This is a genomic window from Lacticaseibacillus sp. 30, assembly GCF_053819265.1.
The window spans coordinates 1-51,754 of record NZ_JBSOQX010000020.1; the positions used below are offsets into that span (position 1 = coordinate 1).

A 51,754-nucleotide genomic window follows, 5' to 3' on the forward strand; every position below is an offset into this window, starting at 1 on the left:
TTGGCATTATTTTAAATGCTAAGTACCCAGTTGAAAAGGATCATCAGGATATTGGGGTTCTAATCCCGCTTGACGACGAAGAACTTAAACCTTTGATGACTAAAGCCTTGAGACGCTACTTTAACGTTCTTAGAAGCAATGAGAAACATATCAAGAACGTTGAAAACTACTTGTATGGCACCATGCAAAACCTATTTGGCGTTTGGTGGAATAAACAAGCGGCTAGAGAATATGCGGCCAAACACCCCGAAGAAGAAAAGTCTGCCGACAACGATAACAGTGGGTTGTACTACTAGTCCTAAAAGGCTACAACCTTTCTAAGCGGTTTTAAGACTTACTAACCTCTTTATACTTAAGTTAGATTTAAATGGCTTAAACAGAATAATAGGGGCTTTTAGATGAGCGCCAGAGCTAACCAGGCTAACTAGCTCAAAAGTTCAGCCTTTAGATCAACGCCAAGCTCAAGTGATTTGAGGCCAGGGCTTTATCTATTGATGAGGTACTCAAAAGGTAGTATAATGGTAGTAGTAAAAGAAAGGAGATGAGACAATCATGGCAGTTAAGGAAAAGAAACGGGTCCAAGTCAAGATTGATAAAGATTTGGCCGATGATACCGAAGCAGTTTTAAGCGAATTGGGCTTAAATCCAACCACGGCCATTAACATGTTTTACAAGCGGATTGTTGCTAATGGTGCTTTACCTTTTAATGCGTCTTTAAGCGAAGAAGAAAGAGCTAATTTACGCTTTTTAAAGGCGACCGAAGGGACACCAGTCACCGAGTTCAAAGACGCTAAAGAGGTCGCTGATTGGCTCAACGATCCAGATGAGGACTAATGACTTAGTCAGCCTATACGTTAGTTTTGTAGAAACTAACGGTGGCAAGTCTCGACCAGTTTTAATTCGTCGGGTATCAGAACAGACGGTCGAGGCTTTTAAAATTACTAGTCAGTATGAAAAGAAGTCGGCTTATATCAAGCAACAATATTATCCGATTCAAGATTGGCAATCCGCTGGGTTGAAGAAACCTTCCTGGGTCGATCTTGGTAATATTTATCGCTTTCCCAAAGCCGGTTTAAACTTTAAAGAAATCGGTCATTTAAGTAAGCTAGATCAAAATAAAATTTCAGATTTTACGCTTGACCTAAAATCAAAAAGAAGAGGTAAGGGTCAAAAGATAATTCAACAGCGATCAAGTAAAAGGAAGCACAAAGAAAGTAAAGCAGAGCTTACACAAAGAATTCAAAAACAGTTAAAAGACTTTGCTAAACACAATCCAGAAATTAAGCCAAAAAACAATCCTGAAAATAAAAACGATCGGCCTAGTTATTAGGTTGATCGTTTTTTAATTTATCCGGTTTATGGGCGTTAACATAGTCAGCAAATGTTTTTAAAAGTTCTTCGGTTTGTTCGACCGAGAGGTTATCAGCTTGAAAGTACTTTTCTAATAAAGCCCCTTTTTGAATTAATCGGCGAGAACGGGCTTTGCGGGCTTGCCGATTTTCATAGTATTTAGATTGCCGTAATTTAAAATCTTCTCGCTCAATTTTTTGTTTTAAACGCGCTTGTTGCTCAACTAATTTTTCATATTGATTAGACATGGAATTTCCCCATCTCGTATGGCTAATGATCTACGGACTTTACCTTTAAAAATTCAGAAAATTGCTTGGCTAAAAGCTTAATCTGATCGTTAGACAAATTAGCATAATCTAAATTAGATTGACTGATGATTTGTTTACCTAGACGTTGTTCAATCTTATTTTTTTCGTCCTTAATTTTTTGATTAAGGGCTTTTAATTTAGCTTCTTGTTTTTCTAAGTTACTTTGAGACATAAAGATCCCTCCAATCATATTAGAAATAATCACCGAAACTATATTATATAAGAAACATTAAGTCAAAGTATAAAATTTGAAATAGCGAAGCGGAAGGCATACACTAAGTTAAAGTTAAGAGAATCAGAAGACCGAGTGAAACGAGGTCAATGCGCACTTACACCCCACTAAATTCTTGTGGGGTAAATCGTGCTAAAATCCTGTGTTAGAAGTCGCCGATGGCGACAACAAGGTCAAACCCATCGAATCAAAGGAAGACGGTGACTGACATGGCAATATTCCACATGAGTTTTAGTAATATTAGTGCTGGGAAAGGACGAAGTGCGATTGCCAGTGCCGCTTATCGAAGTGGTGAAAAATTATTTGATGATCAAGAAGGTCGCCACTATTTCTATGCTCGGTCAGTCATGCCAGAGAGTTTTATTTTAACTCCTAAAAATGCACCAGCATGGGCCAGTGATCGAGAAAAATTATGGAACGAAGTAGAAAGAAAAGATCGGCGATCAAATTCTCGGTATGCGAAAGAGTTTAACGTGGCTTTGCCAGTTGAACTAAGCGAAGATGAACAGAAAGAGTTATTGACAAAATACGTGCAAGAAAATTTTGTTGATGAGGGCATAGTAGCTGATGTAGCGCTTCATCGCGACCACCAAGATAATCCGCACGCACATGTGATGTTAACTAACCGACCATTTAACCCAGACGGAACATGGGGAATCAAGAGTAAAAAGCAATATATTTTAGATGAGAATGGCAACAAAACATATACCGGAACTAGCAAGTACCCTAAGAGTAGAAAGATACTGATGGTCGATTGGGATAAAAAAGAAAAAATAACTGAATGGCGGCACAATTGGGCAGTTAGTGTCAATCAGGCTTTAGAGCAAAAAAACATTCCTGATCGGATCAGTGAAAAATCATTTGTGGAACAGGGAATAGCTGACACACCAATGCAACACGAGGGAATCAATAGCAAACGGCATGAAAGAAAAGAATTTAATCAACAAGTTAAGAACTATCGCAATTCCAAAGCTGGCTATAAAAATATGCAGGAGAAAGTAGTTAATCGAGGCCACTTGGATAGCCTAAGTAAACACTTCTCGTTTAACGAGAAAAAAGTGGTCAAAGAGTTAAGCCACGAACTGAAAACTTATATTAGTTTGGAAAGTTTAGATGATAAGCGGCGCATGCTATTTAATTGGAAAAACAGTACCTTAATTAAGCACGCTGTTGGTGAAGATGTCACTAAGCAATTATTGACGATTAACCAACAAGAAAGTTCACTAAAAAAAGCAGATGAACTCTTAAATAAAGTAGTTGATCGCACGACTAAAAAACTTTATCCAGAGCTTGATTTTGAACAGACAACCGCGGCTGAACGACGGGAATTGATTAAAGAAACTAATAGTGAACAAACGATTTTCAAAGGCAGTGAATTAAACGAACGTTTAATGAATATTCGTGATGATTTATTGGCCCGACAATTATTGACCTTTACCAAGCGGCCATATACCAGCTGGCAGTTATTAATGCAACAAGAAAAGGAAGTCAAAATCGAGCTTAAATATACGCTGATGATTCATGATGATAGCTTAGAAAGTCTAGAACACGTTGATCAAGGTCTACTAGAAAAGTATTCACCAACCGAGCAGCAAAAGATTACTCGCGCAGTCAAAGATTTGCGAACAATCATGGCTGTTAAGCAAGTTATTCAAACCCAATACCAGGAAGTTTTAAGAAGAGCCTTTCCTAACGGCAATTTTAATGAATTACCAATGATTAAACAGGAACAAGCCTATACAGCCGTGATGTACTATGATCCTGTTTTAAAGCCATGTCAGGCTGAAACAATTGAACAGTGGCAAGCAAGTCCACCACAGGTGTTCAGTCCCCAAGAACATCAACAAGGACTAGCTTATTTATCGGGACAGCTTAGCTTAGATCAGTTAGAAAATCATCACTTACAACGGGTTTTAAAGCATGATGGCACTAAACAACTCTTTTTTGGCGAATGCAAAGCCGATCCGACGATTAAGAACAGTCAGATCGAGAAAATCCAAAAGCAGTTAAAAGGGCAACAAGCCAAGGACGACCAGTATAGAAAAGTAAATATTGGACATTATCAACCGCTAAATTACAAGCCAGTTAGTCCAAGCTACTACTTAAAGACGGCCTTTAGTGACGCAATCATGGCCGCTCTATATGCCCGTGATGAAGATTACCAACGGCAAAGACAGGCGCAAGGTTTAAAAGAGGCCGAGTGGGAAATGACGAAAAAGCAACGGCAACACCAAACTCGAAATCGGCATGAAGATGGGGGCATGCACTTGTAATCTAAATGTAAAATTAAAAGTGCATCAACGTGCTCATTTAATGGTACAATGAATCCATAATATAGGGAAAGGAGTATTCACATGTGACAAAGAAACAGGAATGGTTTAGCTTAGCTCAAGCTAGTCTCAAGCTTGAACGAGGTAGTACGTACGTGAGTGTTTGGTTAAGACGGCACCCTAACGAGTTGCCAAGTGAAATGCTCATGGAAACGGGCAAAGTTAAATTAATATCTGAAGATGGCATTGAATGGATTAAAAACCACATAAAAAAAGAGGGCGTCCTCGTAAGCAGTGAAGTTGCTAACGGGGATCAGCACCTGGAAGTTACGATTCTAGGTGTCACCCTCCTAACAATCCATTTTACCGGGCGGGTTAGGGGAAAGCTAGTTGTTTAGCGTCCCTAACGCGCTTTTTTTGAGGAGGTGATCCAATGAAAGTAGAAAGCTGGCAAGGCATTAATGGCAAGCTAGTTCATGATGATCAAAGGGCGATTGTGGTTGATGATGACCAAGCATTGACTGATCCAAAACAGTTACAAGCAATTTTAGATCAAGACGGCCAGCCAATCGATGAAGTTCGTCGAGCAATGATTAAGAAGACCATTAAACGTCAGCTAAAAACTCCGCCATTAAAACTTAGGGGCTGGTTTAATCGCCATCAAGACAGTCAAAATGCTAAAAAGACCGAAAAATTGGTAAGTGATAAACCGACCCATCAATATAAGCAGATCAAAAACGAAATGACCTTTTTTGGTGAGAGCTTCTTAGAAGGTTTCTTAGGCTTCTATGGCTTAGAAGTTGATAACGCCTTAGGCCGTTATGAACATAATGTGCATGTCTTAGAGACCCAAGAGCTAGGTCAGTCAGAAAAGGAGTATTACTTAGCCACGAGTGAAAATGGCCGCGTTAATTTAGCTACTGACCCATTACCAAGCCAGCAAATTGCCGAAGAACAATTGAACAAGTTCTATCAGCGTGAGCCAGAAGAAACGCAGGCAGAACAAATTCAATTACGAACATCAGAAGACGATGGGGAGGAGGAATAACATGAAGTTCAGCAAAGTAAAAGCGTTAGCAACTACTGGAGTTACTGCGATCTATTTGGGTTTGATGAACGCCCAGGTTGTTTTGGCGGCGGACGGTGGCGAAGTTAAAAGCAAGCTAACCAGCGCTGGTAAGACGATTCAAGGTATTTTAACTGGGTTGGTCGTTTTAGTCGGGATTTGTGTCGCACTATTTATTATTATCAAAAGAATGCCTGACGCAGACGATCCGCGAGAGAAATCAGAGGTTTATCACGCGGTTGGTCGGGTGGCTGGTTTAGTGGCCCTAGCGGCAGCGATTATCTGGCTATTACCTTGGGTTTACAGCCTATTCACTTAATTTAAAAAGGAGCCTGCCAAATGAAGAAAGGAAAAGAATTTATCTTTCCAGAGAACGTAGATAAAGATTACGGGATCTGGAAAGACTACACCTTGAAGGATTTTGGCTATGCGGCGCTGGCAGGACTAGTGGGCTTAATTTTTATTGCGATCCCACCCTATAGTCTGATCTTAGTCCTGATAAAAATAGTGATTGTTGTCTTAGCCATGACGATTGTCATGGCTATTTTAACAATTAGGCCAGTTGCGGCGCGGAAGAATATTAAAGTGCGGGATAACTTTAAGTTGAAACGCCGATATGCCAATGGTCAGAAACTGTTTTATTTAAAACCGAAGAAGCGAGGTGAACTAAATGCGTTTGAAGAAGAGCAAAACCGCCAATAAATCAGTGAAGCTCGATTGGGATTACCAACCGCCTAAAATCAATGGTGGCAAAGAGACCATTGATGACATGAGCTTGGTGGTGGGTATGTATGGTAACTACGAAGTTACCAAAACGGGTAATCTCGTTGGCATTTTGGAAGTTAGTGGGATCAACCTTGATCTGCTTAATGAAACCGAACAACAGGACGTTTTTGAGGACTATGGCGCGTTTCTGATGAGTACCTTGGGTGAAGGTGTTGATGACACGTTACAGTTCTTAGAACCGACGATTCCCGTCAATATGACGGCTTATCTCAATGGTCTCAAGCGTCGGTATCTTGCGTTACAAAAAGATCACCCGGAGCAACAGTTCAAAATCCAACTCATAGCCAGTTATTTGGACCACTTTACTAAAGTCCAGGAATCCAAAAACATGACAACTAAGCAACATCTGCTAATCGTTAAGGTACCGATTAAAGACAAGAGCGTTAAAAGCTTAAACTTAGCTGTCACTCATTTAGACGAAAAGATCGAACAGGTTAAACGAGACATTGAAAATGCGTTAACGGATTTTGATGTGACGGCCAAAGTTTTGACCAGTCAAGAAGTCCAAGAGATTTTAAAGAACTTGATCAATTTTAATGGATAGGAGGCAACAGGATGAATTTTGGTGATAAGGTCATTGATTTATTTATGCCAACTAAAAAAGAAAGACATCAAGGCGACAGCGGCCAAACGGGTAGTAAGCCTAAACCGGAGGTTGAAGACTTTACCAAGCTGATTGATCGCGATAGCTTGCATTCACTATTTCCGTTTAGCTGGGAACAGTACCCCACCTACGTCCAGTCGGGCGAGAATTTTATTCGGGTGTTAGCGATTGCCGACTATCCTAAGCGGGTGTATGGCAACTGGTTATCAGAATTGAAGCGTAAAAAAGGCGTTATCGATATTGTGCAATATATCGACAGCGCCAGTAACAATTCAATGATTACCTATTACAAGAAGACGATTCAAAATAAGGAAGCGCAGAAGCTCAATACGTTCGACCCGTATAAAAAGAAGATTCTGCAAAATTATATTGATTCAGCCAACATGCAACTAGATAAATACCTTGATAATTCTACCACATTTGTGTACCAACATATGCTCATTTATCTGCGGGCCAACAGTTTAGCAGAATTAGATGACTTAACCGAAAACGTTAAGAATACGTTGATTAAGCTACAAATGAAGCCCCTTGTTCCCGTTAAAGCAACCTTCCAGGCTTTTTGGTCAACCATGCCAATTAACGAGAACCTTATGGGGGATTACACCTATAAAGAGAGTAATACCGAAGTGGCCAGCAGTATGTTTCCCTTTGATGACGCCGAAATTCTGGACTTAAAGCCGAGAAGTGATATTGAAGGAGTTAACAAAGACACCAACAGCTTAATTGCCGTAGATATGTTGGATCGCAACAAGACCCTGAACCAGAATATGGTTGTTATTGGTACTTCCGGTGTGGGTAAAACAACCTACATGATCCAGAAGATTTTAAGATATGCCATTCAAGACTATCAAATTTATATCATTGATCCAGAAAACGAATATACAAAGATCGTGGAAGCGTTAGGCGGAGCGGTGTTGCACTTAACTTCTAATGCAAAGTATAAGATCAATCCATTACAAATCTTTTCCGAAGAAATACTAAGTGCTGATGAAGCCGTCACTAACCTTGATTTATTGGTAAAAGATAAAATCCAGCGTCTAAAAGGTTTCTTTGAAGTTATCAAAACTGGCATTACCCAAGTTGAGCTGGCAATTCTTGATGATGTCGTTAAACAGGCCTACGTCAACAGTGGTGTTTTGAAATATAGTCGCTTAAAAGAAATTAAAGACGATCAGTGGCCGACCTTATCCAATGTTTATGACGAATTGGAGAAACTGGCTGATAGAGACGAAGACAAATTCAATCGGGTTAAAGACTTCTACTATATCTTAGGCAGCTATACCCATGGTTCTAACAGCCTATTTGACGGCCACACCAACGTTAACTTAAAAGGGAAAATCATTTCCTTTGATTTAAAGCCACTACAAAGTGAACAGGAAGTCCAATCAGCGGCTTATCTGAATACCTTCCAGTATTTGTGGGACGAAATCACCAAAGATCGGCATAGCCGCAAAAAATTATTTGTTGATGAATTTCACTTTTTGACCTTGCACAAAGCCGCCGCCACTTTTTTCCATCAAGCGTATAAGCGGTTCAGAAAGTACAATGCTGGAGCAATCGCCGGAACGCAGCAAATTCAAGATGTGATCGAAGGAACGACAGATACTGGGCAGAACATTGGGGAAGCCATTATTGGGAACTCCTATACCAAAGTGTTCTTTGGTCTTGACGGTAAAGGTGTCGATGATGTGATTACCAAATTACGCATGACCTTTTCAGATAAAGAAAAGAAGTTACTAGAACGCCGTAGGCAAGGTGAATCCCTGATGATTTATGGTAGCCAACGTGCCTTTATGAAAGTCGAGTTGACCGAAGAAGAATTGCGGTTAATTGATCCCGAAGCTTACCAAGAAAAATACAACCGTGAGACAGCCATTCAACCGGATTATCAAAAGCGCGTGGTGTTGACGCCAAGTGAAATTGATGCCTTGACCACTACCGAAGAGGAAGGAGGGACTTTAAATGAGTAAATCAAATCAGCTATTGAATATCGAGGTTGGCACCTTCAAGCGACAGGGAAACCAGTTAATTCTCGAACTCAATCACAATCAGTTTCGATACGACCAGTTGAGTGAGCTAAACGAATTAAAGGAAGCTGATTCCAATTTCTTACAGTTGGTTAACGTAGTTGAGCAAGACCAGAAGGTTGTTTTAACTTATACCTTGCCGGATAAAGTCAGATCATTAAAGGACTTGCCACATGAAAATAAGGCAATCCGGTCAGCGATTGCCAAGGAAATTATGGCGCAAAATGTGGTTAACGATAGTCAGTATCACATTGCGTTGAACCCAGCCAACCTATGGTATTACCCAATGCAACATGTTTGGTACGCCTACCGGGCCAATGAACTCATGCCTTATGATGATAAACATAGCAATTTAGCCAAATACAAAGCACTGATTCTGTTTTGCTTGACGGGGACGCCCTATGAACGGCTACTAAGCAATCCCCAAGAAGCCTTGACCAAACACCCGGACGACTATTTACAACAAGTGGCTAAAGCTACATCGTTAAATGAGTTAACGGAAGTGGTTAATGGCATTGAGGACTTTGTGAGCTATCACGAATGGCAGGCAGTTGAAACGGCCCAACAGAAAACCAAACAACGGTTATGGTTGAGTGTGGCCGGGGTAGCGATTGTGGCCGTTTTGGCCGTCGGCTTAGTTCATAAAAGTGATGAACGGCAATATCAAAGCTTAGCTAACCGGAACCAAGCGCAGGTCACGCGATTAAAATATAGCGGTCAAATTCAGACCGCTTTAAATGATCATAAGTGGTCAGAAGCGCAAAAAGATATGAAACGAGCCGGCTATCCTGCAACTAAGCAAGTCAGTGTCTTTTTAAAGCATCGTCAATACCAGCAAGCCTTAAACGTTGACCCAAGTCAGTTGAACAAGGTTGTTAATGCGGCTTATGCCAACCAAGATAGCAGTCAAGTGGCCGATTGGCAGTTACCAACTAAGGCGACGAGTAAGCAAAAAGATCAATTGAAACTCGAAAAAGCGATTGTTAATTATGATACCAATACGCTTAATAACCAATTATCCTTTACGACGAACGCTGATGTTTTATTGAGAATGGGACAAGCTTTCCTCGCCCATAATGATACGCAAGACGCCCAGACTGTCCAAACCAAGTTAGCCGGCGTGAACAGTCCTAAAGCTAAGTATTTAAAAGCCTTGTTAAGTCTCAATGCCGCTAAGAACGAAGTTAGCGACGCCCAAAAGAAGTTAGATGACGCCAACAAGATTGATGGTAGTAAAGATAAGGACAAAGACAAGAAGGTGGATTCGGCTAAGTCGGACTTAAAGAATGCGCAGAGTGACCAATCAGCAGCGCAAAGACAAGTCGATCAGGCCAAGCACAAAGTGGGTGATTAAATGCAGGTATTGTCGTTTGAATATAAGAAAAAGAAGTGGAAGTTGATTGCTTATATTGTGGGCGGCGCCATTCTGCTAATCATATTGCTGATCGCCGCGATTACTGGTCAGCTACAAGAAAACAGTTGTGATAACTCAACCACCATAGAGACGCAATTAGATAGTAAGAGCATGACAGAAAATGCCAAAAATATCTATGCGCACTGGAAACAGAAGTATGGTGCCACGCCACAAGCGGCGGCTGGTATCTTGGGGGTCTTACAACTAGAAAGTCGGCTTGATCCCAAGTCCGTTAATTCAAGTTCCGGGGCCACGGGCTTAGCCCAGTGGTTAGGTGGTCGGAAGGATAAGTTGGAAGACTTAGCCCACAAAGAAAACAAACCAGCGACGAATCTCGGCGTGCAGTTGGACTATCTCGATCAAGAATTGAACAGTAGTTACTATGCATCAAACAAGCAGATCTTTAAGTATACGGACGTGCACAAAGCGACCAAAGCCTGGTTAATGGATTACGAGGGCATGAGTAAGAACCCGGAACAATGGTATCTAAGCCAAAGATACGGGTATGCCGATCACTGGTATTCCGTGTTCGGGGCGAGTGATCCCGTGGCCGGTAATACGTTAGATAATGCAAGTTCAGGAGATCTGACCGAGCTAGGTTGCGATAGTGACCCGAGCTATTCCGGTGGCAGCATTGTTAAAAACGCGGAAAGTATGAAAGGTGACTTCTATTATGTTCAAACCCACCCTAGCCCCGATTTAGGCAGTGATTTAAAGAATCCTAACAAAACCGGCGGAACCGATTGTTCCGGTTTTGTCTGGTTAGCCCTGAATAAGGATGGTTACAAGGCACCCGCAAATATGGGCTGGTTTACCGGCACGATGGCCAGTGACGCCAAAGGCAGCCATCAATATCTGAAACAGATTAGTGAAAATGACGCGAAAGCCGGCGATATTGTGATCGTCAATCAAGGTGTGGGAGCCGGCAACAACGGGCATACTGCCATTCTGCTAGGAAAGTGGCAAGGCAAAGCCACCAAAATCATTGAACAAGGTGGCGTAGGCGACAAGGTTAACGAAAGCACCTTTGGCACCGCCTTTTATAGCTTACTAAGTGGTAGCGATGTGACGTTAGCTCGGCCAATCAAGAAGTAAGGAGGACGAGTAAATGAAACGCAGCATGGTTTTAAGTATTGCGATTGGTAGTTTGATCTTAATCATGTCATTAGGGGCGAATGCCTATCAACATAGCCAAGTTAAGCAGGCGCAACAGCAGATTAGTCGTTTACAAAAACAGAAGCGACAAGTTAACCAGCAATTGACTAAAGCCAACCAACAAAAGCAGTTATTAAGCACTCAAATTGACAGTTATAAGACCTACCAAAATAATAAAGACAAAAGTCAGGCTGAACTTAGCTTTAATACGGTGGTCACCAAGTTCTTTGATGTCATGAATAACTTCAAGCCCAAGACCTACGGTCAGCGTAAAGATGGCGTTAAAGACTTGATTTCCGACAAATTGTACCAGCAATACTTTTCAAACAAAGGGACTTATGGTGACAGCAATAGTGTTTCAGCCAAATTAGATCAGCTGAACCTGTATACACAAAGTAAGCAAGGCCAAAACATGAAAGGCTTAGCTGTCGTCAGTTATGAAAGTAAGAGTGGCGACAACGACTGGCAAAAGGCGACGGTACTTTATCAGGTTACTTTCGATACCACCACGGATCGAATCACCGCAGTCCAAAACTTAGGTAGTAGCTTTAAAGCCAGTGACCTTAATTAAGCGGGTTGGTAAGGCCCTAGCGGTAATCGTGGTGGTTTTAGCCGTTAGTGGTTTTGCCAGTCATCAATATGTCAACCACGTAGAAAAGCAGCGACCAATCGTGACTTTAGCTAAGCACCCTAAAAAAGTGTTGTTCTTCTATCGCGATGATTGCCCGGATTGCCAAGCTGTTTTTCACCGAATCTATTGGCACAACGTCATTAGCCATAACGTTGTTTTTATTAACATGAATCAATCGCAGAATCGGCACTACATTCAGCAATATCAATTAACGTCAGTCCCAACCTTGATCCATGGTAAGCAACGGTACACCGGCACCAACCAACAAAGAATTAAACAGATAGTAGGTGATTAGATGAAAGACAAATTATTAAACAGCGTTAAAGTCAGCACGCCATATCTACTAACGCTAATCATTGGCTTGTATTTAGCGGAGATCTTAGCTGGAGCTGTCATGGCCTTGTCCCGTTATAAGTTAACCTTTGCGCATCATATGCCAACCGTATTAAAACAATTAGCTTTACACCCCTGGCATTATTACAACTTATATTTAGGCCAAAAGAACCCGGTATTAATTATTGTCAGTGTCGCCGTGATCCTATACACCATCTATTTTGCTTTGAAGCGCAACAGCAAGCACAAAGATTGGGAAACTGCGGATACTGAAACTCACGGGAGTGCGACCTGGGGTGATCTAAAAGAATTGAGTGACCATTATTTTAGTATCAATGCCAAAGACCTCACCACAGCATTTAACAAGAGTACCAAGGCCGAAATTCTCAAATCATTAGTGGATCGAGAAAAGTCAGCGAAAGGGGGAGATTAACATGAATGGGACAATTTTAGGGATCGTGGATAAACGGATTGTTTACCAGAATAACAGCACCAAACCCAACCGGAATATCTTTGTGGTCGGGGGTCCTGGATCATATAAGACCCAGTCAGTCGTCATTACGAACCTGTTTAACGAAACGGAGAACAGCATTGTCGTAACCGACCCGAAAGGTGAATTATACGAAAAGACGGCCGGTGTCAAACTAGCCCAGGGTTATCAAGTACATGTCGTCAACTTTGCCAACATGGCGCACAGTGATCGCTACAACCCCTTTGATTATATTCAACGGGATATTCAAGCCGAAACCGTCGCCACCAAGATCGTCCAGAGTGAAAATGCCGAGGGCAAAAAAGATGTGTGGTTTAGTACCCAACGGCAACTTTTGAAGGCACTAATCCTGTTTGTCATGAACCACCGGTCACCAGAGCAACGAAATTTGGCGGGCGTAACGCAAGTCTTACAAGAAAATGACGTTGAAGCCGAGGAAAAGGGTGCGGATAGTCCGCTAGATACCTTGTTTCTTGATCTAACCATGTCTGATCCAGCGAGACGCGCTTATGAGTTAGGTTTCAAAAAGGCCAAAGGGGAAATGAAAGCCAGCATTATTGAAAGCCTGTTGGCGACCATTTCGAAGTTCGTCGACAAGGAAGTGGCCGATTTTACCAGCTTTTCGGATTTTGATTTAAAAGAGATTGGCAACGCCAAAGTTGTTCTATATGTAATTATCCCCGTCATGGATAACACTTATGAAAGCTTCATCAATCTGTTTTTCTCACAATTGTTTGATGAATTATACAAATTAGCCGCCGATCATCACGCTAAATTGCCCCACCAAGTCGACTTTATCCTTGATGAATTTGTCAATTTAGGGAAGTTTCCTAAGTACGAAGAATTTCTGGCGACGTGCCGGGGGTACGGTATTGGCGTGACTACCATTTGTCAGACCTTAACCCAGCTCCAAGCTTTGTATGGCAAGGATAAAGCCGAAAGTATCTTAGGTAATCATGCCGTTAAAATTTGCTTGAATGCCGCTAATGATGTGACTGCGAAATACTTTAGTGATTTGTTAGGTAAATCGACCGTAAAAGTGGAAACCGGTAGTGAGAGTACCAGTCATAGCAAGGAAGAAAGCCACAGCAAGAGCGATAGTTACAGCTATACGAGCCGTTCTCTCATGACCCCCGACGAAATTATGCGTATGCCCGAAGATCAGAGCTTATTAATCTTTAGCAATGCGCGACCAGTCAAAGCTACAAAAGCGTTCCAATTTAAACTATTTCCAGGGGCTGATCATTTGGTTAACTTGTCACAGAATGAGTATCAAGGCCAACCAGAAGCCAGCCAGGAAACCAACTTTCATCAAAGAGTAGCGAAATGGAAAGCAAAATTAAAGGAGACTGCTCAAAAAAAAGCCGCAAACAAGATGTATCAAACAGAGGAGGAACAACAACAGGACAGCCTAGACAGCGACTTAGAGAGAGTTTCAAATAAAGATAGTCAAACAGAGGAGCCAGACGACGACAACTTACTTGGATAATGGAGGACATATTAATGAAAAAATATCAGAAATATATAATCGCTGTGATGACAGTGTTACTGATTGCTGTCGGTCTTACCGCTTGTGGGAAGTCTACAGCACAGGATTTGCAAAGTAATAAATGGTATCTCAACCAAAAAGGACAAAGCTATAAAACCCAATTTAATAAAAAAACAATGATTATTGAAACCCCCTTGATGAATGTAAATGCTAATTATTCAGTCAGTAATACTTCTGGTAAAGAATATTTAAAAGTAAATACTGATGATGAGAAGAATCAAAAATTTGAATTAACTCAAATTAGCGATGGTTATAAAGCTAAAGCAATAAATAAAACTGCCAAAGCAGATGACGGATTAGGAAGCTTTGAATTGCAAAAAAGGAAGTGATAGATATGTTTGTTTTAGGTGATATTTCAGGACTGGTTCAGGGAGCGATTGCTAAGTTTTTTGAATGGGCATTATCTGGTTTGTTGAACGGTTTATTCAACATCTGCAAGGCCATTATTGACCAAGCCAATCAAAGCTTGCCAATTGTTAAAACGTGGTATGCCATCTTCCTGTCCTTTGCGACATCGTTAGTCGTTGTGGTCGTCCTTGGCCGCATTGTGATGACAATTCTAAAAGAGGCAGATGAAAGTACCGATGTTACTTGGGCTAATATCATCATGGACGGGATTAAATCAGCGGCCGTGATTCCGGTTTTCGTGTTCTTACAGGGCTTTATTCAAGGTTCAATTACCTTGCCCCTGCTAAAGTATATGTTTAGTTCTGATCAGAAATTCACTGCTAAATCAATTACCGGCATGAATAAAGTTCCTGGGCTAAAAGATGTTGGCGTTTCGCTACCCTTACAGATTTTGTTTCTGCTAATCTTCACTGTCGTAACCGTCGTGTTCTTTATCAAGATGTGTGTGTTTGTGGCTGATATGGCTTGGTACAACCTGACGATTCCTTTAGCTGCAATGAGCATGGCGACTGAAAGCTTTGATTATAGTAATACGTGGTGGAAGAAGTACATTTATTACAATGCCTCCATTATTAGCCAGGTGCTTTGTATGTCATTATCAGTATGGTGTTTCACTAATATGGCTAAATACGGGTTTATTGCTTTTATTGCTTCAATCGGATTCGGTTTTCTGGTGGTCAAAACACCTGACGCCGTTAAAGACTTTTGGGCTTCAACCGGTGTGACTAAAAGTACTGGTATGGGTGCCGTGAGAATGTTTCAAAATTATTTCCGTAACCACTAGGAGGAAAAATAGTTATGAAAAAAATCGCACACTGGTTATTGGAAAAAGCCAAAAAAGATATGCGAACCGATCCTTTTACAACACCTTCACGGCGGACTAAGTTGTCTTACTATTTTGATAACTTAGTTAGCATGATCTTCTATGTAATGGGAATTTACCTCATGTTAATGGATTTATACCAAGAGCTTTTCACGGCGAACCATACCGATTTTTTAGGAACTGCGCTAATGGCCTTAGTTTTACTGCTGGGTGGCTTATTATTCCGTTGGTCAGCCTATGCAGATCTCAAAGCCATCAACCGGTATCAACATTATTTGAAGCAACAATCGATAGAGCAGCAACAAGAATTGCGCCGTGAAACTTGGTTGAAAGCGGCTGAACAAGGTAAAACAGAATTAGATCAAAAACTTAATCACAAGGAGTGAACGAACATGACCACTGTTATCTTAGCCGAAAAACCCAGTCAAGCCCGTTCATACGTCCAAGCCTTCCAAAAGAGCACAAAAAAACAGGGTTACTATACGGTTAGTGACCCTGTTTTGCCCGAGAATACGCTTGTCACGTATGGTCTCGGACACTTAGTTGAACTAGCCACACCGGATAAATATGATCGGAAATACCAGCAATGGGCCTTATCTAATTTACCGATTTTCCCCGATAAATACAAGTTTGAAGTGTCAGCTAGTAAAAAGGACCAATACGGGATCGTCAAAGACCTGTTAACGAAGGCCGATACCATTATTGTTGCCACCGATAGTGGTCGGGAAGGCTCCAATATCGCATGGTCAATCATGAACCAAGCCCAGATTGACGTTAAAAAGAAGACCATTAAGCGGCTATGGTTAAATAGCCTAGAAAAAGACGCCATTATTACCGGCTTTAAAAATCTTGGTGACTGGCACAAAGACTATTTGGCTTATAAAGAAGCTCAAACCCGGCAAATTAGTGATTGGTTGATCGGTATGAATGGTAGTCCCTTATATACTTTATTGTTGAGGAAAAATGGGGTGCGTGGGGTGTACTCAATTGGTCGCGTGCAGACGCCAACCTTGTATATGGTCTATCAAAGAGACCAGGCAATCAAAAACTTTAAGCCGGAACCCTATTTTGAACTAAATGCTGAAATTTTAGCCAATCAGCAAAAATTCGTCGCAAAATTGGACCCCTATCAGCGCTTTAAAGATGAAAAAGGTCTACTAGCATTCATGCAAGCTAAAAACGTTCAGAAGGGCTCACAGGACGGTTTAATCAAGGACGTCCAAAAACAGGCTAAAAAGCGTGCTAGTCCCCAACTATTCTCACTATCCAGTCTGCAAAGTGCCATGAATAAACGTTATCACGCCAGTGCCAGCCAAACCTTAGCGGCCATTCAAAGTTTATATGAAGCCAAGTTGCTGAGTTATCCCCGAACGGATTGTGCTTATATCACTGATGAAGAATTTGATTATTTAGTGGCTAATCTGACGAAGTATCTGGGTTTGGTCTCTAAGCAAGTCGCTTTAACCAATACCACCCCAAATAAACGTTACGTCAATGGGAAAAAGGTTGAAGAACATTACGCCATTATCATGACTAAAGTTGTGCCGACGAAAGAGAAACTAGCCAGCTTACCTAAATTACAGCAACAAGTCTATGACTTGGTTTTAAGAACGACGTTAGCGATGTTTGCTGATCCGTACGAGTACGAGGAAACCACCATTATCACCCAAGTTGGTGCCGCCAATTTTAAAGCAACCGGTAAGGTCCCAACTAAGCAAGGCTGGCAAGCTTTATTTGATGATCACAAAGCCGACCAGCAAGAAACAGCCACCTTACCACTCGTTCATCAGGGCGATCAGGTTCAAGCAAATCTGCAAACACCGCAAAAAGAAACGACACCTCCGGTACCCTTTACCGAAGGTACCCTGATTACGGCCATGAAGACCGCCGGCAAAACGCTTGATGATGAAGAAGCCCAAGCGATTCTTAAAGATGTGCAAGGCATTGGGACAAGTGCAACCCGGGCCAATGTGCTGGAAGTGTTAAAGAAACGCGGCTATCTCGTCACTGAAAAGAACAAGCTACACGTCAGTGAAGCCGGAATTACTTTATGTAAAGCGGTTGAACTCGAACCCTTGTTAACTAGCCCAGAGATGACAGCAAAATGGGAGCAAGCGTTACAGCAAATCAGTACCGAAGAACGCACCCCAGATAACTTTTTGAGCCAGATTAAGAAGTTTGTGGCGAAGTTAATTGCTGATGTCCCCACACAATTAACCGGCAATGCAGCCATTAGGCAACAAATCAATCACCAACAGCAAGCACAAAAGTCCGACAAGGTCTTCTTAGAAACACCGCAAGCGACCGTTTTAAATAAACAGAAGTTTTACATTGTAAAGCCTAAGCAAGGCGAAAGCTTTACCCTGCCCAAGAAATGGAGCAGTAAGACCCTCGGGAAGACCGCGATCAAAGCACTGGTCACCAAAGGGGAAACCAGCAAACTAAAGGGTTTCAAGAGCAAAAAGGGAAAGTCGTTTGACGCCAAGTTAAAGCTTGACGGCCATAAATTAAGTTTTGATTTTGATTAGAACCTGCCTACCGCCCTGCACTACGTTCCGGTTGGTGAACCCGTCATTTAGGTTCACTTTTACAACCCTAAAAGTAAACCCAAACAACGGGTGAGATTAACAAAGCAAAGGAGATCATAAAATGAACAACGAATTAGCAGTTTTAGCCAGTGAATTACCCGTTTTGCAAGCTAAAGGAACCTACAAGTATTTAAAAGAAATCACTGGTAACGGCGCTTATTATCAAGTAGCCTGGCAAAAAATGTCTGACGGTTACGTTGCCCTTTATGGCACGACCCCGATTCAAATAAGATCATTGCCAACATTGAATGATATTTTTGAAGATGAGGAGGGGTAACTTATGCCAAATAAAGCAGATGTTAAGGCTTGGAAAGCACAATTAGTCGCCCAGGCTGAACAGCAAATCCTAAAATTAACTGATAGTGACCAATTTAAAAAGTATCTCAATACCCTGTCTAAATTTCATCGTTATAGCGCCAGAAACATTGATTTAATTTATGCGCAAAATCCTCAAGCCACTCAAGTCGCCGGTTTTAAGCAATGGCAGAAGGCTTTTAACCGCACCGTCAACCGGGGCGCAAAAGCGATTCGGATTGCGGCTCCGATCATTAAGAAGCTAACACCAGCCGAGCAAAAGCGACTTGATACTACCGACGAACGGGCCATTGTTGGTTATCGTTACCTGCCCATCTTCGACGTGGCACAAACTAGTGGTGACCCTGTCCTAAGCGCTAAAGACTTTGTCAAAGAAAATTTGGCCGATCATCAGAATGTGACAAGCTTGTATAACGCATTCAAGGACTATCTAAACCAGCAAACCGACCTTAAAGTCAGTGAAGTGCCCTTAGCAACGCTAAATGGGGCTAAAGGGTATTTTCAACCCAGCACTAATGAAATTGTTATTGGTGGTGATGAATCCGATAATGCTTTAAAATTGAAGACGTTATATCATGAATATGCACATAGTCAGTTACATGGATTAAAATCAGCCTTTAAAGATCGGCCACGAGCCTATCAGGAAACCCAAGCCGAAGCGGTTGCGTATGTTGCCATGCAAAATATTGGTGTTGATACCAGTAACTACTCACTCGGGTATGTGGCTACCTGGGCTAAAGATAAAGCCGTGATCCATAGCGCTTTAAGTGAAATCCAGCAAGTTAGTAACAAAGTGATTGAGCTTAGCGACGGGTTAACCAAACAATTAGGCTTACAAGAAGCACAAAAAGAACCTGAGCATGATCTAAAAAAGCTATCAGCTCAGGAACTTAATAAGTCCTATCAAGGCTTGCAACAACAAATTCAACAAACAACTAGTCCACAACAAAAAGCGCAATTAAAAAATCAGTTAAACGATGTGCACCAAGAAATTAGTGATCGAACTCAAAAACAACTGAAAGCATTTGCTGAACAGAATCCGGGAATCAAACAACCTGATCCTGAATCTGATCAAAGTCTGAAACGTTAGCCAGTTTTTAAAGGACATGCTATAATAGAAACAGAAAAAAAGCCCCGCTCGAACAAGGCTTCCCGCGCAAGCCGCTTCAAAGGCGGTGGCATTAACATTAGACTAGATACTAGTCGTCCTGTAACCTGCCAAAGTTACACAGGGCGGCTTTTTTATTTGTGGTGCCTGTCGATATAGCTGAGTAGCGCGATTAAAAACGTGCCAAACAGCAACATCAACGAGAGTGTCTGGAAGACGTTCATTGACTTTGAAACCTTCCTGAAGATTATTCCATGTTCCCATGGGCCTCACCTCGCAAGGGAAAAGACAGCCACCGCCCTTAAAAATTCTTGCTTAATCCATTATACAGTTGAATTAAGTATTGTGCTTGGTCAAAGCGGTAAAAATACCGCAACTGCTGAAAATAAAGGTTATGATGCTGGTAAGAGAAAATATCGGGAATTAAGCGCCATCTAGCCGTTGATATAAACGGGTTTCCACAAGCCGTTTATATTACCCGAGCCAATGTTTTTGATCGGGACGGGGCCAGTGCGATGATTGCCTTATATGCCAATGATCTTCGCGATGTTCTAGTCGATGGTGCTAACAGTTGGCAAAGACTGTTTACACAAAAATTTGTTGTAATGTATTACTACAAAGAAATTATCAAGTACAGCAGTTACTCAAGAAACGAAAATTCATTAACAGGAGAATAGATATGCAAATAGAACCTAAGATAATGTCTCAAGTCAAAAGTATTTTAGGAGAGTTTGGAAATAAGTATTTAACTAGTAAGGGTTCCTTGAAACGAAATAATGTAATTAATGACTTGGATAAATTCGACCATGTACTGATGACAAAGCTATTTAAAGATCCTTTAATACATAAAAATTATGTAGAAAAGATAGCTGATACTGAAGTATTTAAACTTAATCAATTTATTGAGATGTTTGAATATAAAGAATTTTGGGAAGACAGTTATACAAAATATACAAACAAAATTGGTTTAACAGCTAATGGAAAATTTATTGATGAATCTGCTGATGTTGTTTTGGATTTTCCTTTTAAGGATACCGTGTTAAAAGGCGGTATGACAAAAGAAGACTTAGATAATAAAGACGTACCTGCTAATGAACCGTTTTTAAATGAAACCATTGCTAAGCCTGAAATTGATGAATTGCTGGAGCCTAAAATATTTGTTAATGCTAAAAAGTATGATCAAAACGGTGAACATAATGCATCTAGTTATTCTGATCAAGATAATTTAATTATTAAGGGTAATAATCTGATTGCTTTACATAGTATTGCTGAAAAATACTCTGGTAAAATAAACTTAGTTTATTTCGATGTACCTTTTAATACAAGCAACGACTTCCCATATAATGATAAATACACCCGATCAACGTGGCTCACTTTTCTTCAAAATAGGTTAAGAATTGCAAAAGATTTGTTAGCGAATGATGGTAGTATTTTCGTACATATTGATTGGCATGAGGATGCTTATTTAAAAATTTTATTAGATGAAATTTTCGGGGAAGATAACCTTGTTAATGAAATTATTTGGCACTATGGTTCTGGTGGAAGTTATAAGAACTCCTTTGCTAAAAAGCATGATACTATTTTCTGGTACTCTAAAACATCGCATTACAAGTACTTTCCCGATAATAAAATGGTCGGCGAAAAAAGAAGTCCTCAAAAGCGGAACAATATGAAAAAGAATGTTGATGATGATGGGAAAATTTATTATTCAATAAAGTCTGCGGGTAAAGTATATAAATATTATGAAGATGACTTGGTTACACCAGATGATGTCTGGGACGTATCAATTTTGCAACAAAAGGATCCAGAAAGGATGGGATTTAATTCTCAAAAGCCCGAAAGACTATTAGCACGAATTATAGGGGCAACAACGAAAGAAAATGACTTGGTTTTAGATTCTTTCATGGGATCTGCAACAACCCAGGCGGTAGCCATGAAGATGCATCGCCGTTTTATTGGTGTTGAACAAATGGATTATATTAGCACTATTTCGATTCCTCGCTTACAAAAAGTTATGAAGGGTGGTCAAGAAGGAATCTCAAAAAAGGCAAACTGGCATGGTGGCGGATCATTTGTCTATGCTGAATTAATGGAAAAGAACCAAGGCTATCTAAAAGATCTGCTAGCGGCTAAAGATATGAATGAATTAGATATTATATATAAACGCATGAAAGTGGGAGCAGATTTCGACTTTCGAGTGGATCTTGATAAATATGAAAATGATGCAGAACGTAAAGCTTTGTCTTTTGAAGAACAAAAGCAGTTATTAGTTAAATTATTGGATAAGAATCAACTTTACTACAACTTCAATAATATTGATGATGCCGATGTCCGTGACCTGATTTCCGATAAGGATTATCAATTTAATCAAAGCTTCTATGGAAAGAGGGACTAAACTAATGGCTAAAAAAAAAGTTATGCGCAAAATTGAACTCCCACTGGTCGATTTATTGGAAAACAAACGTAAGATTGATCTTCTTAGTAATGAAAAGCCCTTTATTATCCCAGAATATATTAAAGGTAATTTAAAGCACCAATTACGACCTTACCAAAATCAAGCTTTAGTTAATCTAGACTGGACACAGCGACAGCCATTAGCTGATTACCAATATAATCAATTACTTTTTAATATGGCCACTGGTAGTGGTAAAACAGACGTTTTAGCTGCCCTGATCTTGTATTTGTATACTGAATTTACTTATCATAACTTTCTTTTTGTGGTAAATACAAATGCTGTGGTGGCTAAGACTTATGACAATTTATTAAATACTGCTTCACCTAAATATCTTTTCTCCCAACCTTTGACTATCCATGGTCAAAGAATCGAGCTTCGCTCAGTAACTCGGTTTCCTAGTACACCAGAAGATGGTGTGATCTATTTAAGATTAGCAACTATCCAAACTTTAGCTAATGAGTTAAATACACCACGGGAAAATGGCTTAACTTATGGCGATTTAGAGAAACAGAAGTTGATTATTCTAGCTGATGAAGCGCATCATTTTTCTGCTGGTACTAAAAGTAAAGAGGACCAAAAAGAACGTTCCTGGGAATATGTCCTGGATCGTATTCGTCAAGCTAATAAACATAATCGTCAATTCGAGTTTACTGCAACTCTAGATTTACAAAATGAAGCGATTTATCAAAAATATCGTCAAAAGATTGTTTATAGATACGATTTAAGCCGTTTTATTCACCAAGGATATTCTAAACGGGTATATCGATTACAAGCAAATAACGACGATGAGAACAAAATGCTGAATGCTGTTTTGCTTAGCCAGTATCGTAAGCGAATTGCCAATGAATTAAAAATACCTGACTTTAAACCGGTAATCTTGTTTAAGTCTAATAAAATTGCGGTTTCTAAAGATGCTCGAACAACTTTTTTAAGTATGATCTCACAGTTGAATATAACGGACCTAACCGATTTTCTTAAACATCAACAAAACACTAGCCATAGTCAAGCATTGAAACAAGCTTATGATTACTGGTTATCGCAAGATTTGGGTACTGCAATTGTTGAATTAAAACGTGACTTTCAGGCTATGAATACTATTAATGTTAACGATAGTGCCAAAGAAGGAATTTTAGGCGATTTAAATGACTTGCATAATCTAAATACCTTGGAAAGTTCTGATAATCCCTTTCGGGTTATTTTTGCTGTCGCTAAGTTAAGTGAGGGCTGGGACGTTTTAAACCTTTATGATATTGTGCGGATTGGTGAACAATCCACTACCTTGAACCAAACAAACAGTGAAGCTCAGTTGATTGGTCGAGGAGCACGCTACAATCCTTTTGTTTATCAAGGCGAAAACTCTTATACACGTCGTTTTGACAACCAGAATCCTAAATATCAGTTATTAGAGAGTCTTTATTACCACACTATCAATGATCCTAAGTACCTAGATAACCTTAAGAAGTCACTTGATAAGATGGACCTACCTGTCGAAGATGATAGTGATTTTGATGTTTTTGAAACTAATGTTAAACCGTCATTTAAACACTCTAAAGTTTATCAACAGGGTAATCTTTACTACAACGAAGTTGAGCCTGTACCAGATAAAGAATTTAATTGCCTTGACCGTTATGGGGTTAATACCACCACAATGGCTGAAGTCAATTTGGTAGAGAGTACTTGGGAAACAAATTATAATGCTGTTGCTATTGAGAAAGATCCTTTAACAGAAACTAGATTTTTGTTTAAGTTTCGAGATGCCGTAATCTTAGTTAAAAAAGCCTTCTCACGTAATAAGTTCTATCGGTTTAACTCTCTGAAGCAATATATTCCTACTTTGAATTCTTTAAATGAATTTATGACAGCTGATAATTGGTTGGGAAATATTCGTTTGTATGCTCGTGTCAGCAATGGTTCACCAGCCTTAAATCGTAAGCAGCAACTTAAAGCAGTTGAACAATATTTAACTTTTGTTCAAAAACAGATTATTAATAACTATCAAAGACAACGCGGTACTAAGCGCTTTATTCCAGTTCCTATAAAATCCTTGATTAGGGACTACCAAAAGAAAGTTGCCAAACATTTTAATAAATCAGTCAGTGAAATGATCTTACCCTACTCAATGAAAAATAAACCTTGGTTTGTTTTTGAAGAAGCCATTGTTGATAAGCTGGAGAAGTCTTTAGTTGACTTAATCGGCGCTTTTGTTGACCGATTAAGTCAAAAATATAGTCAAATTTATTTATTTAGAAATGATGAACGCAATACTAATTTCAAGCTACATCAATTTAAAGGTCAGACAACTCATTATGCCGGTTTCATGCCTGATTTTATCCTCTATTTACAGAATAAAGATTTTTGTTATCAAATTTATATTGAGCCTAAGGGACCCCAATTGCTTGATCAGGATCAGTGGAAACAAGAACTCTTAGAAAGTATTCGTCCTGAAAATATTGAACTTGTTGGTGAGAATGATCAAGTTAAGCTTTATGGTGTTAAATTCTTTACTTACAACGATGGCAGAAATGTTGAGCAAGAAATAGAAAATTTACCGTAGAATTGTGAGGTGATTGTATATTGGAAGATGAAAGTTATTCAATTTTAAATCAAAGAGCTATTATAGATTTACTTATACAGGGAGACATATTCCCCTATATGACTGGATCTGAAATTCAAGATATAGGAATGAAATTTGGAGTAAGTTACGAGGAAGGTAGTCGCTGGAAAATTTTACAATCAATACTTTTTTCGTTACATAGTGGATGGTGAAAAACTCTAAAAGTACTTTCATAATAGGATTTACCAATAGTTAAGCGTATAATAAGTGTAAGCCTTATTTGCCCGAAATGCCTATGCTTTGGGATTTACCCTTGCACTTATCGCTGACCTATCGGAGGAATTGATCATGGTTTATCGTCAAAAAGCAACGCAACTGTCACTTGAATCCTTTGGAAGCGCTCTGGGAACACCGCTCAGCCCGGACAACGAGTGGGTTCAATATGCAGAATTGATCCCATGGGCCAAACTTGAAGAGGCATACCAATTACAGTTCCCTTCAAAAACCGGCCGAGCAGCGAAGCCATTTCGATTGCTTTATGGCGCAATGTTGATCAAGTTGAAGAAAGGCCTGACCGACCGCCAGGTTGTCGACGATATCCGTGATACACCAGCCTATCAGTACTTCATCGGATTACCTGAATATCGCGCTAAGAAGCCATTTGAACACACAACGTTGGTGCACTTTCGCCAACGGCTTTCAGCCATCTCAGATTTGATCCGCAACATTACTAATGACTTCACGCGCGAGCGGTTGGAGGCCGATCTACCTGAGGGGACACATGTTTTGATTAGTGATGCGACTGCCGTTCCGGTCAAGATCAAGTATCCCCAAGATACAACGCTGCTTAACCAGAGTCGTTTGAATCTCGAACAAATGGTCACAGATCTGGCCCACGGGTTAGGTGTGGAAATTCCGCGGACGTACAGACGTGAAGCAAAAGGTAAGTGGACCGCTTTTTCGAGAAAACCGCGGCGTCAAAACAAGGAACGCCGCAAACAGCTTCAGGCTCAGCTACAATACATCCGAAGAGATCTGCGATATGTGGCGGAACTGCTTGCGCAAGGCGGTCAGCTCACTGATTGGCAAGCACAGCGTCTGGAAGTGATTAAACAAGTCTATGAGCAGCAGCTCTTCATGTTTGAGAACCACACTCACCATGTCGAGAATCGCATCGTTAGCCTTCAACAGCCGTATATCCGGCCAATCGTGCGAGGTAAGGCAAAGCAGTCCGTTGAGTTTGGCGCCAAGATTGACTGTTCCATGTTGGATGGCGTGATTGATGTAGAGCGTTTCGACTTCAATTCATTTAACAAAAGCACTGATCTTGAAGTAACGCTTGACCATGCTTTTGACCTAGTGGGTGAATATCCGGATGAGGTGCTGGTCGATACTCTCTATCGCACGCGAGATAACATCAATCTGTGTAAGAAGCTAGGCATTAAACTTAATGGGCGAAAGCTGGGTCGAAAGCCCAAACATGTGGATCCGAAACAGCGCGAAGCCGATGTCAGTGCGGAAAATCGTCGCGGTGCCATTGAGCGCAAGTTTGCCATCTTGAAAGGTTCACTTGGGCTTGACTTAGTGAACACCAGAACGGCTGAGTCCTTGGTGGTAACGGTGGATAGCGCGATTGCATTGGCAAATATCGACCTCCTCCTTAAGCTTTTTTCTGTACCAATTTCTATTGTGGTCGAACAGGGTGGCCTGCATTATCAAATCAACTATAAAGTGACTGAAATTCGGCCAGAAACCGCAGCCTAAATCACCAGGCACTAAGTAAGCGGGCGTGACGATCAGCCAAAGAAGGTGATGGCATGGCCAAACAATTCAAGCTGGATGGCAGGATGTATGAATTTGTAACCAAAGCGGAAGACCACAGCCATTTTCAAGCCGGCGAGATCGGCATTTTTCGATTGCCCGGCACCCAGCAGTATTTCACTATGCCAATGTCAGAGCTGATTGCCCGGATGCAGGATGATAGTGCGGATTGGGCTCGGCGACTAGCGCTTTTTAAGACGCGGTTTGTGAACCGAACCGATGTTTATGCCAAGCGTTATTTTAAAGATGGGCATAAGAAATATAGCCCAGCTGGTCCTTTTGAACATGGCCGCCCGTCATTGAAGGTTCATTATCCGTTGACTGATGACATCATCCGCCGCCATTTGGATACGAAAACAGATTTCGCGATTGGGCTCTACCCGCTAGACGCCGCCAACAAAACCAAGTTCCTCGCGCTAGATGTCGATGGCCATCAAGCGACCCAGTTGTGGCAAGCCCTCACGACATCAATTGTCAAAGTTTGCCGTCAAAATGGGCTTTCGCCGCTGATCGAATTATCGCAGTCTGGTCATGGGTGCCATGTGTGGTTATTCTTTGATGAGCCGATTGCAGCGACTGATGCCCGAAAGTTGGGGGATGCGCTGCTCAAAGCCACGCAGGCCATTGACCCGCGGCTGCCATTTTCAGCCTTTGATCGTCTTTTTCCTGCGCAGGACCAACTGAGCGCTGAGCAACTAGGCAACTTAATTGCAGCGCCGCTGGAAGGCCAAGGAGTTCTGGCAGGACACACGGTTTTTGTCGATCCATTATTTACGCCGCTTAAGGATCAGTGGCAAGCGTTACAAGCGGTCCCGCTGCTTTCATTGACCACGGTCCAAGCAGTGACAACAAAACTCGAACAGCGGACGGGCTTTCAATTCTATGATAGTGAGCCGTCGCAACCTGATGATCTGTTTGCACAGGGGTATCACATTGATCAGCCGATTACAGTCATTCGAGATAGCGAGTTGCATCTTCAAAAATCTGACTTATCGGCTCATGATATTCTTCACCTCAAGTGGTTAGCGTCATTTCGTAATCCGGAATTTTATCAGCGGCAAGCCAACAAAATGCCAGTCAATCTGACGCCGCGGATTATCTCACTGTTCAGGGAAACCACGACCGAACTCATCTTACCGCGCGGACTTCAAGACGAATTGGCTGGTATTACCGCACACCTTCACTGGGTTGAGCGGCTGACGCCCGGTTTACCCTTACATCTTCACTTTAATGGCAAACTCTACCCGAATCAGCAGAAGGCATTTGCCGCGATGACGGCTAACCCAACTGGCTTACTCGTTGCTCGGACCGGTTTTGGCAAAACGGTCATTGCGGTGCGCTTGATCGCACATTTTGCGGTTAGTACACTCATTCTCGTACCCAATAAAACGCTGGCTGAGCAGTGGATCGCGAGCTTGAAAGACTTCCTTACCATTCAGGATCAGCCGGTGGTTCATGAGTTCACGCCATCCGGCCGCAAACGCCATAAGGAACCCATTGGCACGTATTTTGGGGTGAAAAAGAATCCAAGTGGGTTGATTGATGTCGCCACAATTCAGGCAGTAGGCAAGTTGCCGGACAAACAGGAGTTTTTAAACCGTTATGGCATGGTCATTAGTGATGAAGCGCATCATAATGCTGCTGTGACATTTGATGATGTCATTCGCCAGGTTCGAAGCAAGTACCTATACGGCTTATCCGCAACCCCACAGCGTCGGGATGGCCAGGATCCGATCCTTGGACTGCGATTCGGCCCAATTCGGTTTAAGACTGAAGTGGTCGATCCTAAGTACCTGGAAACTGTTCAACGAACTGTCATTCCACGGTTGACGAATCTCGGGATGACCACTATGGAAATTCTGCAAAACGGTTTTTCTGAGAATCAAACTGCCATGATGAATGACCCTGACCGCGACCAGCTCATCTTACGCGATATTCGTCACTGTCTGAAAGATGGCCGCCACATCTTAGTGCTGACACGCAGACGGGAACACGTTGACCAGTTGTATCGCCACTTGCCAAAAACTCACGTATACCGCCTGTATGGCAAATTCTCCAGCAAGTAACGCGCGGAAGAAATCAAACAAATTAACCGGGATAATGCGCCCTACGTTGTTCTGGCCACGACGAGTACTGGCGGCGAAGGCTTAGACATTCCTACCCTCGATACGATGATTCTCGCTATGCCAGTGGGATTCGGCGGAAATGTCGAACAGTACCTTGGGCGGTTGAATCGGCAGCTCGCCAAGAAGAAAAGTTTGCGAGTATTTGATTACGTCGATATGTTCGTGCCCATGTTGTTGCGGATGTATCAAAAACGGAAGAAGGCATATCGGCGGCTGGCTTATCAAATTGTGCCAGATGAAGACTCTAATCAAAAGGGCCTTCAAATCTTCGACGGCAATTACCAGGTGGCACTTGCAACCGCGGCTGCATCAGCGCAGACATTGCTCATTGTGGCGCCACGATTGAAACCATTTTTGACCACGCTAATTGAAAATGCTGCCGCCCGTGGCTGTAATGTCCGATTAGAGACCCAAACAGAACCTGAACTGACGCATTCTGCTCAGATTGAAGTAACCCAGTATGCGGACAATCTGCCTAACTGCATCATTATTGACAACCGGCAACTGTGGCTGTCGGCCGATCTCGGTTTTGCCTTCAATCGTGGCATGACCTTTCGCCTTGACCATCCAGAACTTATTAAACAGTTCAAGGCAATGTTGCTGGCAACTCAAAGCGACTGGCAATTATGAAATTGCCAAACGCAACCCCAAATCAGCAGATGCAACCAGCAGTTGTCAGTTTGCCACGCAAGGATGGTGGCGGCGTTGTGCTTTTGGTGGCATCATTAAAAAGCTAGTCCGGATTCAAAACCATCATGAGGAGGGCTCAACATGTTCAGTGAAAATCTCGTCAGCTTACGCAAGCGGGCTGGCTTGTCACAGGAAGATCTTGCCAACGCCATCGATGTCAGTCGTCAAACCATTTCAAAATATGAAACCGGTGCCGCTGAACCAAGCCTGGCGCGGTTAACCAAACTGAGCGCTTTTCTCAACGTGTCAGTGGATCAGTTGGTGGCTCAACCGCTGGCGCCTGTTTCAGCCACACCTGCTACTTCAAGCACTGGTTTGATGATTAAGTCCGCGCTCACCGGTACCCTCAGCGCGGTGATCAAATTTGAGATTGCCACAGTCGCTTTTCCCGGGAAATATGGACCCCGCGCTATGCTACTGGGAGCCAACGCACTCGGCTTTTGGAATGAGGCTTGGGTTGTGCTTGGCTGGTACGCCACCCGCCAAGACGCAGCGCAAGAAATACAGGCCATTGAGCAAGCCATGCGCGCGGGCCAGCGAACTTATCAGTTGCACCACAATGTAAAAGTTAGAAAAACGCGGTTGTTTGGACGCCGCGTGATTGATGGGGTAGGAGAGTGAAGTTACCGGCCACGGTTGTTCAGCGGCAGGCCCGGACTATGTTCACAAACTGCCGCTCAATCACGAGAATGACTGACCAGCAAGTGCGAAGTGGCGATAGCGGGCCACAATGAGGTCCATGATAATTTGGTAGAGAAAGGCATGGGTCTGAATGCTGGTGCGATGGGGGAAAATAATGGCGTCATCAATATAGGGCAGGTTTGCGAGTGTAACGTTGGCAGTAATCGCGAAAATCGTGGCTTTGGTGATGCGATTGGGGCTTCGTGTCTTTTTTGCTTAGAGAAATACTGCTATATTTCTTAGCCGCTTGCCCATGAATAGTATGATTTGTTCTGACTGAAAACTTGAATGGCCTGATACATATGGTAGCCCAAAACTTGAGAGCGAAAGTCTTCATCCTCAAATCCTGGAATATGGGGATCGCGGAGAATTTGGACTGGCGGTTTTAACGAATAAGGGAGAGGCTTAGCTCTAAGATGCAATGGTCTGGGATCTTCAATTGGCCATGAAAGATCAACAACCGCCACGCCCCATTGTTCAAACCCTGCACTTGGCGTTGGAGCTGGAGAAAGGGGAGCCCAGTAGAATTTGAATTTGGTACCCTTTCGGTTGATCAGAAAATACTTACCGTTCATTCGCATTTCTCCTTTATATGGATATTACGATCCTGAGGCTAAAGTAGCTTCTGTTAGTCTTGTTATTAAAATAAATCATTGAAGGTAGTCGATAAAACAGCGGAACATTTTATGCAGAGACTTTGGTATCTGAAACTTGAAAGCTCGGATTCACGTTAAACACGCGTGGATTCGGGCTTTGTTGGCAAAAACTGAAACTTGAAACCCCAATAGTGCTCTGAACCCTTGGCAATTATTGGATAAGGGCAGAAATAACCTTGATCTAGTCAGATCTCCAAAAGGGTGACCAGATTCTTCGGAAGAAAACTGACAAAATGATCAACAATGTTATTTATTATGCCTTCTACACTCCCCATCAAAGTGGCACCCTGAGTAGCTAATGCCTTTAGAAGCCATGCCAGTGCTTGCGTCACCGCAATATCTGGCATGGTCTCATCCATTTCGTAAAATAAGTCACCAAGGGTCCGATCATCTTCATTTGGACGCTGTTGCCATGCTAGTAAATCATACGTGATCATGACCACTGCCAAATGACCACAGAGGTCGTCATAGCTTTGAATCTGTGACTTGTCCAAGCGGAGATACTGTTTGGCTATTTTGAAGTACCCTTCAATCTGCCACCGCCGACCGTACATTTGAATAATTTCTTCTGGGCGCAAACTAATTTGTGTCGTCGCTAATACCAGATAACTGCTGGCATTCTTCGGATTGGTCACGAATACCAGTTTAAGCGGGTATTCTTCTTGCGTACCATCATCCATCACGACATAAGCAGTCACGATTGGACTGTACAGATAATTCTGATGCGTTTGCCGGTGGGCATCGCGGAGTCGTATAAAGACCTTTAACAGAGTATAACCAGCCACGATAACGATAATAGCTCTTCTTCGTGCGTTTGATCAGCTAATGCCCGCTAACCCCTTTGCTTTAAGGTATAAAACATCCGCAGTGAACTGAACCAACTGTCAAAAAACACGTAATGGGCGAGAAGATGATTGCCTAGAGCCTGGATCAGTAATTCGACAGCGACATCGTTCATCTTACGTTGGGTTTGTGCTCGGCGTTGTTCTGCAATCGATTGGTCACTGTTGTCTTCGCTGGGTTGCCCAGTCGCTGGCTAGCACGCTTAGAAGACAATTGCCATCACTCCAAGCCAAAGTAAGTGCCCGGAACCCACGTTGGGAAACCTGGTCGTCATGGTTGAAGGCGCGGACCAGTAGATCCATTTTGGTGGAATAGTCCCGGGCAAAAAGTGTGTCATCCAGAATGAACGCCAATCGTCGTCTATTATCAATGTAAGGTTTAAGATGTTTGATAATGGCGTCACCAACCAGATACGTTAGCCGTTGCCAATTAGTGCGTCCATCGTTCAGATCATTGCGAACTGTCCGAATCGTAAAGTTAGGAGTCGACATGGCGCGATAAAGGGACCGTCCCAGAGACATAGTTTGGCTTAACCACTCCAGCACCTTGGTGAGTGAAATCGATGAGTGTCTACGAAAGTTGGCCTTTCTGGTTAGCTTACTCAACCTCACTAAAGACGAAAAACGATGAATAATATTCTGGAGTCCAATTCAGTCGATGCATGATCTATCATACTCATAGCGCAACTCTCCTCTGTATCAGATTTTTGTTCGAATCAAGTTTACAGCGCAGGAGAGTCTGCTTTTTTGGGCCAATAAAGCCCAGAACCACGTGTACTTGACGTGAATCCGGACTTTCAAGCTTCAGATGAGTGTTAGCTTGTAACAAAGTTCTAGGTGTATTGAACTTTCCCTTGAATTTAAAAATGGTAAGCGTTATCATTACTTAGTAAGTTTGTTATGCTAACTAACCGGATGAAGATACGAGGGGGAGGATACTGAAGAATGATTACGATTAAAGAACATTCGATCGAACAGCGTTACGATGACGAATTACTTGTAATTGAGCCCTGGGGAAAGAATTCCTTACGCGTTAGAGCATTTCCTGATCAGCAATTCAGTAATGGAGACCGGGCGTTACTTAAGCAGCCTGAGATTGAGAGCAATCTTTTAACCATCATCAAAGAAGACGATTCTGCCAGCATTCAATATGGCGATATCAAGGCTGTCATTGACCATCGACAACGCCTGACTTTTTATAATCAGGATGGCAAAGTGCTATTGAAGGAGTTCATTCGTCAACGCGCAGTTAAGCACGATGATGGTAGCGAAGATGCTGGGGCAGTTCAGGCAACAAAGGACTTCAACTCAACCTTGAAGTTGAAGGCAAGGGAATATCAGGGCAATGACGGCGGTGATTTCAAGATCACAACTAGATTTGAATCTGATCCAAGTGAAAAAATATTCGGCATGGGACAGTATCAGCAACCATTTCTGGATCTAAAAAACACTATCTTGGAACTTGCACAAAGAAATTCGCAGATTTCTGTTCCATTCTATATTTCCAACTTGGGTTATGGCTTTTTGTGGAACAATCCGGGAATCGGACGAGTTACATTTGCAAAAAATTTAACGGAGTGGGAAATGCCTTCGACCAAATACATTGATTATTGGATATCAGCAGGTGATACGCCGAAACAATTAAGCGAACAGTATGCAAAGGTCACAGGGACGGTTCCAATATTCCCGAAGAAGCTGTTGGGCCTCTGGCAAAGTAAACTGCGCTATCGGACATCACAAGAAGTACTAGATGTGGTAAAGAAATACCATTCCAAAGGTATTCAGTTATCAGTAATTGCAATTGACTATTTTCATTGGCCGAAACAGGGTGAGTATCGATTTGACACAGAATATTGGCCTGCCCCAGCGGCTTTAGCGACCGAACTTAAAGACTACGATGTAGAACCGATCGTTTCGGTCTGGCCAACCGTACAAAGTGACGCTAGGAACTATCAGCACTATCTTGAAAATGGTTATCTAGTCAAAGTCAATCGTGGAGTTCGCATGACAATGCAAATCCAAGGAAACACAGTATTTGTTGATATGACCAACAAATCAGCTAGAGACTATGTGTGGAGCTTGATCAAAAATAATTATGCAAAGAACGGTTTCGTACGTTATTGGTTGGATGTAGCCGAGCCAGGTTACTCGGCTTATGACTTTGTCAATTATAGGTATTCCAAAGGGACTGACCTTCAAGTAGGAAATCTTTACCCAATCGATTATCTAAAAATGGTGTATGAGGGAAGCAAGAATCAAGTAGATTCAGTTGTTACTTTGGTGAGAGGTGCATGGGCGGGTGCACAACGCTATGGCGCTTTGGCATGGTCCGGAGACATCGATTCCAGTTTCGAAGCACTACGTAATCAAGTAAATACCGGCTTGAATATGGGTCTGGCTGGGATTCCTTGGTGGACGACAGACATTGGTGGCTTTCACGGTGGACATCCAGAAGACCCAGAATTTAGAGAATTATTGATGAGATGGTTTGAATACGCAACTTTCTCCCCAGTATTACGTATGCACGGGGACCGCCAGCCTCACAGTAAGCCATTGTCACTCAGTGGAGGTGGATCAATGGTCACGGGTGCACCGAATGAGATTTGGTCATATGGGCCGAAGGTGGAGAAGGTGTTAACCAAGTTCGTCAAAATTAGAGAGACCTTGAAGGATTACCTTGAGAGTTTAATGGTAATTGCACATGAAAAAGGTTTACCACTTATGAGACCATTATTTTACGAGTTTCCACAAGATCGTGAAGCATGGTCGGTTGACAACACTTACATGTTAGGCAGTGCCCTGTTAATTGCACCAATTCTCAATTACCAAGAACGAAGTCGAGGCGTGTACCTTCCAGCTGGGACTGATTGGGAGAACCTTTCGACCGGAGAAACCCTCTCTGGTGGTCAAACTTTGAAGATTCCAGCCCCAATCGATGCAATTCCTGTTCTTAAAAGAACAGATAGTGATCTGGATGTCGAGGATCTAAAAAAACTATTGAATGAGGGGACGAAATAATGCATCCACAAATTTGGCAAGTCGTGCTTATTATCTTATACGGCTTTTTCATGAACTATGAAAAGAATTCGACCATGTTTAGTACCTACCAGCCTGTGACTGCTGGTTTTATAACGGGATTGATTCTAGGAGATATGCAGACGGGTCTCTATATTGGGGGCACGCTACAGTTAATGTCCTTAGGAATCAGTAACTTTGGCGGTGCATCGATTCCTGACTACCAAACAGCCAGTGTGGTGGCTACATTCATCACAATTACCACAGGACAACAAGCTTCAGTCGGGATCTCTATTGGGATTCCAGTGGCGCTACTAATGGTCCAATTGGATGTTATTCGAAACACAATTGGGATCTGGCTCGTACATCAGGCCGAAGATGGAGCAAAAAAACAAGACTACCGGAATGTAACGGTCATGCAAATGATCGGTGTTTTCCTGACAATGGCTACAACAGGCATTCCGATTGCTCTTGCTGTGATCTTTGGGCCTTCATTAGTGAATACAATTTTGCAACACACACCTGAATGGCTGACAGGTGGCTTATCCGTTGCTGGTGGGCTCTTACCTGCAGTTGGTATTGCGTTACTGCTTCGTTATTTGCCGGCAAAGGAATATATCAGTTACTTGGTCATTGGTTTTGTTCTGGCTGTTTATCTAAAGGTTCCACTGCTTGGGGTCGCCCTTATCGGTGCAGCAATTGCATTAATCATTTACAAGAACAATATTAACAAAGAGCAGAATAGTAACAACAATAACAATGCGGGAGGCATGATGGAAGATGAATAACTTAGACACGAATCCAGCAAAAGTAGATCCGAAGACACGCAAGCGTGTTCTCTGGCGATGGTTTTTCACGAGCTCTGTCTCTTCGAACTATGAAAAGATGCAAGCATTGGCATATTGTTACGCCATGTTGCCATTCCTAAAAGTGGCTTATCGAAACCACCCGGACAAACTACAGAAGTCAGTCTTGAACCATTTACAGTTTTTTAACACGAACCCGTGGGTCGCACCATATATTTTGGGGATTAATGTGGCTCTGGAAGAGAGCGGTAACGACGATACAGATGAGGCAGTAACCTCAATCAAAACAGGGTTAATGGGACCAGTGGCAGGCCTTGGAGACAGTCTCTTTGTAGTTATTCCTTGGACCATCTTCGGTGCGATTGCAGCAAATATGGCCTTGCAAGGCAGCCCTGTTGGAATCTTCCTTTGGATTGCGGTTAGTGTTGCGCTGAAGATGTTAAGCGTGCCATTATTCAATATGGGCTATACGTCTGGAACGCGTTTAATCAGTACGATTGAAAAGAGTCTCAAAACGTTGACAGAGAGCACTGCAGTGCTTGGCTTAATGGTAGTTGGGGCTTTGATTCCGTCAGTAGTAAAAGCCACGGTTGCTTTGAACTTTTCACAAGGAAAATTCAACATGAAAGGTCAGGCAATTTTGGACCAAATCATGCCAGGGTTGATACCTGCCGCCCTCGTGGGTGTTGTTTACTGGTTGCTGAAGAAAAATGTTAAGCCAATCTGGCTGATTTTAGGCGTGATGGTATTTGCAGTATTAATGCATGTCTTAGGAATTCTAAAGTAAAAAGAGGAAAAACACATGAAGATGCTAGGTATCAAGAATATTAGAATTGATGATCGTTTGATCCATGGTCAGGTAGCCACGATGTGGAGCAACCGGTTGAATGTCACTCGGCTGATGGTCGTTAACGATCAAGTCGCAAGTAACGATGTGCAGAAGCAGGTTTTACGAATGGCCACACCTGCCGGCATTGCTTCGTCGATAATTTCCACTGAGAAAGCATTAACCAACATCAAAGCGAATAAATACGAAGGCCAGAACGTGTTACTCATTGTTAAATCACCAATGGATCTTTTACCTTTCGTAGATGCAGGCTTTGACTTGCCTACAGTCAATGTTGGCAACATGTCTAATCGTCCAGGGACCGAAGTACTTCGGCCCAACATCAGCGTGACTCCAGATGAAAAGAAGGCCTTTGAGACTTTGTTAGGGGATGGCATTGAGATCACCACAATTATGACTCCCGATGACAAAAAGACCTATTTGAAAGATATCTTGAAATGAAGGATGGGAACATTATGCCAGCGATTATCTTGATGAGCCATGGGCATTTAGCTTCACAGGTGAAGGCATCAGCAGAAATGATTTTAGGTCAATCCTTGCCTTATCCAACAGTCGATATGGCCCCAGATGATGGTATTGAAGGGACCATGGCCAAACTGGATGACTGTCTTGCGACATATCAAAACCAAAAGAGAGTTACAATCATCGCGGACTTACTCGGTGGGACCCCTTGCAACACGGCACTTTTAAAAGCCAGTGAAGATCAGCGAATTCGGGTAGTCACAGGGCTAAATTTAGGGATGATATTGGAATCAACAACGCTTCAGGATAACGATGTTTTGGTTTCGACACTGGTGAGTGCAGGTAAAACAGGAATCACTGAACCTGATACAAAATCTTCTGTGATAAGCGATGACGATGAATGATGTGAGTTTTAGATCATGGAACAATTATAAGGTAAAGGATTGGTAGCAATGGTCATGGAAACAAATATTAGCCAGGTCCGGGAGACCAATGAGCGTAGGGTACTTCAAGAGGTATTCAATGCAGGGCCAATTTCTAGAAGCCAAATATCCAGAAATCTTCGGCTTAATAAGGTTACCGTTTCCGATATCGTTGCGAGTTTGATCAATAAAAAGTACCTAGTTGAAACCGGATTTGGTACGAGCTCTAAAAGCGGTGGAAGAAAGCCAACATTTGTTTCTTTTAACAAGAGACTAGGAAATGTGGCAGCTTTTGAAATGGGGTACGAAACATTGAAGTACCTTTTAACCTCGATAGAAGGTAAGGCCCTCTATCATCAAGAGTTTGCAGTCAAGAGCTTGGGTATCCGTCAGCGTCTTGCGATCATTCAAAAATGTTTTGAGGAGGCAAACCGTTCGCAATCGGTGCCGGTACTAGGGCTAGCAATTGCCATACACGGCATTGTTGACCAGAATCAAGTGCTTTATACTCCTTTTGTTGAGCTCGAGGGGTTGGATTTAGTTTATGAACTTGAGACTAGACTCAATGTTCCGGTTGTGTTAGAAAACGAAGCTAATCTTTCAGCTATTTATGAACGTGACTTTGAAAATAATAACAATGTTGGGAATCTTGTTTGTATTAGTATCCACAAGGGTATTGGCGCTGGCATTATCATAAAGAACCAACTGTATACTGGGCATCATGGAGAAGCAGGTGAAATTGGCCAAACAACGGTATACGACCCAAAAGTTAATGACGATAATTTGCCAAGAACGATAGAATCTATTTGCTCTGAGGACTCAATGGTGAACCAAATCCGTCAGCAGAAAGCAGACTTTCAGCTATCTCGTTCTGACATTGTTAACATGTATCGAGATGGTGATGCCGTAACCCAGAAGGTAATCAACAATGCGTGTTTCTATATAGCCAATATTCTGTACAACACGATCGTGACCTTGGATCCCACAAGGGTGAGCATAAACTCACCGTTAATTCGCGAACTGCCAGAATTATTAGATCAAATCACAAATGCAGTCCCTCATGTTACTGGTGAGAGAACCAAGATTGATTTGATTGAAAATGTTGATGATGCAACTTTATTAGGCGGCTGTTCCAAGATCATCCACCATATATTGGATTTACGTAGCGGTGTGCTCAATTTTAACGGCAAGAAGAACTAACGTGGGACGATGAAGAAGAGGAGCAATCCTCTTTTCTTTTTACCAAAAACGAACTTTACTCATAATTTTTTAGGGGACAGTATGACAAAGGAATATTTTCCAGAAATTAGCACCATTCAATATGTTGGGAATTCTAGAGTACCTGATGGCCTCTCATTTACTTAATACAATGCTGATGAGGAGATTGGTGGCCGTAAAATGCGGGACTGGTTGAAATTTTCTGTTGCTTCTTGGCACACGTTTGGCCAAGAACTAAACGATATTTTTGGTGACAGTACAGCAGTTCGTCCATGGCAAGGCTTGAAGAACATGGAGTTGGCAAAGACAAAAGTAAATGCGGCTTTTGAGTTTTTCAAAAAGCTAGGGGTTGACTATTATGCTTTTCATGACCGGGATGTTTCCTTTGAAGGAAACACACTACGCGAAACTAATGAGAACTTGGATGAAATCACCGACTTGTTTGTTCTGAAACAGAAGGCTTCTGGACTGAAGGTACTTTGGAACACAGCTAACATGTTTACCAACCCTCGCTTTATGCAAGGTGCAGCCTCTTCACCGTCAGTGGACATTTTTGCATACGCTGCAGGCCAAGTTAAACAAGGCATAGACACGGCAAAAAAGGTCGGAGCGGCAAATCATGCGATCGCGGCTCCAACGAGGCCCACAATCGCATGATTAGACGTGACTACCCAAAAGGCGAGTCGCTGGATGATGTTAGTCCCAGCCAGGTGCTGGCTACCCAAGACCGTCTTAACGGGCTTCCCCGGAGAAAGCTAGACTACCGTAGCCCCCAGGAGTGTTTTGAGACCGAAGTGCGCCGGACTCGGCGTTCAGCACAACACGTAAGCTAAACAATGAACCACTCATAAGATAACAGACTGTTCTTGGGAGTGTCTCAACACCCCGGCTAACTTGTTCTTGCAATTTGGGATAATAAATCTTCAGCATTTGCCTCAGTAACACGAGTGATGGTGATCGCCATGGCATTGGGCCTCCTTAAATTTGCCTTGAGCTTACCTTGCTGACGACGGTATTGCAAGACCACGAATTCTTTCCTTACATTAGCTAAAACTTCGACTATAATTATTTTGGAGGCGATTACATGTTTTTAGATCATCGAACCATTCGCAAATTTTCCACGCAACAAGTTGACCCGCAATGCTTGAACCGCCTGATCACTGTGGCCCAACATACTGCAACCTCACATTTCTTGCAGTCTTTTAGCATTATTCATATCACCGATTCCGCACTGCGTTCACAAATCGCCGCCATCAGCCACCAAACTTATGTCGATGGCAATGGTGAATTATTGATTTTCGTGGCGGATCAATACCGCGCAGACCTATGCGCCGACCACCCTAACCAACTCAGCTCAACGGATAAATTTATCCAAGCCGCATCGGATACTTTATTGGCGGCAGAAAACCTCGTCGATGCCGCTGAAAATCAAGGGTTAGGAACCGTGATTTTAGGCAGTATCCTCAATGATCCAAAACAATTGATCTCCCTGCTTCACCTACCGAACCTCACCTTCCCGATTTGTGGCGTGATTGTCGGCTATCCCGATCAAAAACCAAACTTCAAGCCGCGCATGCCGCAAAGCTTAATGAGCTTCGACAATACTTATCACTTACCTGACGACTGGAAAACGCAACTAACAGATTACGACCACGTGATTCAGCATTACTATGCGACCCGCGATACCAATCAGCGCGAAGAAACCTTCTCCCATTTGTTAGCTAACGGTGCCGCCCATACGCCGAAAAAGCGCAGCGAACTACTCGATGCCTTGCATCAACAAGGGTTCTGTTTGAAATAACAGGATAATAAATCGATTCATCTTTTAATTTTAATTTGTGTCTTGTCAAGTGTCATGCGACAATCATCTCTAGGCAGCTGCCTCCAAAGGGGGTGTTGTCTTTGTTGAAGGATCTATTCACAGTCGTTGTCGGCCCTGTGGTGGTCGGGGTTATCATTGAGTTGATCAAACGTTGGCTGGACTTGCGACAACTTTTGCGACTGCCGTTGCTGTTTGAGGATACTACCGATTGTGGGTTGCATAGGGGACCTTCTTTCATAATGCCAAGTTTATTTGCTTTTAGCCACTAGGGTATACCCTAGTGGCCTTTTTTGGTTTCAATATATACTGCAAATTATGCATGTTCATTATAGCTATCCAAAAAGGAGCACAAAAAAGCTAAAATCGGCTGTGATTGCTGGTAAGAATGTAAATAGGACTGATAAATAACAAAAATGAAATTGCTGGTTGCCATAATTATCTCCCCTTTAGAGATATACCGTTTAGGCACAGACTTTTGAAATATTTCTTTAAAATGGGAATTTTTTAGTTTTTAGTTGAAATATAATTTCACCGAGTTTATAGTCATCTTGTAAGCGATAACAATATTTTGGGAGGGAAGAACATGAAACATCAGCACTTGTTTTTAGCTTCATTATTGATAGGGACGTTTGCTTTAGCATTAGGCATTGGTCACCCAGTATCGGCACAGGCAGCGACAGCTAAGGTAACGCCTAATCTTAGCTCAGTCGTTACTAGTACGGTTTATTCCAAGAAATTGCATCTCGACTGGAATTATGATGTCTATTTGCCAGCAGGGTACGATCCAAGTTCTAGCAAGCGGTATCCTGTTCTTTATATGTTGCATGGGTTATATGGAAACCACCGGAATTTGCTTGAACGGTTTAACTCTCAGCAGATGCTCGATGGTATTGAGCATCGAACTAATAAAGCCATGATTGTTGTTTTTGTTGACGGTTTTAATAGTTTCTATGTCAACCAGAAAGGTGGACCTCAAGTCGAATCGGCCATTATTCATGATCTCATACCAACCATCAACAAGAATTACAAAATATCCAATAGCGTTTCTAAGCACGCTATTGGTGGTATTTCAATGGGCGGATCTGGTGCCGCAAGAATTGCATTGAAATATCCTAATCTTTTCTCTAAGGCTGTTTTAATCTCTCCAGCCGTCTGGTATAGCCTGCCAAAAGACAATCCAATTAGAATGAATATGCATGCCTTCACTGATGGTAATGTATCCTGGTCAACAAAACGCTACAAAGCTTTGTTCCCAACCCAATACATGAATGATGCGTCCAAAGGCGTTAAGCTATACATCGAATCAACGAGCTCTGATACCACTGTGCCCATTAAGAATGTGACACATTTCGTCAAAGATGCTAAAGCTGCAGGCAATAGTACGAAGTTCATTAGAGATTCTGGCGATAATCATAACTGGGTCTATTGGGCAAAAGCTGCACCAAAGGCTTACACCTGGGCCATTAACGAGATGAACTAAGGAGGGGTTGAAATGAATAACGCAGATATTGCAAAAAAAATTCTGGATAAAGTTGGAGGCAAAGAGAACGTATTTAGCAACGTGGCCTGTATGACACGACTTCGTATCGGTATTCGCGATGATTCTAAAGTCAACATTGATCAATTGAAACGTGTTAACGGCGTACTTGCAGTTGTTGAAGCCGATACCCTGCAGGTTGTGTTGGGCCCAGGGAAAGTTAACAAGGTGGCAGAACCATTTGCTGAATTAACTGGCTACCCATTAGGCTCAGCCGATGAAGATGAAGACACAATAAGTACAGATACTAAGCAAGCCAACTTGCAAGAACTTAAGAGCATGGCTTCTCAAAACAAGGCAGCAAATAAAGCAAAACATGATAAGCCTATTCAACGCGGACTACAGCACATTGCGAATGTCTTTATTCCACTACTTCCAGGGATTATTGCTGCCGGTTTGATAAATGGCCTGACAAACGTTATTGACTATCAAACAGGTTCGGCATTTAACAATGACTGGTGGTATATGGCAATTAAGACGATAGGTTGGGGCCTGTTTACTTTCCTGCCAATTTTTGTTGGTATGAACGCAACACGTGAATTTAAAGGGAGCGCAATTCTTGGTGGTATCGGCGGCGTATTTTGCCTAAATGCTTCAATTGTCGGTTTTCCAATGGCATCACAGGCGCTCTCAATGCCTATCTCTAACACCCCATACGTCACAGGTGTTGGCGGTCTGTTGACTGCGCTATTCTTGGGAATCTTTCTTGCTTGGTTGGAGCGTAGCATTCGCAAGTTTATGCCAAGTGTTCTGGATACTTTCTTTACACCATTACTGACATTGATTGTGGGTTGCTTGATTGCCGTTGTTTTCCTTCAGCCAGTTGGACTTTGGTTGACCAACGCCATCTATATTGCAATGGATTTTGTTTACGGTAAGCTCAGCTGGTTTGGTGGTTATATTCTGTCTTCCACATTTTTAGGGCTGGTATCAGTTGGGCTGCATCAAGCGTTGACTCCAATCCATGTTATGTTGAACGACCCGACTGGTCCAACTCATGGTATCAACTATCTTCTTCCGATTTTGATGACCGCCGGTGGCGGTCAAGTTGGTGCAGGGCTTGCACTGTTCTTTAAGAGCAACAACAAACGATTTAAGAAAATGGTAATGAGTTCAATTCCAGTCGCCATTCTTGGAGTTGGTGAACCTCTGATGTATGCTGTTACCTTGCCATTAGGTCGTTCATTCATCACTGCATGTATTGGTGCTGGATTTGGTGGCATAGCGGCTTCTCTGTTCAAATTAGGAACTGTATCCCAAGGAGTTTCTGGCTTGTTCGGCTTACTCATCATGCAACCGGGACAACAACTTCTTTACCTGCTTGCAATGCTAATCGCCTACATAGGTGGATTCATCTGCACCTGGTTCTTTGGTGTTGATGAAGATCGTATCGATGAAATCTTCCCAGAATAAGAAAGGTACACCATGAAATTAGGTTTTTCTGTATTTCTTCATGATTCGATAAACAAGCAAGACGAAATTCGAATTCAGCAATATGCAAATAGTGGCTTTTCAGGGATTTTCACTTCACTGAATCTACCAGAAGATGACCCAGCAACACTCACGCATAACCTCGCAGCTTTAGGGAGATGTGCCAAAGAAAACAATTTGGAACTCACGGTCGATATTTCTGCTTCTGCTTATAAACGACTAGAGCTTGATGTCTATGATCCAACTCCTCTAATCAGTCTTGGCGTTAACAGACTGCGTATCGATGACGGGATTGATATGGAGAGCATTGCTACCTTGTCCAATCGGTTATCGATTGCGCTAAATGCCAGTACTATTTCAGAAATCGACATCAGTCGCCTGCTTCAAAATGGAGCAGACTTCAAACATCTCGAAGCTTGGCATAACTATTATCCAAGAGAAGCAACGGGGCTTGACCTCGATTGGTTCGACAAAAAGAATCGCTGGTTGCAAGCAGCCGGATTTTCAGTGATGGCCTTTATACCAGGAAACTCGATTCTACGAGGACCAGTATTTGCTACGTTGCCAACACTTGAAAAACACCGATTTGCAAGCCCATTTTCGGCCGCGGTTGAGCTAACTCAGCTTCACGTTGATGATATCTATCTCGGTGATCCTGGCGTGACTTATAAAACGCTGACACAATTTGCGTGTCTACAAAAGGAACAATGTATCTTAATTAGAGCAAGACTTAAGTCGAACGCGCCAAAGTATTTGAGTGAAGTCTTTCATCAGCGAGCCGATGTGGCTCGTGATTGCATTAGATTAACAGAAGGACGCCAACTCGCTACTGAAAAAGTTGAAGTGGCTAATGCAACGGTACGGAATGCAGGGGCTATTACACTTGATAATTACCTTTCAGGACGTTACATGGGCGAACTCGAAATCATTAAGAAATCGTTACCACCTGACCGGACAGTAAATGTAATTGGGTGTGTGATTGAAGAGGATCTTGCGCTTCTACAAATGATTAAACCAAATCAAAAATTAAAGATTGAGAAAGTTAGTGATGAATAATGGATCTCACCAGACTAGAGACTGAACAGCAGAACTCTAGAACAATGAATCTTGACGAAATGAGTACGCTCGAAATTGTTCGAGCAATGAATAAAGAAGATCACTATGTACCTGAAGCAATTAGCCAAAAACTCCCCGTCATTGCTAATTGTATAGATGTTATAGCAAGGCAATTTAAAAAAGGTGGCCGACTCTTCTATATTGGAGCCGGTACTAGCGGACGACTGGGCGTTCTCGATGCGGCTGAATGTGTACCGACATTCGGTACTGACCCAGAGATGGTTCAAGGATTGATCGCTGGTGGCATGCCCGCCATGACATTAGCCGTAGAAGGAGCAGAAGACGATGTAGGCCTTGGTCAACAATACCTAGTAGATCGAAAGCTCTCCCCTGATGATGTGGTTGTCGGAATAGCAGCTAGTGGTAGAACACCTTATGTTATTGGCGGACTAGATTATGCTAAGCAGAATCATACGCCTACCATTGCTTTCTCATGCAATAAAGATGCTGAAATCTCTAACCATGCTGATATTGCAATTGAGATTTCAGCTGGGCCTGAAGTGCTCTCAGGGTCTACAAGGTTAAAAGCAGGGAGTGTTCAGAAAATGGTGCTAAACATGCTCTCTACTGCTTCAATGGTCCGTATTGGGAAGACTTACGGAAACTTGATGGTTGACGTTCGACAAACCAACGGTAAGCTTATCGAAAGGGCGATCGAAATGATTCAGACCGTCACTGGTGTAAGCCATGACAAAGCCAAATCTACGCTTGGTTTAGCTGATCACAGTGTCAAGGTCGCCATCGTCATGATTTTGAAAAATGTTGATGCTAATCAAGCAAAGGCACGACTAGAAAATGCGGACGGTTTCGTAAGAGGTGCGATACAATAGCGATAGAGGTGATTGGGTATGGCAGAGACAATTCTAACAACTATTCATGATCAAATAGATCGAATGTCAGCTGCCCTACAAAAATTAGGGCAATACATTCTGACTCATGTTCACGATGTGCCTAAGATGAATGTCTCTGTCTTAGCAGAAAAAAGCGAAGTTAGTCAGGCAACAGTGGTTCGTTTTGCCAAGGCACTTGGTTATGAGGGCTTTACCGAATTTCGTCTACAACTGGCAAGCGAGAATGTGGTCGTCAACGCTGAAGACGCTAACTTGTTCTCTGAGATTTCACCTCACGATACGGCTGAAGAACTCAAAGTGAAGCTTTCATCACGAGTAGAGAATGCCATCACCACCACTTCTAGACGTCTTCCAGCCAAGACTCTCGATAGTGCCGCCAACTTGCTTTCTTGGGCAAATGTTATGAGCGTATTTGGAATCGGCGCTTCGTCAGTCGTCGCAAATGACTTCTATCAGAAATTTAGTCGATTGGGCAAGCCAGTTCTCAACCCTCCTGATGTACATCAAGCAATGACGAATATCGTGACACAAAATATGAACCATGTCATGGTTTTAATCTCAAATTCAGGATTAACTCAAGAAGTTATCAAACTTGCTAAGGCCAGTAAAGAAAACGACGTTCCTACTATTGTGCTCACAGCGGAGCAAGCAGGCCAGCTTAGTAAAACAGCAACACTTGTCATCCCAACAGATGAAGGTAAAAGTCCCGACCACCTTCGTACAGCTGCAACAACATCACTTCTATCACAGCTATACGTTGTCGACTTAATATTCTATAGATATCTACAACTGCATTTTAACGAAAATGTCTCAGCGCTATCAGACTCCTACAAGATCATCAAACAGTTTCTGAAGTAGAGACACAGCTTTATTGATTAGAGGTGAATAAATATTGTTCAAATTCTTCAAAAAGAATCCCATCTGGGCGTCAAATTCAATTCTTGCGCCAAGTGATGGCACTGCCGTTCCCATCAACACGATTGAAGATCCCGTCTTCTCACAGGGAGCAATGGGAATTGGCGTAGCCGTCAATCCTAGTTCAGATAACGTCTACGCACCCGTTAGTGGTAACGTCACAATGGTTGCAGCAACGAAGCATGGTATCGGAATCAGCACCGCAGAGGGGCGTGATATTCTTATCCACATGGGTGTCGATACCGTCGAACTTAAGGGTAAACCCTTTAAGGTGCTGGTAAATTCAGGCGATGAAGTAAAGGCTGGGGAAAAAATAGCCGTTATGAACCGGCAAGAAGTTGAAGCGAATGGTAAGCTTTCTACTATCATAGTCGTGGAGACGAACAGCGCTGAGCGTAAGGATAAGCTGAACTTAGTCAAAACCGGGACTGTTAAGCATGGCACTGACCTTGCCAAGTTTTCTTATTGATTTTAATCATATACCGCAGTACGGAACTCAAGCAAAAGTATATTTTCATTTAAAAAAGAGCTTCTCGAGAAATTGATCTCGAGGAGCTCTTTTCCATAAATCACGGGTCTACACTTTCTAGTGTTGAGAAATAATCAATGCTAAAAAAGTGAATCTTTTCGTGTCTTCGGGGGTGATAACTTAATTATGCAATCAAGGATTCAAACGGCTCTTATGTTGTAGTTACGGACACAATTAATTTGTGCGTTCATTGACGGTTCATTAATCAATTTAAAATGAGTTTCTTCCTATTATATACACGGATATGCCAATCAAGAATGAAACTGGTTAGACTTTTACGGGGATTAAATTAACTAAACAGTTTAAATGTCAAAGACATGCAAAAAAACTGACCACCGTCCCTTGCTGAATTCAATTTCCAGAGTGTCTTCGGGTCACTTATATGTAACTAACAATACTCTCCGTTCACATTAGTTACACTAGGGTACAATCTAACGGATCAATTTTTGAAAGTTTATCAGTTAGTAATCATTGAGCCACAAGCTGTAGCCATGTTGTCAATATCGCCGTCCCAATCATTAACAGTATCTTGCTGAGAATCCAGCGTTTCTCTCCTGCAGTATTCTCTACTGGAGAAATATTAGACAGAGGAAAAGCCAACAATTTTTTGTGCCGAAATTCTAGCATCATCTGCACAATGGTTAAGATAACAAACAAGACAATTGATGTCCACAAAATCATTACACGGACACTATCGTCCAAAGAAATTATCAGAAAATCGTTTATTGAATAGACTATCCAGCCACCTAAGAAAAACACCAATGATAAAATCTTTGTTGTGCTTTCCAATTTGACTAATTGGTTCACCTTCTTAAATAAAGTTGGATTTTCACCCAGATATTTAGCTACTTCTATATAGGCTTCACTACGCTTTTGATGCGCAGCTTGTCGCCGTACCAATATTGTCAAAAAAAGAGAACTTAATAACACTGTGAATCCAAGCACACCAAGCATTAATTGTAACAACCCCAATTAATCGCCTCCTTAAAAGCTAAGCAGCAATGAATGTCGCTGGTAATAGTTTAGCAGCCGTTCCAACAAGCGTATCCGCTACTTCTGGAGCCATAATAATTGTTGCTATTAATACAACAGCTCCTGCCGCCCAAGGAATCCACTCCAGGTTTGGTTCATGTTCAGAAACGGGAACATAAATTGGTTTATAATCCTCAGCTGGGATCCCCAATCCATTTGGTTTAGTGTATATCTCAATACTCAATGAGTCGATCTGATGCAAATATTCCAAAAAGAGCATTTAATCAGCTCCTTTAAATCGCTAAAAATTCCAAAACTCATTGCCACCAGCTACCATGTATCTATCTAACCATTTTGAGAAAGAGAGATCAAAGCATTGGCTGGCCTGCATCCCTGGATATGTTAAATACGGTTTACCTAGTCTGCGCTGTTCCTCGTTAATATACATGTCACCAACATCTCTAATATGCATAATCGGAATCATATTATTAAAACTTTTGGGCAATGCCTTCCGCTCAGCAATCACTTTGTCAATTGAATACACTTCACTGGCATATCCCATCGGGAAACCTGAGATTTCTGTGTAAAATAGAAACATTCCGTTCGAAATTGAAAGAAACTCAATATAATCTGTTGGCAAGTTAAGGTTCTTTAGTCTTGCTAACTCAACAACGTTCGCTGATTCCTCAAATTTAAAAGAAACATTTTGTACATAACCTTGTAACTGAATGATTGAGATTGTTTTTTTGCCATTATCCGTCAGTTTCTTTAGTGATTGCATCCTTCGTCGAATTAATGATTCCAAACATGCTCCCCCTAATAATTATTAAACCATGACGTAATTAGCCTATGATTTGGTGCTAATATCGGCATCAAATTGTTAAATTCATTGCTACCACCAACTAACGGTCTTTTCAAGTCTGTTCTTCGGATCACTTCCTGTATGGGGATCATGGACATCATTTACAAGTACAGCACACGTCTCAAAGCCCTCATATATCTAATATATCTACTATATCTGATATATTAGATATGCTGGGTATATTTAGTATACCTAAACGCTTGCGCGTCTTCGAGGTACACGCCAAGCACACCTGCTATACACAATATACAGAATATATTGTATATATCGCGTATAGCGCGTGTGCTCTGTATATTGCGTATAGCAGATATATTTATTGAGCCTAACGTGCTACTTCTTCAATTTAACATCATAACGTTCAAGCTCTGCTGCTGTGAGTGTATGCTGTAAGGCAGCAATAGCTAACCTTGCTACTTCATACATCGGTATGTCCATCGCATAGGCCACACCATGAAATTTCTGTAGCACATCCGCATCTACTTGTATTGGCCGCCGTTTTTTCGACATAGACTTTTTACCAGCTATGTTCGTTTTTACGTCGTCCGTAATTTTAATATTTTCTGCAGTCAGATGCTTTCTTGCTTCCTTGCTACTTGGTAGTAATGCCATTAATCTCTATCTCCTTTCCTTTTGGAAGAACCTTGTTTTGGACAGCATCCGAGTATTGAGGCGTATAGGAAAATCCTTCCATATCGCCGGTTGACTCGTAATAAGCTATCCGGTCATTCATCTCACAAAAAATATCTGCGAAAACACTCCACATACGCCTATCAACATAATCGTTCAACTGTATGCCCGTTTCCCCGAATAGTTCAAGTCGGTCAGAAGACTTGATTGGCGTAGCAAAAATGTTCTCCTCGCCATACTTGGTATACAAGTCATTATAATGATTCATCTGTAAATCACGGCGTCGTGACCAAAGCACAGGAATTATACCCAATATTTGAACTCGGGACTCTTCTGCATAGGAGGTGACTATCGGCATCAAAACTTCATTGATAAACTTGCTTGTTGATTCCATGGCGAAGGCTTTCAATTCTTGGAGAGGAATCACATAATCAGCAGCTGTAAGCACAGCATCAACAACATGATCGGTGCTTGGTGGACAATCAAAAAGAATTAAATCGAACTGTTGGCGCAACTTGTTTAGTGGATCGACAAAAGCTAGATGTTGTGAATATTCGTCTTTGTAAGTATCTTTCAACCAGTCGTTCAATTCTTTTGAGGTTATGCTCGTTGGCATAATGTACAAATTTTGACTAACCTGTGTTATGCCGGACTCAAAATCTTTAACCATAACAGCCTTAGCAAACGATCGTTCAAAAACAGGAACGTCGAATGTCCTCGAGATATTTGCCGTTGTGTTTCCCTGTTGGTCATAATCAATTAGGAGAACTTTCTTTCCAAACATCTGAGATGCAACAACCGCCAATAGGTCGTTGTCGGTTGTTTTCCCTATGCCACCCTTCATATTGGTTAAGACCACCACTCGACCATCATGTTTTTCTTCCATTTCAATCACTCCAGTTCCTCTGTGTTCGTTATATCAAATATATCTGATATATTTGATATATCCTATATTTGTGATATTCCGAATATAGCGAGTATATTGCCTATACGTGATATATCAAATATATCTGATAATGCTAGTATAGCACTAATATCAACAATCGCACAATATATATTTCCGCAAAACGCTTGATTTAAATTTAGGAGATTTGTACAATGACTGTAATAGAAGTTTTGTGCAACCACTTACAAAGCTTTTTGACATAAAAAAAGCCCCTATCCATCAGGATCGGGGATCACGGTAGCTTGTACCAGCTACCCACTAAAGACAATCCGACTTGGCGGAAGAATTATCTTTAGCAATCAAGTTTCAGCTTGTGACATCATTTTAGCAACTTTCTTGCTAAATTTCAATGTACAGGCACGAGGACTGGATAGCTGGTAGAAGCTGTTCAGTCTTTTTTTGTGACTGAACAAATAAACCAGCAAAGACGGAGGTACATACCATGGCTCAAGACTCATTTAAGTTCTACAAAGCAGATAGCGTTTACGGTAATCTCTTTTTCCAATTTCCAAAAGTATTAATGTACGGTAGCCAATATTCCAAATTAAGTAGTGATACCAAACTAGCTTACATGGTGTTAAAGGATCGGCTCGAATATTCTCTCAAGAATCACCTAGTAGACGAAGAGAATCATGTATATTTTATATTTACTAACGAGGAACTAAAGAGCTTATTCAATTGTTCTAACACCAAAGTTGCTAAAATTAAGAAGGAGCTTGAGACCGCTCATCTTTTACTTCAAAAGCGGATGGGTTTTCAGCCTAGTGCTGGTCGTCAATTACCAAACCGTCTATATTTAGCTGACCTGTCCGTTAATCCACAAGATCGTTATTTACGCTCACAAGAAACTAGTGAAACAGCGCAAACCCTTGATAAAAGCAGACTTCCGAAAATCAGAAGTCAGTATGAGACCGCTCAAAGCCTTGGTAACAAAAGACTTCCGAAAATCAGAAGTCAGTATGAGTTCGCTACTAACATGTCTCAAACCCTTGATAAAAGCAGACTTCCGAAAATAGGTCACGATCTATATAAAGACTTAGACATAAATACTAGAGACAATAAAGAGACAGAAAAACTGGACTTTTCCACAAATCGATATTCACCTGAGATCATTAAAAAGCAAAATCAAGATCTCGTAAAAAATGCCAGAAACTATCTGCCTGAATCAATAACAGGTGGCCTCTTTCTCAACAAAGAAGGCGTGGAACTACTTAGTCTTTGGTGCCAATCACCACAACAAATGCACAGGTTCCTCGGTATTATTCTAAATGCCAAAAAGGCTGTAGAAAGGGAACATGAAGGAACGACAATCGTACTTGATGATCCGCAGTGCCAAGAAATGATCAACAAGACTATGCGGCGCTTTTTCAACATCCTACGTTCTGACAGTAAAAAAATTAACAACGTCGAAAATTACTTGTTTGGTGCTATGAAAGAGACCTTGGTGGCATACTGGAATAAATCACTCATGACAGCTAATGGAGGCGACCCTAATGAGTTCTAAAGAGTTTAATCAACGGAAACGTGAAGCCTTTCCGGAAGAGGTGGCGCTCAAAAACCTCAAAGAGCTAACTGAGGCAGAACGTGCCGGTCTGCACTTGCTTATGATTCAAACCAGTGATCCGTATGAACGTGAGGATATTCTGGCAGAGGCACAGAAAACTGCTAATCAGCGTGCCGAGGAAGCTAAAAAGCACAGCTATGCCGCCATTAAAAAGCGTTTGACCCAGGAACAAACAAAAACTGATACTGAGTTAAATGCCTTTACACAGCATCGCAATCGTCACGTCAAGGTGCTGGGGAAAGTCACCATAATGGCAGGCTATTTCATGACGCCCAAGCGCATTCGACCGACCAAATACTATTGGCTAGTCCCTGATGATTTAGAACCTGTCTAGTATCTTTTAAGAACTATCTTCAGGAAGGCCAATACAACTATTTGAAGACTGCTGTTAAGGGCACGTTCACAGTTTTTCCAAAGTCGCCGACATTTGTCTAGCCAACTCCATGAACGTTCAACGATCTATCGTTGCGGTAATTCACGCCATTGGCACCCTGTAGTAAGCGAGTAAAGGATGGCATTGAATACGTCAT

General features: G+C 42.0%; 52 protein-coding genes and 6 pseudogenes. 47 read left to right on the top strand and 11 right to left on the bottom strand.

Annotated features, from left to right (window positions below; genetic code table 11):
• From ACWPAB_RS11890 to ACWPAB_RS11900, 3 genes are all read left to right on the top strand, one after another.
• The coding region (locus tag ACWPAB_RS11890) for a plasmid replication initiator protein A (RefSeq protein WP_455692702.1) at nucleotides 1–296 on the top strand (296 nt) is incomplete at its 5' end.
• Between the two features lie 256 nt (nucleotides 297–552).
• A complete protein-coding gene (locus tag ACWPAB_RS11895; protein ID WP_002819873.1) occupies nucleotides 553–834 on the top strand; it encodes a type II toxin-antitoxin system RelB/DinJ family antitoxin in 282 nt (93 codons plus the stop codon).
• Nucleotides 824–1,330, top strand: coding sequence for a hypothetical protein (locus ACWPAB_RS11900; RefSeq protein WP_016381870.1), 507 nt, complete (start codon nucleotides 824–826; stop codon nucleotides 1,328–1,330). Before ACWPAB_RS11895 ends, ACWPAB_RS11900 begins: the two co-directional genes overlap by 11 nt.
• Here ACWPAB_RS11900 and ACWPAB_RS11905 read toward each other — a convergent pair.
• Both ACWPAB_RS11905 and ACWPAB_RS11910 read right to left on the bottom strand, forming a co-directional pair.
• Nucleotides 1,320–1,598 (bottom strand): hypothetical protein, encoded by a 279-nt coding sequence (locus ACWPAB_RS11905; RefSeq protein WP_003603789.1) that lies wholly within the window; start codon nucleotides 1,596–1,598, stop codon nucleotides 1,320–1,322. The two genes, ACWPAB_RS11900 and ACWPAB_RS11905, sit on opposite strands and share 11 nt — an antisense overlap.
• A 22-nt stretch (nucleotides 1,599–1,620) precedes the next feature.
• Entirely contained in the window at nucleotides 1,621–1,848 is a 228-nt protein-coding gene (locus ACWPAB_RS11910; protein ID WP_076665428.1) for a hypothetical protein, read from the bottom strand.
• A 251-nt stretch (nucleotides 1,849–2,099) separates the two neighbouring features.
• Here ACWPAB_RS11910 and mobQ point away from each other — a divergent pair, with 251 nt between their 5' ends.
• The 19 genes from mobQ to ACWPAB_RS12005 all read left to right on the top strand — a co-directional run bounded on the left by mobQ (nucleotide 2,100) and on the right by ACWPAB_RS12005 (nucleotide 19,439).
• The gene (gene mobQ, locus ACWPAB_RS11915) at nucleotides 2,100–4,163 is read left to right on the top strand and encodes a MobQ family relaxase (protein WP_076665427.1); all 2,064 of its coding nucleotides are present in this window, start codon (nucleotides 2,100–2,102) and stop codon (nucleotides 4,161–4,163) included.
• An 83-nt stretch (nucleotides 4,164–4,246) separates the two neighbouring features.
• Nucleotides 4,247–4,558, top strand: coding sequence for a hypothetical protein (locus tag ACWPAB_RS11920; protein WP_008212308.1), 312 nt, complete (start codon nucleotides 4,247–4,249; stop codon nucleotides 4,556–4,558).
• Between the two features lie 35 nt (nucleotides 4,559–4,593).
• A complete protein-coding gene (locus ACWPAB_RS11925; RefSeq protein WP_016381869.1) occupies nucleotides 4,594–5,208 on the top strand; it encodes a hypothetical protein in 615 nt (204 codons plus the stop codon).
• Between the two features lies 1 nt (nucleotide 5,209).
• A complete protein-coding gene (locus ACWPAB_RS11930; RefSeq protein ID WP_016381868.1) occupies nucleotides 5,210–5,545 on the top strand; it encodes a CagC family type IV secretion system protein in 336 nt (111 codons plus the stop codon).
• Nucleotides 5,546–5,565: 20 nt separating this feature from the next.
• On the top strand, nucleotides 5,566–5,928 hold the full coding sequence (locus ACWPAB_RS11935; protein ID WP_016381867.1) for a hypothetical protein: 363 nt from the start codon (nucleotides 5,566–5,568) through the stop codon (nucleotides 5,926–5,928).
• Complete coding sequence (gene trsD / locus ACWPAB_RS11940; protein ID WP_016381866.1) at nucleotides 5,897–6,556, top strand: TrsD/TraD family conjugative transfer protein; 660 nt, start codon at nucleotides 5,897–5,899, stop codon at nucleotides 6,554–6,556. The genes ACWPAB_RS11935 and trsD overlap by 32 nt, the downstream gene beginning before the upstream one ends.
• An 11-nt stretch (nucleotides 6,557–6,567) precedes the next feature.
• A complete protein-coding gene (locus ACWPAB_RS11945) occupies nucleotides 6,568–8,586 on the top strand; it encodes a VirB4 family type IV secretion system protein (RefSeq protein ID WP_016381865.1) in 2,019 nt (672 codons plus the stop codon).
• Nucleotides 8,579–9,997 carry a type VII secretion protein EssB/YukC gene (locus ACWPAB_RS11950; RefSeq protein WP_016381864.1) on the top strand — a complete coding sequence of 473 codons (1,419 nt, stop codon included), beginning with the start codon at nucleotides 8,579–8,581 and terminating at the stop codon, nucleotides 9,995–9,997. Before ACWPAB_RS11945 ends, ACWPAB_RS11950 begins: the two co-directional genes overlap by 8 nt.
• Nucleotides 9,998–11,152, top strand: coding sequence for a phage tail tip lysozyme (locus tag ACWPAB_RS11955; protein ID WP_016381863.1), 1,155 nt, complete (start codon nucleotides 9,998–10,000; stop codon nucleotides 11,150–11,152).
• 13 nt (nucleotides 11,153–11,165) lie between these two features.
• Nucleotides 11,166–11,783 carry a SadB/YajI family lipoprotein gene (locus ACWPAB_RS11960; RefSeq protein WP_016381862.1) on the top strand — a complete coding sequence of 206 codons (618 nt, stop codon included), beginning with the start codon at nucleotides 11,166–11,168 and terminating at the stop codon, nucleotides 11,781–11,783.
• Nucleotides 11,770–12,138 carry a thioredoxin family protein gene (locus ACWPAB_RS11965; RefSeq protein WP_016381861.1) on the top strand — a complete coding sequence of 123 codons (369 nt, stop codon included), beginning with the start codon at nucleotides 11,770–11,772 and terminating at the stop codon, nucleotides 12,136–12,138. The genes ACWPAB_RS11960 and ACWPAB_RS11965 overlap by 14 nt, the downstream gene beginning before the upstream one ends.
• On the top strand, nucleotides 12,139–12,609 hold the full coding sequence (locus ACWPAB_RS11970) for a hypothetical protein (RefSeq protein ID WP_016381860.1): 471 nt from the start codon (nucleotides 12,139–12,141) through the stop codon (nucleotides 12,607–12,609). It begins immediately after the preceding gene.
• A gap of 1 nt (nucleotide 12,610) precedes the next feature.
• Nucleotides 12,611–14,155, top strand: coding sequence for a VirD4-like conjugal transfer protein, CD1115 family (locus ACWPAB_RS11975; protein ID WP_016381859.1), 1,545 nt, complete (start codon nucleotides 12,611–12,613; stop codon nucleotides 14,153–14,155).
• A 14-nt stretch (nucleotides 14,156–14,169) separates the two neighbouring features.
• Nucleotides 14,170–14,544 (top strand): hypothetical protein, encoded by a 375-nt coding sequence (locus ACWPAB_RS11980; RefSeq protein ID WP_016381858.1) that lies wholly within the window; start codon nucleotides 14,170–14,172, stop codon nucleotides 14,542–14,544.
• A 5-nt stretch (nucleotides 14,545–14,549) separates the two neighbouring features.
• Nucleotides 14,550–15,407, top strand: coding sequence for a conjugal transfer protein TrbL family protein (locus tag ACWPAB_RS11985; RefSeq protein ID WP_016381857.1), 858 nt, complete (start codon nucleotides 14,550–14,552; stop codon nucleotides 15,405–15,407).
• Nucleotides 15,408–15,421: 14 nt separating this feature from the next.
• Nucleotides 15,422–15,832, top strand: a complete 411-nt coding sequence (locus tag ACWPAB_RS11990) for a hypothetical protein (RefSeq protein WP_016381856.1) — start codon at nucleotides 15,422–15,424, stop codon at nucleotides 15,830–15,832.
• A 6-nt stretch (nucleotides 15,833–15,838) separates the two neighbouring features.
• On the top strand, nucleotides 15,839–17,974 hold the full coding sequence (gene topB, locus ACWPAB_RS11995; RefSeq protein WP_016381855.1) for a type IA DNA topoisomerase: 2,136 nt from the start codon (nucleotides 15,839–15,841) through the stop codon (nucleotides 17,972–17,974).
• A 121-nt stretch (nucleotides 17,975–18,095) separates the two neighbouring features.
• Nucleotides 18,096–18,311 (top strand): hypothetical protein, encoded by a 216-nt coding sequence (locus tag ACWPAB_RS12000; RefSeq protein WP_016381854.1) that lies wholly within the window; start codon nucleotides 18,096–18,098, stop codon nucleotides 18,309–18,311.
• Between the two features lie 3 nt (nucleotides 18,312–18,314).
• A complete protein-coding gene (locus ACWPAB_RS12005; protein ID WP_016381853.1) occupies nucleotides 18,315–19,439 on the top strand; it encodes an ArdC-like ssDNA-binding domain-containing protein in 1,125 nt (374 codons plus the stop codon).
• Between the two features lie 152 nt (nucleotides 19,440–19,591).
• On the opposite strand, the gene ACWPAB_RS12010 is transcribed toward ACWPAB_RS12005, so the two are convergent.
• The gene (locus tag ACWPAB_RS12010; RefSeq protein ID WP_107791768.1) at nucleotides 19,592–19,681 is read right to left on the bottom strand and encodes a putative holin-like toxin; all 90 of its coding nucleotides are present in this window, start codon (nucleotides 19,679–19,681) and stop codon (nucleotides 19,592–19,594) included.
• Nucleotides 19,682–19,799: 118 nt separating this feature from the next.
• Here ACWPAB_RS12010 and ACWPAB_RS12015 point away from each other — a divergent pair.
• From ACWPAB_RS12015 to ACWPAB_RS12045, 7 genes and pseudogenes are all read left to right on the top strand, one after another.
• Nucleotides 19,800–20,029: pseudogene (locus ACWPAB_RS12015) on the top strand (transposase); the annotation flags it as partial.
• Nucleotides 20,030–20,136: 107 nt separating this feature from the next.
• Nucleotides 20,137–21,852, top strand: a complete 1,716-nt coding sequence (locus tag ACWPAB_RS12020; protein WP_016381850.1) for a site-specific DNA-methyltransferase — start codon at nucleotides 20,137–20,139, stop codon at nucleotides 21,850–21,852.
• A 4-nt stretch (nucleotides 21,853–21,856) separates the two neighbouring features.
• Nucleotides 21,857–24,466, top strand: coding sequence for a DEAD/DEAH box helicase family protein (locus tag ACWPAB_RS12025; protein ID WP_016381849.1), 2,610 nt, complete (start codon nucleotides 21,857–21,859; stop codon nucleotides 24,464–24,466).
• 348 nt (nucleotides 24,467–24,814) lie between these two features.
• Nucleotides 24,815–26,230 carry an IS5-like element ISLrh2 family transposase gene (locus ACWPAB_RS12030; protein ID WP_016381848.1) on the top strand — a complete coding sequence of 472 codons (1,416 nt, stop codon included), beginning with the start codon at nucleotides 24,815–24,817 and terminating at the stop codon, nucleotides 26,228–26,230.
• Between the two features lie 53 nt (nucleotides 26,231–26,283).
• Nucleotides 26,284–28,353: a TOTE conflict system archaeo-eukaryotic primase domain-containing protein gene (locus ACWPAB_RS12035; protein ID WP_050569250.1), complete on the top strand. Its 2,070-nt coding sequence runs from the start codon at nucleotides 26,284–26,286 to the stop codon at nucleotides 28,351–28,353.
• A 105-nt stretch (nucleotides 28,354–28,458) separates the two neighbouring features.
• Nucleotides 28,459–29,043, top strand: a complete 585-nt coding sequence (locus ACWPAB_RS12040) for a DEAD/DEAH box helicase (RefSeq protein WP_049152621.1) — start codon at nucleotides 28,459–28,461, stop codon at nucleotides 29,041–29,043.
• Nucleotides 29,044–29,184: 141 nt separating this feature from the next.
• Entirely contained in the window at nucleotides 29,185–29,724 is a 540-nt protein-coding gene (locus tag ACWPAB_RS12045; protein ID WP_016381847.1) for a helix-turn-helix domain-containing protein, read from the top strand.
• Between the two features lie 299 nt (nucleotides 29,725–30,023).
• Here the strand turns inward: ACWPAB_RS12045 and ACWPAB_RS12050 are convergent, their stop codons facing one another.
• Together ACWPAB_RS12050 and ACWPAB_RS12055 are read right to left on the bottom strand one after the other, a co-directional pair.
• Complete coding sequence (locus ACWPAB_RS12050) at nucleotides 30,024–30,359, bottom strand: hypothetical protein (protein ID WP_016381846.1); 336 nt, start codon at nucleotides 30,357–30,359, stop codon at nucleotides 30,024–30,026.
• 266 nt (nucleotides 30,360–30,625) lie between these two features.
• Nucleotides 30,626–31,962 (bottom strand): annotated as a pseudogene (locus ACWPAB_RS12055) (IS4 family transposase).
• A 265-nt stretch (nucleotides 31,963–32,227) separates the two neighbouring features.
• Here ACWPAB_RS12055 and ACWPAB_RS12060 point away from each other — a divergent pair.
• From ACWPAB_RS12060 to ACWPAB_RS12135, 16 genes and pseudogenes are all read left to right on the top strand, one after another.
• On the top strand, nucleotides 32,228–34,300 hold the full coding sequence (locus ACWPAB_RS12060; protein ID WP_016381844.1) for a glycoside hydrolase family 31 protein: 2,073 nt from the start codon (nucleotides 32,228–32,230) through the stop codon (nucleotides 34,298–34,300).
• A complete protein-coding gene (locus ACWPAB_RS12065; RefSeq protein ID WP_016381843.1) occupies nucleotides 34,300–35,085 on the top strand; it encodes a PTS mannose/fructose/sorbose/N-acetylgalactosamine transporter subunit IIC in 786 nt (261 codons plus the stop codon). The genes ACWPAB_RS12060 and ACWPAB_RS12065 overlap by 1 nt, the downstream gene beginning before the upstream one ends.
• Complete coding sequence (locus ACWPAB_RS12070; RefSeq protein ID WP_016381842.1) at nucleotides 35,078–35,890, top strand: PTS system mannose/fructose/sorbose family transporter subunit IID; 813 nt, start codon at nucleotides 35,078–35,080, stop codon at nucleotides 35,888–35,890. The genes ACWPAB_RS12065 and ACWPAB_RS12070 overlap by 8 nt, the downstream gene beginning before the upstream one ends.
• Before the next feature lie 15 nt (nucleotides 35,891–35,905).
• Entirely contained in the window at nucleotides 35,906–36,391 is a 486-nt protein-coding gene (locus ACWPAB_RS12075) for a PTS system mannose/fructose/N-acetylgalactosamine-transporter subunit IIB (protein WP_016381841.1), read from the top strand.
• Nucleotides 36,392–36,405: 14 nt separating this feature from the next.
• Entirely contained in the window at nucleotides 36,406–36,816 is a 411-nt protein-coding gene (locus ACWPAB_RS12080; RefSeq protein ID WP_016381840.1) for a PTS sugar transporter subunit IIA, read from the top strand.
• A gap of 48 nt (nucleotides 36,817–36,864) precedes the next feature.
• Entirely contained in the window at nucleotides 36,865–38,034 is a 1,170-nt protein-coding gene (locus tag ACWPAB_RS12085) for an ROK family transcriptional regulator (protein ID WP_016381839.1), read from the top strand.
• Nucleotides 38,035–38,232: 198 nt separating this feature from the next.
• A complete protein-coding gene (locus tag ACWPAB_RS12090) occupies nucleotides 38,233–38,709 on the top strand; it encodes an apurinic/apyrimidinic endonuclease family protein (RefSeq protein ID WP_016381838.1) in 477 nt (158 codons plus the stop codon).
• Nucleotides 38,670–38,885 (top strand): annotated as a pseudogene (locus ACWPAB_RS12095) (IS30 family transposase); the annotation flags it as partial. The gene ACWPAB_RS12090 and the pseudogene ACWPAB_RS12095, both read left to right, overlap by 40 nt.
• 251 nt (nucleotides 38,886–39,136) lie before the next feature.
• A complete protein-coding gene (locus ACWPAB_RS12100) occupies nucleotides 39,137–39,853 on the top strand; it encodes a nitroreductase family protein (protein ID WP_003572070.1) in 717 nt (238 codons plus the stop codon).
• Nucleotides 39,854–39,945: 92 nt separating this feature from the next.
• Nucleotides 39,946–40,143: a type I toxin-antitoxin system Fst family toxin gene (locus ACWPAB_RS12105; protein WP_225358531.1), complete on the top strand. Its 198-nt coding sequence runs from the start codon at nucleotides 39,946–39,948 to the stop codon at nucleotides 40,141–40,143.
• 314 nt (nucleotides 40,144–40,457) lie between these two features.
• The gene (locus tag ACWPAB_RS12110) at nucleotides 40,458–41,354 is read left to right on the top strand and encodes an alpha/beta hydrolase (protein WP_016381837.1); all 897 of its coding nucleotides are present in this window, start codon (nucleotides 40,458–40,460) and stop codon (nucleotides 41,352–41,354) included.
• 12 nt (nucleotides 41,355–41,366) lie between these two features.
• On the top strand, nucleotides 41,367–42,824 hold the full coding sequence (locus ACWPAB_RS12115) for a PTS transporter subunit EIIC (protein ID WP_016381836.1): 1,458 nt from the start codon (nucleotides 41,367–41,369) through the stop codon (nucleotides 42,822–42,824).
• Nucleotides 42,825–42,836: 12 nt separating this feature from the next.
• Nucleotides 42,837–43,898: a MupG family TIM beta-alpha barrel fold protein gene (locus ACWPAB_RS12120; RefSeq protein ID WP_016381835.1), complete on the top strand. Its 1,062-nt coding sequence runs from the start codon at nucleotides 42,837–42,839 to the stop codon at nucleotides 43,896–43,898.
• Complete coding sequence (murQ, locus tag ACWPAB_RS12125; RefSeq protein WP_016381834.1) at nucleotides 43,898–44,788, top strand: N-acetylmuramic acid 6-phosphate etherase; 891 nt, start codon at nucleotides 43,898–43,900, stop codon at nucleotides 44,786–44,788. Before ACWPAB_RS12120 ends, murQ begins: the two co-directional genes overlap by 1 nt.
• Before the next feature lie 18 nt (nucleotides 44,789–44,806).
• A complete protein-coding gene (locus tag ACWPAB_RS12130) occupies nucleotides 44,807–45,667 on the top strand; it encodes a MurR/RpiR family transcriptional regulator (RefSeq protein ID WP_016381833.1) in 861 nt (286 codons plus the stop codon).
• 34 nt (nucleotides 45,668–45,701) lie between these two features.
• Nucleotides 45,702–46,193 (top strand): PTS sugar transporter subunit IIA, encoded by a 492-nt coding sequence (locus ACWPAB_RS12135; protein ID WP_016381832.1) that lies wholly within the window; start codon nucleotides 45,702–45,704, stop codon nucleotides 46,191–46,193.
• Nucleotides 46,194–46,721: 528 nt separating this feature from the next.
• Here ACWPAB_RS12135 and ACWPAB_RS12140 read toward each other — a convergent pair.
• The 5 genes and pseudogenes from ACWPAB_RS12140 to prgP all read right to left on the bottom strand — a co-directional run bounded on the left by ACWPAB_RS12140 (nucleotide 46,722) and on the right by prgP (nucleotide 49,600).
• Complete coding sequence (locus ACWPAB_RS12140; RefSeq protein ID WP_012537722.1) at nucleotides 46,722–47,225, bottom strand: hypothetical protein; 504 nt, start codon at nucleotides 47,223–47,225, stop codon at nucleotides 46,722–46,724.
• Between the two features lie 19 nt (nucleotides 47,226–47,244).
• Nucleotides 47,245–47,472: pseudogene (locus ACWPAB_RS12145) on the bottom strand (hypothetical protein); the annotation flags it as partial.
• Between the two features lie 54 nt (nucleotides 47,473–47,526).
• Nucleotides 47,527–48,030, bottom strand: a complete 504-nt coding sequence (locus ACWPAB_RS12150; protein ID WP_003581373.1) for a hypothetical protein — start codon at nucleotides 48,028–48,030, stop codon at nucleotides 47,527–47,529.
• 387 nt (nucleotides 48,031–48,417) lie between these two features.
• The gene (gene prgO / locus ACWPAB_RS12155; RefSeq protein ID WP_002820004.1) at nucleotides 48,418–48,696 is read right to left on the bottom strand and encodes a DNA segregation protein PrgO; all 279 of its coding nucleotides are present in this window, start codon (nucleotides 48,694–48,696) and stop codon (nucleotides 48,418–48,420) included.
• A complete protein-coding gene (gene prgP / locus ACWPAB_RS12160) occupies nucleotides 48,677–49,600 on the bottom strand; it encodes a ParA superfamily DNA segregation protein PrgP (protein WP_003606337.1) in 924 nt (307 codons plus the stop codon). Before prgP ends, prgO begins: the two co-directional genes overlap by 20 nt.
• A gap of 502 nt (nucleotides 49,601–50,102) precedes the next feature.
• Between prgP and ACWPAB_RS12165 the strand changes: the two genes are divergently transcribed.
• Together ACWPAB_RS12165 and ACWPAB_RS12170 are read left to right on the top strand one after the other, a co-directional pair.
• Nucleotides 50,103–51,164, top strand: coding sequence for a replication initiator protein A (locus ACWPAB_RS12165; protein WP_016381830.1), 1,062 nt, complete (start codon nucleotides 50,103–50,105; stop codon nucleotides 51,162–51,164).
• Nucleotides 51,154–51,546: pseudogene (locus ACWPAB_RS12170) on the top strand (hypothetical protein); the annotation flags it as partial. The gene ACWPAB_RS12165 and the pseudogene ACWPAB_RS12170, both read left to right, overlap by 11 nt.
• An 8-nt stretch (nucleotides 51,547–51,554) precedes the next feature.
• On the opposite strand, the pseudogene ACWPAB_RS12175 reads toward ACWPAB_RS12170, so the two are convergent.
• A pseudogene (locus tag ACWPAB_RS12175) lies at nucleotides 51,555–51,754 on the bottom strand (hypothetical protein); the annotation flags it as partial.

Bases quoted from the DNA above. Each gene is read 5' to 3' on its own strand.
- ACWPAB_RS11895 (WP_002819873.1), top strand. From the start codon at position 553: ATGGCAGTTAAGGAAAAGAAACGGGTCCAAGTCAAGATTGATAAAGAT.
- ACWPAB_RS11900 (WP_016381870.1), top strand. From the start codon at position 824: ATGAGGACTAATGACTTAGTCAGCCTATACGTTAGTTTTGTAGAAACT.
- ACWPAB_RS11905 (WP_003603789.1), bottom strand. From the start codon at position 1,598: ATGTCTAATCAATATGAAAAATTAGTTGAGCAACAAGCGCGTTTAAAA.
- ACWPAB_RS11910 (WP_076665428.1), bottom strand. From the start codon at position 1,848: ATGATTGGAGGGATCTTTATGTCTCAAAGTAACTTAGAAAAACAAGAA.
- mobQ (WP_076665427.1), top strand. From the start codon at position 2,100: ATGGCAATATTCCACATGAGTTTTAGTAATATTAGTGCTGGGAAAGGA.
- ACWPAB_RS11925 (WP_016381869.1), top strand. From the start codon at position 4,594: ATGAAAGTAGAAAGCTGGCAAGGCATTAATGGCAAGCTAGTTCATGAT.
- ACWPAB_RS11930 (WP_016381868.1), top strand. From the start codon at position 5,210: ATGAAGTTCAGCAAAGTAAAAGCGTTAGCAACTACTGGAGTTACTGCG.
- ACWPAB_RS11935 (WP_016381867.1), top strand. From the start codon at position 5,566: ATGAAGAAAGGAAAAGAATTTATCTTTCCAGAGAACGTAGATAAAGAT.
- trsD (WP_016381866.1), top strand. From the start codon at position 5,897: ATGCGTTTGAAGAAGAGCAAAACCGCCAATAAATCAGTGAAGCTCGAT.
- ACWPAB_RS11945 (WP_016381865.1), top strand. From the start codon at position 6,568: ATGAATTTTGGTGATAAGGTCATTGATTTATTTATGCCAACTAAAAAA.
- ACWPAB_RS11950 (WP_016381864.1), top strand. From the start codon at position 8,579: ATGAGTAAATCAAATCAGCTATTGAATATCGAGGTTGGCACCTTCAAG.
- ACWPAB_RS11955 (WP_016381863.1), top strand. From the start codon at position 9,998: ATGCAGGTATTGTCGTTTGAATATAAGAAAAAGAAGTGGAAGTTGATT.
- ACWPAB_RS11960 (WP_016381862.1), top strand. From the start codon at position 11,166: ATGAAACGCAGCATGGTTTTAAGTATTGCGATTGGTAGTTTGATCTTA.
- ACWPAB_RS11970 (WP_016381860.1), top strand. From the start codon at position 12,139: ATGAAAGACAAATTATTAAACAGCGTTAAAGTCAGCACGCCATATCTA.
- ACWPAB_RS11975 (WP_016381859.1), top strand. From the start codon at position 12,611: ATGAATGGGACAATTTTAGGGATCGTGGATAAACGGATTGTTTACCAG.
- ACWPAB_RS11980 (WP_016381858.1), top strand. From the start codon at position 14,170: ATGAAAAAATATCAGAAATATATAATCGCTGTGATGACAGTGTTACTG.
- ACWPAB_RS11985 (WP_016381857.1), top strand. From the start codon at position 14,550: ATGTTTGTTTTAGGTGATATTTCAGGACTGGTTCAGGGAGCGATTGCT.
- ACWPAB_RS11990 (WP_016381856.1), top strand. From the start codon at position 15,422: ATGAAAAAAATCGCACACTGGTTATTGGAAAAAGCCAAAAAAGATATG.
- topB (WP_016381855.1), top strand. From the start codon at position 15,839: ATGACCACTGTTATCTTAGCCGAAAAACCCAGTCAAGCCCGTTCATAC.
- ACWPAB_RS12000 (WP_016381854.1), top strand. From the start codon at position 18,096: ATGAACAACGAATTAGCAGTTTTAGCCAGTGAATTACCCGTTTTGCAA.
- ACWPAB_RS12005 (WP_016381853.1), top strand. From the start codon at position 18,315: ATGCCAAATAAAGCAGATGTTAAGGCTTGGAAAGCACAATTAGTCGCC.
- ACWPAB_RS12010 (WP_107791768.1), bottom strand. From the start codon at position 19,681: ATGAACGTCTTCCAGACACTCTCGTTGATGTTGCTGTTTGGCACGTTT.
- ACWPAB_RS12020 (WP_016381850.1), top strand. From the start codon at position 20,137: ATGCAAATAGAACCTAAGATAATGTCTCAAGTCAAAAGTATTTTAGGA.
- ACWPAB_RS12025 (WP_016381849.1), top strand. From the start codon at position 21,857: ATGGCTAAAAAAAAAGTTATGCGCAAAATTGAACTCCCACTGGTCGAT.
- ACWPAB_RS12030 (WP_016381848.1), top strand. From the start codon at position 24,815: ATGGTTTATCGTCAAAAAGCAACGCAACTGTCACTTGAATCCTTTGGA.
- ACWPAB_RS12035 (WP_050569250.1), top strand. From the start codon at position 26,284: ATGGCCAAACAATTCAAGCTGGATGGCAGGATGTATGAATTTGTAACC.
- ACWPAB_RS12040 (WP_049152621.1), top strand. From the start codon at position 28,459: ATGATTCTCGCTATGCCAGTGGGATTCGGCGGAAATGTCGAACAGTAC.
- ACWPAB_RS12045 (WP_016381847.1), top strand. From the start codon at position 29,185: ATGTTCAGTGAAAATCTCGTCAGCTTACGCAAGCGGGCTGGCTTGTCA.
- ACWPAB_RS12050 (WP_016381846.1), bottom strand. From the start codon at position 30,359: ATGAACGGTAAGTATTTTCTGATCAACCGAAAGGGTACCAAATTCAAA.
- ACWPAB_RS12060 (WP_016381844.1), top strand. From the start codon at position 32,228: ATGATTACGATTAAAGAACATTCGATCGAACAGCGTTACGATGACGAA.
- ACWPAB_RS12065 (WP_016381843.1), top strand. From the start codon at position 34,300: ATGCATCCACAAATTTGGCAAGTCGTGCTTATTATCTTATACGGCTTT.
- ACWPAB_RS12070 (WP_016381842.1), top strand. From the start codon at position 35,078: ATGAATAACTTAGACACGAATCCAGCAAAAGTAGATCCGAAGACACGC.
- ACWPAB_RS12075 (WP_016381841.1), top strand. From the start codon at position 35,906: ATGAAGATGCTAGGTATCAAGAATATTAGAATTGATGATCGTTTGATC.
- ACWPAB_RS12080 (WP_016381840.1), top strand. From the start codon at position 36,406: ATGCCAGCGATTATCTTGATGAGCCATGGGCATTTAGCTTCACAGGTG.
- ACWPAB_RS12085 (WP_016381839.1), top strand. From the start codon at position 36,865: ATGGTCATGGAAACAAATATTAGCCAGGTCCGGGAGACCAATGAGCGT.
- ACWPAB_RS12090 (WP_016381838.1), top strand. From the start codon at position 38,233: ATGCGGGACTGGTTGAAATTTTCTGTTGCTTCTTGGCACACGTTTGGC.
- ACWPAB_RS12100 (WP_003572070.1), top strand. From the start codon at position 39,137: ATGTTTTTAGATCATCGAACCATTCGCAAATTTTCCACGCAACAAGTT.
- ACWPAB_RS12110 (WP_016381837.1), top strand. From the start codon at position 40,458: ATGAAACATCAGCACTTGTTTTTAGCTTCATTATTGATAGGGACGTTT.
- ACWPAB_RS12115 (WP_016381836.1), top strand. From the start codon at position 41,367: ATGAATAACGCAGATATTGCAAAAAAAATTCTGGATAAAGTTGGAGGC.
- ACWPAB_RS12120 (WP_016381835.1), top strand. From the start codon at position 42,837: ATGAAATTAGGTTTTTCTGTATTTCTTCATGATTCGATAAACAAGCAA.
- murQ (WP_016381834.1), top strand. From the start codon at position 43,898: ATGGATCTCACCAGACTAGAGACTGAACAGCAGAACTCTAGAACAATG.
- ACWPAB_RS12130 (WP_016381833.1), top strand. From the start codon at position 44,807: ATGGCAGAGACAATTCTAACAACTATTCATGATCAAATAGATCGAATG.
- prgO (WP_002820004.1), bottom strand. From the start codon at position 48,696: ATGGCATTACTACCAAGTAGCAAGGAAGCAAGAAAGCATCTGACTGCA.
- prgP (WP_003606337.1), bottom strand. From the start codon at position 49,600: ATGGAAGAAAAACATGATGGTCGAGTGGTGGTCTTAACCAATATGAAG.
- ACWPAB_RS12165 (WP_016381830.1), top strand. From the start codon at position 50,103: ATGGCTCAAGACTCATTTAAGTTCTACAAAGCAGATAGCGTTTACGGT.